The organism is Cupriavidus sp. WGlv3 (genome assembly GCF_023952475.1).
Taxonomy (GTDB): Bacteria; Pseudomonadota; Gammaproteobacteria; order Burkholderiales; family Burkholderiaceae; genus Cupriavidus; species Cupriavidus phytorum.
Window position 1 is genome coordinate 224036 of the sequence record NZ_JALHRX010000001.1, and the last position, 56452, is coordinate 280487.

Below are 56452 nucleotides of genomic sequence, written 5' to 3' on the forward strand. Positions count from 1 at the left end.
GCGAACTTGTGCGCCTTGGCGACATCCTCCTGCGCCCGGCGGCGGATGTTCTCGCTTTCGGCCACGGCGCGCATGTACAGGTCGTAATGCTCGCTGGCCTTGGCTTCCAGGGCGGCCAGCTGGGCCGCCACGTCGTCCACGGCGGTAGCCGCGGTTTCGGGCGCGCCGGTTTCCGGGCTGGCGGTGGCGGTGCTGGCCGCCTCATCGCCCGCAGGCGTCGCAGTCTGGTTGGATGGCGTCTGCTTCTGGTCTTCCATGTCGATCCGTATCAATGCAGTATCGCGGCCCGCCGTGGGGCTGGCCGCGGGTGGTAAATCGGCGTGTGTCCGATGCAGGTGGTGGCAGCTCGCCGCATTTCAAGAGTGGCGCCGGCGCGACGCCGAAACACACGGTTACAAAGCCTCGCCCGTTGCAATCGACGCCTTATTGCTTTGCGCCAATGCCCTCACTAAGATTCTTAGTAAGAAAAATGACAAAAATGGCGAGGGCCCAGGAGATGGTTCATTTTTGTGCCGCTTCCGAAAGGTTGGCCATGCATAAGCTCCCAGTCGTGACGCTGTGCCTCGTGGCCGCACTGGCGGTCATGACCGCCTTTATCTGCCTGTCCGGCGCATTTACCCCGCGCGAGACGGAGTATGGCAGCGGCAAGGCGGTGTTCAAGCACTACATCGTTCCCTTCGTCAGCCAGGACGTCGCGCAGGAATAAGCTGCCCGACCTGGCGATCCATCGCGCGGCGGCACCGGCAACGGTGCCGCCGCGCTGCCATCTCAGCCATTGAAGTCGTCGATGCGGCGGCGGTCGCGCTTGGTCGGGCGCCCCTGGAGCTGGGCCGATGGCTCGGGCTGCAGGCGCCGGCGCTCGGCGTCGGCGGCCCGGCGCGACTGGCTCTCGGCACTTTCCTGGTACAGCGTCTGCGCCACCGGCGCCGGCCCGCGCGCAGCGGCGATGCCCTTCACTTCGAGTTCCCAGCGCTGCTGGTGTGCCTCCAGCGCAACCTTGTCGCCGGGCTTGACCTCGCGCGAGTTCTTGCACAGCTGGCCGTTGACCGTCACCTTGCCGCGCTCTACGGCTTCGGCCGCGAGCGAGCGCGTCTTGAAGAAGCGCGCGCACCACAGCCATTTGTCGATGCGCTGGCGCGCATCCGCCTCGAAATCCACGTTCATGCCGCCGCTCCCCGCGCCTGCGCACGCGTGCGCCGCGCCTCCAGTTCATGCGCATGCGGCATGGCGAGCGGCCAGCCCTGCAGGTGCTGCAGCGCGATCTCCGCCATCGCCGCGACCCACGGCGCGGCATCGTTCATGCACGGAATGAAGTGGAAGTCCTTGCCGCCCGCGACCTTGAACTCAGTCTGGCCTTCCATGGCGATTTCTTCCAGCGTTTCGATGCAGTCCGCCGGAAAGCCCGGGCAGAACACGTCCACGCGCCCGGCGCCGACCTTGCCCAGCTCCGCCAGCGTCGGCGCCGTATAGGGCTGCAGCCACTCGGCCTTGCCGAAGCGCGACTGGAACGTCACCTGGTACTGGCCCGGCTGCAGGCCCAGCGCCTCGCCCAGCAGGCGGCCGGTCTTCAGGCACTCGCAGTGGTAGGGATCGCCCAGTTCCAGCGTGCGCCGCGGCACGCCGTGGAACGACAGGATCAGCTTGTCGCCCTGGGCGAAATCCGGCATGCCATGCCGGCTCCAGTAGGCGGCGACCTGCTGCTGCAGCGCCGAGATGTACGCGGGATGGTCATGGAAATGCTTGACCAGCCGCAGCTCCGGCTGGTCGCGCCACTGGCCCAGCACCCGGAACACCTCGTCGAAGGCGGTGGCGGTTGTAGTGCCCGAGTATTGCGGATACATCGGCAGCACCAGCACCTGCTCGCAGCCCTGGCGGCGCAGCGCTTCCATCACCGAAGCGATCGACGGGTTGCCGTAGCGCATCGCGCACGCCACCGTCACGTCGTGGCCGTTCTGGTGCAGCAGCCGCTGCAGCGCATGCGCCTGGCGCTCGCTGTAGACCAGCAGGGGCGAGCCCGTCATATGGGCCTCGCGCAGCCAGATCGATTCGTACTTGAGCGCCGACGCGCGCGAGCGCAGCGGCAGGATCACGCCGTACAGCAGCGGCAGCCACGCCGCGCGCGGGATCTCGACCACGCGCGGGTCGGACAGGAATTGCTTCAGGTAGCGCCCCACCGCCTTGGGCGTGGGGGCATCGGGTGTGCCCAGGTTGACCAGCAGGATCGCCGTGCGCGGCGCCTGGCCGTGCTGGTAGGCCGGTTCGGGAGAAAACGTCATGTCGCTTCCGGGTTGGCGCGATGCCGGGATGGGACGGGCGCGGTGACGGGCGCGGCGCAGCGGCGCCGGGCTCGCGCGGTGGGAATGGAGCCGCCGGTCAGACCGGAACGCCGGACCACTAGTTCTGGCTCAGCGCGCTCGACAGCAACCGCGCGGTAATGTCGACGATCGGGATCACGCGCTCGTAGGCCATGCGCGTGGGGCCGATCACCCCCAGCGTGCCGACGATCTGCCCGTCGACCTCGTACGGCGCGGTGATGACCGCCATGTCTTCGATCGGCACCAGCCGGCTTTCGCCGCCGATAAAGATCTGCACGCCCTGCGCATGGCTGGACACGTCCAGCAGCTGCAGCAGGCTGGTCTTGTGCTCGAACACGTCGAACAGGCGCCGCAGCTTGTCCATGCTCGAGGCGAGGTCGTCGACTTCGAGCAGCTTGCGCTCGCCGCTGATATAGACGTGGTCGTCGTCCTCGTCCTCGGCGGCGCTGCCGGCCTCGACCGCGGCCTGCATCAGCTGCGACATGTCGCGGCGCAGGTCCTGCAACTCCAGCCGCAGGTGGCTGCGCACGGTGTCGAAGCTCATGCCGGCATAGTGCGAGTTGAAGAAATTGGCGGCCTCGATCAGCTGCGCCGGCGTGTAGGGAAGTTCGGTCTGGATGATGCGGTTCTGCACGTCGCCCTCGGGGCTGACGATGATCAGCAGGATGCGCTTGTCCGACAGCCGCATGAACTCGATCTGGCGGAACGCCTGCGCGCGGCGCGGCGTCATCACCACGCCGGCAAAGTGCGACAGGTTCGACAGCGTGCGCGCCGCCGCGGTAATCATGCGCTGCGGCCCCAGCTGCTGGCCGCCGAGCTGGTCCTGGATCTGTCCGGTCAGCTCGGCCAGGTCGGCGTTGCGCTCGAGCGGCTTGGCGGTCAGCATCGAATCGACGAACAGCCGGTAGCCGCGCGGCGTCGGGATGCGGCCGGCCGAGGTGTGCGGGCTGGCGATAAAACCCATTTCCTCGAGATCGGACATCACATTGCGTATCGTCGCCGGCGACAGGTCCAGCCCCGAGTACTTGGACAGGGTGCGGGAACCGACCGGCTGGCCTTCGGCAATGTAGCGCTCGATCAGGGTCTTGAGCAGCGTTTTGGAACGTTCATCCATGATGCCCCGATTTTACGCAAGTTTTGGACCTTCTGGCGGACCGGCCCGATGTGCCGCCGGATGGGCCGCCGGCGCCTGCTGACAACCGTCACGGCGGTATGGTCTAATCCCGGCATGTCCGCCCCAGCCAAAGCCAGCGCCGTGCGCACTCCATTCAAGACCGTCGCCCTGGTGGGCAGGTACTCCACCGCCGGCATCGAAGGGCCGCTGGAAGAGATCGCCTCCTATATCCTGCGCAACGGCCAGGATGTGGTGTTCGAGCGCGAGACCGCGCTGGCCACCGGGCTGACCGCCTACCCCGCCCTGTCCGCCGAGGAGATCGGCACGCAGGCCGACGTGGCGGTGGTGCTGGGCGGCGACGGCACGCTGCTGGGCATTGCGCGCCAGCTCGCCGGCTATGACGTGCCCCTGATCGGCGTGAACCACGGGCGGCTCGGCTTCATGACCGATATTGCGCTGGAAGACGCGCACACCGTGCTGCCCGACATGCTCGACGGCCGCTACGAGTCCGAGACCCGGCTGCTGCTGGCCTCGCGCGTGGTGCGCGACGACATGGACATCTTCTCGGCGCTGGCGCTGAACGATGTGGTGGTGAACCGCTCCGGCATCTCCGGCATGGTCGAGCTGGCCGTTTCGGTCGACGGCCACTTCATGTACAACCAGCGTTCCGACGGCCTGATCGTGTCGACCGCCACTGGCTCCACCGCCTACGCGCTGTCGGCCGGCGGCCCGATCCTGCATCCCACGCTGTCGGGCGTGGTGCTGGTGCCGATCGCACCGCACGCGCTGTCGAACCGGCCGATCGTGCTGCCGCACGACGCCGAGGTCACGATCGAGGTGGCGAGCGCACGCGACGCCAGCGTCAACTTCGACATGCAGTCGCTGACCTCGCTGCTGCCGGGCGACCGCATCGTGGTGCGGCGCTCGCAGAAGACCATCAACCTGCTGCACCCGGTGGGCTACAACTACTACGCCACGCTGCGCAAGAAGCTGCACTGGCACGAATACCCGTCCGAAGACAACCGCCTCTGAGCGCCATCCAGCCGCCCCTCAGCCCGAGCCCGACCCTTCATCGGACCGACCACCCTTCCCCGCCACGATGCTGCGCAGCCTGTCCATCCGTGATTTCGTCATCGTCGACACCCTCGACCTGGACTTCGCCTCCGGTTTTACCGTCTTCACCGGCGAGACCGGCGCCGGCAAGTCGATCCTGATCGATGCCCTGGCGCTGGTGCTGGGCGAGCGCGCCGATGCCGGCGTGGTGCGCGAAGGCGCGCCGCGCGCCAGCGTCAGCGCCACCTTCTCGACCCATGCCGCGCTCGATGCGTGGCTGGCCGAGCGCGAGCTCAACAGCGAAGAAGACGGCGGCGTGCCGACCGTGCTGCTGCGTCGTACGGTCGATGCCGGCGGCCGCAGCAAGGCCTTTATCAACGGCGCCGCCGCCACCCTGGCGCAGCTGCGCGAAGTCGGTGACCAGCTGGTCGACATCCATGGCCAGCATGCGCACCAGCAACTGCTGCGCCCGGATGCGCAGCGGCTGCTGTTCGACGCCCACGCCGGCCTGACGCAGCAGGCCGTCGCGGTCGCCGAGGCCTGGCGTGCCTGGCGTGCCTGCGTGCGCCAGCGCGAAGCGGTCGAGCACCAGTCGCGCGAGATGCAGCTCGAGCGCGAGCGGCTCGAATGGCAGGTCGGCGAGCTCGACAAGCTCAACCCGCAGCCGGGCGAATGGGACGAGATCCAGTCGGAGTACAACCGGCTCTCGCACGCCGCCGGCCTGATCGACGGCAGCCGCGCCGCCCTCGACGCGCTGTCCGAGGCCGACGGCTCGGTGCTGTCGGCGCTCAACGGCATCGTGCACCGGCTGCAGCAGCTGGCCGATGTCGACCCCGCGCTGCGCGACGTGCTGGCCGCGCTCGAGCCGGCGCAGGTGCAGGCCGAGGAAGCCGCGCATTCGCTGACGCGCTATGTCGACCGGCTCGAGCTCGACCCCGAGCGGCTGCAGGCGGTCGAGGAGCGCATGCAGGCGCTGCACGCCACCGCGCGCAAGTACCGCCTGCCGCCCGAGCAGCTCGCCGATGAGCTGGTCGCGCGCCGCCAGCAGCTCGACGACCTGCAGGCCGCGCAGGACCTGAACAAGGTGATGGCGCGCGAGGCCGCGGCCAAGGCCGCCTACCTGACGCTGGCGCAGCACCTCAGCCATGCCCGCCAGCAAGCCGCGCAGGCGCTGTCCGGCGCGGTCACCGACGCCATGCAGGGCCTGTCGATGGCCGGCGGCAGCTTTGTCGCGGCGCTCAATGCGCTCGACGAAGGCCAGAGCTACGGCCTCGAGCAGGTCGAGTTCCTGGTGGCGGGCCACGCCGGCGTCAGCGCGCGCCCGCTGGCCCGGGTGGCCTCCGGCGGCGAACTGGCGCGCATCAGCCTGGCGATCTCGGTGATCACCAGCGAAGCCTCGCCCACGCCCACGCTGATCTTCGACGAAGTCGACACCGGCATCGGCGGCGCGGTCGCCGAGGTGGTCGGCCGGCGCCTGCAGGAACTCGGCCGCGCGCGCCAGGTGCTGTGCGTGACCCACCTGCCGCAAGTGGCGGCGCAGGCCGGCACGCATCTGCTGGTCAGCAAGGAAACCATGGCCGAGGCCGACGCCTCGGTGACGCGTTCGCGCATCCGCGTGCTCGACCCGGCCGGCCGCGTGGTCGAGACCGCGCGCATGCTGGGCGGCGCCACCGTCACCGCCACGACGCTGCAACATGCCGAGGAGATGCTGGCGCAGGGCATGGCCGACAGCGGCGCCGGCCAGCCCGCGCGCGCGGGCAAGGACGGCAAGCGCGGCCGCCGCGCCGCCGCGGGCTGAACGCCGCCCCCGATTGCGCGGCCTTGCGTGGCATCGTCCATTTATTCATTGAAAGGAGCTTCCCCATGACCCGCCCAGCGCCGCCCACCGGCCACCGCCCGCGCGCCTCGCTGCGCGCGGTGCTCGCCATTGTCACCGCCGCCTCGGCCGCACTGCTGGCACTGTCCGCCTGCCAGGCCCAGCCCAAGGCCTCGGCGCCGCCGCCGGGCAGCATCAGCGATGACCGTGCGCTTGGCGACATCATGGTCCGCTTCAAGCCGCCCGCGGTGGACCTGTCCGAAGACGCCGGCAAGCTGCTGGCCGAGATCAAGGGCCCGATCCGCTACGTGGTCAAGCGGCCGATGTCGGGCGGGGTCTGGCTGGTCACGGCGATCTCGCCGTCGGCCGACGCCACCCTCGACCAGGCCGTCGACACGCTGCGCGCCACGCCGCGCATCGAGACCGCCGAACCCGACCGGCTGCTCAAGCCCAGCCGCAATATTCCCACCAGCCGCGACATGCCGGCGCGCTAGCACGGGGCGGAATCTGTACGGAACGCCGCATTAACGAACGCGAACGATTCCAAAGCCGGCCTTGCACAACCCGGCGGGATCGTATTCGCTACATAGCATGCCCACGCGCCGGCCCGGCCCGAGCGCGCTACGCCCCAGGGAGGAGAAATCCATGCCGCAATCCGCGCTGTCCGTATTCCGCCGCAGCCTCGCGGCCCGCCGCTGGCGGGCCATCGCCCTGGCCGCCGCCGCTGCATGCGGCGCGGTCCCGACCGGCACGGCACTCGCAGCCGGCGCGCAGTCCGCACCGGCCTATACCGGCCACATCATCGTGCGCTGGCGCGACGGCACCACCGCGGTCGACGGCAATGGCGCCGGCAAGTCGCCGGCTGCCGCCGAAGCCCTCAAGCAGCTGAGCGAACGCACCGGCATCGCCGTCACGGCGCGCCGCGCGATGGGCGGCAACCTGCAGCTGCTGCAGGTGCCCGACGCCTTTGCCGCCGACCCCGAGGCCGCGGCGGCACGGCTGCGCCAGGATCCGCGCGTGGCCGACGCCGTGCCCGACCGCTGGCTGCGGCTGCACGACACACTACCCGACGATCCCGAGTTCCAGGTCAACCAGCCGTACCTGAAGGGCACCGGCACCGCCGTCGGCGGCGTCAACCTGCCGCGCGCATGGGACCGCACCGGCGGCAGCAGCGGCATGGTGGTCGCGGTGGTGGACACCGGCATCCTGCCCCATCCCGATCTGCAGGGACGGCTGCTGTCCGGCTTCGACTTCATCAGCACCACCACGGTCTCCAATGACGGCGACGGCCGCGACGGCGATCCGACCGATGCCGGCGACGGCCTGCCGGCCGGCTTCACCTGTCCGGGCAGCAGCACGCCTACGCCGGAGCCGACCAACAACAGCTGGCATGGCACGCGCGTGGCCGGCGTGCTGGGTGCGCTGACCAACAACGCGCGCGATATCGCGGGGGTCGACTGGAATGCGCGCATCCTGCCGGTGCGGGTCTCGGGACGCTGCGGCGCGCTGCTGTCCGACACCGTCGACGGCATGCGCTGGGCCGGCGGCCTGCCGGTGCCGAACGTGCCGGCCAACCCGACCCCGGCGCGCGTGGTCAATATCAGCCTGGGCGGCGGCACCTGCAGCGGCATCGAGCAGCAAGCCGTCAACGACCTGAATGCGCGCGGCGTGGTGGTGGTGGCCGCGGCCGGCAACAACCGCGGCGCGGTCGAGGCGCCGGCCGACTGCAGCGGCGTGATCGCGGTCACCGCGCACGCCAACGGCGGCGAGAACGCCAGCTATGCCAACGTCGGCCCGCAGGTGGCGATCAGCGCGCCGGGCGGCGGCTGCGGCAACTCGCAGGTGGTCGACGGCCGCTGCACGGTCACGCCTTCGGTGATCCGCACGCTCAGCAACGACGGCAAGACGGCGCTGGGCAACTACGTGGTGGCGTCGGCGGCGGGCACCAGTTTCGCCGCGCCGATGGTCTCTGGCGTGGTGTCGATGATGTTCACGCTCAACGGCTCGCTGACGCCGGCGCAGGTCACCGCGGCGCTGAAGAGCTCGGCGCGCCCGCATCCCTCCGGCACCTTCTGCACCACTAATCAGGGCGTATGCGGCGCGGGGCTGCTCGATGCCGACGGCGCCCTGCTGGCGGCGCTGGGCATGCCACCGCCACCGGCCGCGCCGGCACCGGCCGCGGATGGCGGCGGCGGCGGTGGCGCGGTGCCGCTGTGGAGCGCGCTGCTGCTCGCCGTGGCGGGACTGTTCAGCTTCGCGCTGCGCCGCCGCGGCTAGCGGCAGCGGTGGCACTCAGGCGGCGGCGCCGCGGCGCCGCTATCGCCCGCCGCTATCGCGCGCCGGCCGCCGCGCCAGCCACCATTCCTGCAGAACCCAGCACAGCAGGCCGGCCACGGCGCCGGCCGCATGCGCCACGCGCACCACGCCGAAGCCCCACGCCGGATCGAACACCACCGGCGCCAGCCACGACTGTTCCACCCAGACCTTGGCCAGCACGCCCAGGCACAGCAGCACGCCGGTGATGCGCGCCAGTCCCGGCGCGCGCAGCAGCCCCAGCGCGCCCCACAGCGCCAGCCCGTGCAGCGCGCCCGAGAGCCCGCCGTACCAGGCAATGGCCGGCACGCGCAGCAGCACCAGCTGCACCGCGATGCCGCACGCCACCAGCACCAGCAACAGGCTGCGCGCCCGCGCCACGCGCGCGCAGATCGCCAGCACGCCGGTGGCGGCGAGCATGTCAGCCAGCCAGTGATGGCCGTCCAGGTGTACCCACATCGCCGTGGCCAGGCGCCACCACTGGCCGTCCACCCGCACGGCATCGCGCAGGTACAGGCCATGCGCGTGCCACCACGGCAGGAAGGTGAACGCCGCCGACAGCGCCCATACCAGCGCCACCGCCGCCAACAGCCCCGGCCAAGATGCGCCGGCGGGTGCCGGCGGCCCCGCGGCGTCAGTCCTCACCGAACACGGCCCGCCACAGCGTGCCCACCGCGGCGGTCTGCGCGGCCATCGATGCCGGCGCCACGCGCGCATGGACCTGGCCGTCGAGGCGCAGCTGGTGCTGGCGCGCGCGGAACAGCCGGTAGGCATCGCCCACCGCCAGCGCCAGCGTGGCATCGATCAGGCCCAGCTCGCCGGCTTCGCGCAGCAGCGCGATATTGCCGGCATTGCGCGTCAGCTGCGGATGGGCGCGGCTATGCAGCAGCACCAGGTACTGCACCGTGAATTCGATATCGACCATGCCGCCGCGATCGTGCTTCAGATCGAACAGGTCGGTGGGGTTGGGATGGCCTTCGGCAACCTTGCGGCGCATCTGCGCGATCTCGTCGCGCAGCGCCGCGGCGTCGCGCTCCTGGCACAGCACCTCGCCGCGCAGCGCCTCGAAGCGCGCGCCGATGGCGGCGTCGCCGGCGCAGAAGCGCGCGCGCGTCAGCGCCTGGTGCTCCCAGACCCACGCGGTGTTGTCGCCCTCGCGCAGCTGGTAGCGGCGGAACGCGTCGAAGCTGGTCACCAGCAGGCCGGCCGCACCATTGGGGCGCAGCCGCGTGTCGACGTCGAACAGCGCGCCGGCCGCGGTATGGCTGGTGAGCCAGGTGATCAGGCGGCGCGCATAGGCGGCATAGACCTCGGGCGCGCGCTCGTGCTCGTCGTCGTACAGGAAGATGATGTCCAGGTCCGAGGCATAGCCCAGTTCCTTGCCGCCCAGCCGGCCATAGGCGATCACGGCGAAGCGCGGCACCTCGCGGTGGCGCGTGGCGAGCTGGCGCCACACCGTCTCCAGGGTCGCGTCGAGCATGGCATCGGCCAGGTCCGAAAGGCGGTCGGCCACCTGCTCCACCGTCAGCATGCCCTGCAGGTCCTGCAGCAGCACGCGGAAGGTCTCGGCATGGTGCTCGCGGCGCAGGATGTCCATCTGCTGCTCGACCTGCCCCTCCGCGGCCAGCAGCCGTTCATGCAGGCGCTTGCGGAACGCGGTCCAGTCGGGCGCGCCGGCCAGCGCGTCGCTGTCGAGCAGCTCGTCGAGCAGTTGCGGATGGCGCGTCAGGTAGGCTGCGGCCCAGCGCGAGGCATGCAGCGTCTGCGCGACGCGGTCCATCGCCTGCGGGTATTCGGAAAGCAGCGACAGGTAGGAGGCGCGCCGGCTGATCGCCTCGAGGAAGTCGATAAAGCGTCCGATGGTGCTGTCGGGATCGTCCTGGCGCGCGGCCAGGTCGAGCGCGCGGTTGACCAGCTGGTCGAAGCGCGCGCGGCTGGCTTCGGACAGCGCGCGGTAGCGCAGCGACGCGGCGATCGCGCGCAGCCGGTCCAGCAGCGCATTGCAGTCGGTAAAGCCGGCGGCCTGCAGCCGCTGGCACGGCACCGCGCTGTCTTCCACACTGTCGGCCGCGCCCTGCGACGGGTCCTGGCGCGGGTTGTCCTGCGCGCGCGCGGCGCTGTCTTCCATGACGATGTCCGGCCACAGCGCCTCGCACGGGCCGGCGTCGGGGTCGGAGAAGGTGGCTTCGAATTGCTGCGCCACCGGTTCCTGCAGCTCGGCAAGCCGCGCCAGCAAGGCCGGCCAGTCGGCGCAGCCCATCATCTGCGCCACCGCGTGCTGCTCGTCCGGTGAGGTCGGCAGATGGTGGGTCTGCGCGTCGTCGCGGTATTGCAGCCGGTGTTCGAGCTGGCGCAGGAAGCGGTAGGCGTCGCCCAGCTGCCCGGCCTGCGCGGCGGGCAGCAGGCCGCGCTCGACCGCCACCGCCAGCACCTCCAGCGTCGGCCGGATGCGCAGCGCGGGATCCTGGCCGCCGCGGATCAGCTGGAACACCTGCGCCATGAATTCGATCTCGCGGATGCCGCCACGGCCCAGCTTGATATTGAACGAGCGCTGGTTGACACCGTGCCCGGGCAGGCCGCCGCTGCGCTTGGCGGCCTCGCTGCGGATCTGCGCATGCAGCGAGCGGATCGCCGCGATCACGCCGTAGTCCAGGTAGCGCCGGAATACGAACGGCGAGGTCAGCCGCGCCAGCAGACCGGCGGTCCGCTGCGCATGGGGCGAGTCCAGCGCCGACACCACGCGGCCCTTGATCCAGGCGTAGCGCTCCCACTCGCGGCCCTGCACCACCAGGTATTCCTCCAGCATGCCCAGGCTGCAGGCCAGCGGCCCGGCATCGCCGTTGGGACGCAGCCGCATGTCGACACGGAACACATAGCCGTCGGCGGTCACGTCGGCGAGCAGGTTGATCAGGCGGCGGCCCAGGCGGATGAAGTACTCGTGGTTGGACAGTGTGCGCGGGCCGCCCTGGGTGTCGCCGTCCTCGTCGTAGAGGAAGATCAGGTCGATATCGGACGAGACATTGAGCTCGCGCCCGCCCAGCTTGCCCATGCCCACCACCACCAGCTCCTGTACCTCGCCACTGTGGGCGCCGACCGGGCGGCCGAAGGTGGCGGCAAGATCGTCGCCCAGCACCGCCAGGCCGTGCTGGATCGCCAGTTCGGCCAGGTCGGTCATGGCGCCGGTAACCTCGCCCAGCGTGGCCAGGCCGCGCAGGTCGCGCTCGATCACCGCGCACATGACCTCGGCGCGCAGCCGACGCAGCGCACGCTTGGCGGCATCTTCGGCGTCGGCCGAGGGCGCATGCAGCGCCTGCAGCCGTGCCGCCATCCAGGCGCGCGTAAGCGGCTGCGCCACCGCGGCGGCGAGGACTTCCGGAAGGTCCGGGCGGGCCTGCAGCACGCGCCGCGCGTAGTGCGAGTACGAGGCCGAGTACAATACGTCGCCGCCTGCCCGGGCGCCTTCGCCATCCGGCTGCAGCGCCTGCGCCGCGGTGACGGCAAAGGCGCCGGCGGACATGGTGCCGGGGCCCTGCCCCGGCGCGACGGACGCCGCATGGGCGGGTTCCGGTGTGGCGCGCGCGCCATGTTGGTCAGCAGCGTCGCCAGTGGCGGAACTCGTCGGATCAGAGGCAGTCATTCCAGTATTTGAAATGCGAGCAAAGGTGCGAAAGGTGCGGCCAGGGGTACCCCGCCGCGGTGCGCGCAGCTTGCGCATTTCTTGTTTTAGCCGGCCGGGCACCAGATTGGAGAGCGGCTAGTATTGTCGGATAATCTGCGCATGTCCAGCCGCGCCCCACAACCCGCTGACGGTTCTCCCCCCAATGGCGGCGCGGGCGGGCACGAGGCCGCCACCACGCTGCCCGCTACGCCCACCGGTTCCCTTGGTATTGACACTCCTGACGCCCCCCGACGGAGTTCTACGTGGGCGCGCGCCGGCGCGCTGGGTCGCGCCAGTGCGCGCGCGGCCGCGGCGGCCTTGCACCATCCGTTCTGGCGCGGCCTGGGGCGCGCGCTGGTGCGCCTGGCGCTGGTGCTGGCCGTGCTGGCGCTGGCGGCGGGCCTGCTGATCCGCTTCGTGCTGTGGCCGCAGGCCTCGGCCGCGCGCGAGTGGCTGGAACAGCGCGGCTCGCAGGCGCTGTCGGCGCAGGTCGGGATCGGCTCGCTCGAAACCTATTGGGACGGCTGGCACCCGGCCTTCCGCGCGCGTGGGCTTAGCGCGGTGGACGGCCAGCAGCGCGCGCTGCTGTCGGCCGCCACGCTCGACGGCAAGCTGGCGTGGCGTTCGCTGGTCAGCATGAACCTGCAGTTCGTCAGCCTGAGCGCGAGCGGCACCGACATCCTGGTGCGCCGCACCCCGGAGGGCAGGCTGCTGGTCGCCGGCATGGTGGTCGATGCCACCGGCGGCCAGCAGGACGACGACCGCTTCCTGGGCTGGCTGATGTCGCAGGGCCGCGTGGCGCTGTCCGACGGCAAGCTGCGCTGGCTCGACGAAAAAGCACGCCTGCCCCGACTCGACATCGGCGAGATCCGCCTCGAAACCCGCCGCGACGGCGCGCGCCACACCTTCCACCTGGAAGCGCGCTCGCCGGCACTGGGCCCGCGCCCGCTCGAGGTGCGCTCGACCTTCCGCGACGACTACCTGCACAGCGCCGGCAACTGGCGCCACTGGGCCGGCCAGGCCACCTGGGACCTCGGCCAGCTGCAGTTGCCGGTGCTGCAGCGCTACCTGGCGATGTTCGAGCGCGTCGCCAGCGGCACCTTCAGCACCGACGGCAGCATCGAATTCCGCCAGGGGCGCATCGTGCGCAGCCAGACCCGGCTGCGCGCCAGCGGCGTCGACCTGCAGCTGGCCGGCGCCGCCGCGCCGCTGCGGCTGGCCAACGCGCAGGCCCTGCTGCTACACCGGACCGAGCGCGACGGCAGCAACCTGCTGACCGTCGACACGCTGCTATGGCAGCCCCTGCAGCCGCAGCAGGCCCAGCAGCCGGTAGTGTCCGACGCCAGCAACGCGCCCGCGGTGGCCGACGGCAGCTGGCGCGAAGGCATGCGCAAGGTCGCCATCGGCTGGGCCCGGGCCAAGGACGGGACCCTGAACAAGTTCTCGCTGAAGGCGCCCTCGCTGGACCTGAACACGGTGCGCGCGCTGGCCACCTCGATGCCGATCGATACCGCGGTGCTGCGCCAGCTGCGCGCGCTGCAGCCTGCGGGGCACATCGACAACCTCAACGTCAGCTGGACCCGCGCGCGCACCGGCATGCTCGAGCGCGGCGGCGGCAAGCCCCACTACAGCATCCAGGGCACGCTGCGCGAGGTCTCGATCAACGGGCAGCCCGCGGTGCCGGCGCTCGACGCCGCCGGGCATCCGCGCCTGGGCACGCCGGGCTTCTCGCGCCTGTCCGGCACCTTCGCCCTCGACGACCAGCAGGGCACGGCGCGCTTCGAGGGCAATGACGCGGCGCTGGTGCTGCCGGGGCTGTTCGAAGACCCGCGCCTGGGGTTCGACCAGATCGGCGGCGACGTGCGCTGGCAGCGCCGCGACGGCAAGCTCGCGGTGACGCTGGAGAGCGTGCGCTTTGCCAATGCCGACGCCGCCGGCTCGGTGCGCGGCACCTGGCGCGAAGGCGGCGATGGCGTCTCGGGCATCGCCGACCTGGCCGGCGAGATGACCCGCGCAAGCGTCGCGCGCGTGCCGCGCTACCTGCCGCTGAGCATCCCCGCCGCGACCCGCCACTACCTGTCCGGCGCGCTCACCGGTGGCGAGGCTGCCGGGGTCAGCTTCGTGCTGCGCGGCGACCTCGCGCACTTCCCGTTCCAGGCACCGCACGAGAAGGCCGGCGAGTTCCGCGTCGAGGTCCCGATCGAACACGTCAGCTACCAGATCGCGCCGCATGACGCGAGCCACGAGCCGGCCCATGGCACCCCCGGCGCATCGTCGTGGCCGGTGTTCACCGACATCGCCGGGCGCGTGGTATTCGACCGCGGCGGCATGACTTTCCTGGCGCGCCGCGCCACGGTGCAGGACATTGCCGGCGTCACGCTGCACGATGTCAGCGGCCGCATCGACGACCTGAGCCCGCGCGGCAAGCTCGCCATCGAGGGCAGCGCCACCGGGCCGGTGCAAGGCTTCGTACGCTACATCAACGCCTCGCCGGTGCGCGAGTGGACCGGACACGTGGCCGATGCGGCCCGGGCCGGCGGCAACGGCGAGCTGAAGCTCAAGCTCGAGATGCCGCTGGAGCACGCCGACGCGGCCAAGGTCGATGGCCGCTTCCGCTTTCCCGGCAACGATGTCGTGCTCAGCCCGCAACTGCCGCTGCTGGGCAATGCCAGCGGCGTCATTACCTTTAACGAGCATGGCTTCGGGCTGGAGAACATTCGCGCGCGCTTTCTTGGCGGCGAGCTGCGCCTTGCCGGCGGCACGCAGCCGGACGGCGCCACGCGCGTGAACGCCAGCGGCCAGGCTTCGGCCGCCGGGCTGCGCGAGGCTGCCGCGGGCACGGCGCTGGCGCCGCTGGCGGCGCGGCTGGAAGGCGCCACCGGCTACAGCGCGGTGATCGGCGTGCGCGAACGGCAGCTGCAGGTCCAGCTGAACTCCGAGCTCAACGGCATGGCGCTGCAGCTGCCGGCGCCCCTTGCCAAGGCCGCCGCGCCCGCATTGCCGCTGCGCGTCGAACTACGCCCGGCCGCGCCTGCGGCCAATGCCGCGCGCGGCGGCACCGACGAACTGGCGCTGCAGCTGGGCAATGTGCTCAACGCCCGCTACCTGCTGCGCCGCGACGGCGGTGGTAGCGGCACCAGCGGCTTCGAAGTGCTGGCGGGCGGCATCGGCGTGCAGCAGGCGGCGCCGTTGCCGTCCGCGGGCGTCAGCGCCGGGGCCACCTTCGACCAGCTCGATATCGATGCCTGGCGCGCGGCCTTCGCCGGTGGTGCTGACGGCGCGGGTGCCAACGAGCCGCCCTCGCCGTTCCTGCCCAGCCGCATCGCGCTGCGCGCGCGCACGCTGCACGGCATGGGCCGCACGCTGGACGAGGTCGCGCTCGACGCCAGCCGCGAGGCCGACGGCTGGAACGCCAGGGTCGACTCGCGCCAGGTTGCCGGTGCGGTGCAATGGCGCCCGGGCGCGACGGCTGCCGCCGCTTCGCTGCGCTTGCGCCTGGCGCGCCTGAACGTGCCCGATGCCAACGACGAGCACAACGTGGTCGATGCGCTGGCGAGCAGCATCGACACCTTGCCCGCGATCGACCTGGTCGCCGACCAGTTCATGCTGCGCGGCCACGACTTCGGCAAGCTCGAGGTCAAGGCGCATACCGAGACAGGCGCCGGCGGCACCGATCCGGTCTGGACCCTGGACAAGCTGCAGATCGAACAGCCCGGCGCCACCCTGACCGGCAACGGCAGCTGGCGCGTGCCGCGCCGCCTGCGCGCCGACGCCAGCGCCGAGCGCCGCACGCTGCTGTCGTTCGCCATCGACGTGCGCGATGCCGGCGCGACGCTGGACCGGCTGGGGCTGCCGCATACCCTCAGCGACGGCAAGGGCAAGCTCGAGGGGCGCGTGGCGTGGCGCGGCTCGCCGCTGTCGATCGACTACCCGACGCTGACCGGCAAGCTGTCGCTGGACCTGGAGAACGGCCAGATCCTCAGCGTCGAGCCGGGCGCGGCGCGCCTGCTGGGCGTGCTCAGCCTGCAGGGCCTGCTGCGCTTTGCCACGCTGGACTTCCGTACGCTCTCGGGGCGCGGGCTGCTGTTCGACCGCATCACCGGCAGCGGCACCATCGAGAACGGCGTCGGCACGATCGAGGATTTCAAGCTGCGCAGCCCGCAGATCATCGCCAGCATGAGCGGCACCGCCAACCTGCTGCGCGAGACCCAGGACCTGCGGGTCGAGGTGGTGCCGCGCATCAACGCCACCACCACGTCGATCGCCGCGGCCTTTATCAACCCGGCGCTGGGCATCGGCACGCTCGCCGCGCAGCTGCTGTTCGCCGACGAGTTCTCCAAGATGTTCACCCGGCACTACCGCATCTCGGGCAGCTGGGCCAACCCGCAGGTCGGCAAAGTGGAGGACAATGAGGCGCAAGGCCCGACCTTCGACAACCGCGCGGATCCGGCCTTCCCGCGCTAGAAGAAGATGCCGCCCCCCCATGAGCCCAGCCAATCCAGCCAGCCCTGCCCCGTTCCGCGTTGCCGCCGTCCAGACCGTGACCGGCACCTCGCTTGACGCCAACCTGGCGCGCGCCGAGGCGCGCATCGCCGAGGCCGCCGCCGGCGGCGCCGAACTGGTGCTGCTGCCCGAGTACTTCTGCATCATGGGCCGCGCCGAATCCGACAAGGTGGCCGTGCGCGAGCACGACGGCGACGGCCCGGTGCAGCAGTTCCTGGCCGACGCGGCGCGCCGCCATGGCATCTGGCTGGTCGGCGGCACGCTGCCGATGTGGTGCGACGACCCGCAGCGCGTGTACAACACCTCGCTCGCCTTCAACCCGCGCGGCGAGCGCATCGCGCGCTACGACAAGATCCACCTGTTCGGCTTCACCCGCGGCACCGAAAGCTATGACGAGTCGCGCACCATCCTGGCCGGGCGCACGCCGGTCAGCTTCGATGCGCCCTGCGGCCGGGTGGCGATGTCGGTGTGCTACGACCTGCGCTTTCCGGAGCTGTACCGCGGCCTGGCCGCCGACGGCGGCACCAGCCTGATCCTGATGCCGGCCGCCTTCACCTACACCACCGGGCAGGCCCACTGGGAAATCCTGCTGCGCGCCCGCGCCATCGAGAACCAGTGCTATGTGCTGGCGGCGGCGCAGGGCGGCAAGCACGAGAACGGCCGGCGCACCTGGGGCCATTCGATGCTGGTCGACCCGTGGGGCGAAGTGCTGGCGATGCTGCCCGAAGGCGAAGGCGTGGTCGGCGGCGTGATCGACCCGGCGCGGCTGGAGGAAGTCCGGCAGAACCTGCCGGCATTGCGGCACCGGGTGCTGTAGCATGTACGCAAGCGCGGGGGCCGATGGCGCCCTCGCCCACAGGATTGTTTGCCGCGCCGGCCAGCCCGCGCGGCCCAAGGAAAAAAAGGACCTCTCATGAACGCCGGCGATCTCGGAATCCGCAACCTGGCCACCGCGCAGCAACTGCTGCTGGCGCCGTACGGCCTGGACGAAGCCAGGCTCCAGCGCGTGCTGGCCGATATCTTCACGCACAAGGTCGACTACGCCGACCTGTACTTCCAGTACACCCGCAACGAGGCCTGGAGCCTTGAGGAAGGCATCGTCAAGTCGGGCAGCTTCAGCATCGACCAGGGCGTGGGCGTGCGCGCCGTCTCGGGCGACCGCACTGCCTTTGCCTATTCGGACGACATCAGCCTGGCGGCGCTGTCGCAGGCGGCAGCCGCCACGCGCACCATCGGCAAGGCCGGCAGCGGCCGCGTCAAGGTCGCCGGCGAGCTGGCCACGCATGCGGGGCGCAACCTGTACACGCCCAACGACCCGCTCGATTCGATGAGCGCGGCGGAAAAGGTGGCGCTGCTGGAGCGCATCGAACGCATGGCGCGCGCCAAGGATCCGCGCGTGGTGCAGGTGATGGCAGGCCTGGCTGGCGAATACGACGTGGTACTGGTAGCGCGCAGCGACGGCGTGATCGCCGCCGACGTGCGCCCGCTGGTGCGGGTCTCGGTCACGGTGATCGCCGAACAGGGCGGGCGCCGCGAGATCGGCTCGTCGGGCGGCGGCGGCCGCTATGCCTACGGCTATTTCACCGACGACCTGCTGCAGCAGTACGTGGACGAGGCGGTGTCGTCGGCGCTGGTCAACCTGGATGCGCGCCCGGCCCCGGCCGGCGCCATGACCGTGGTGCTGGGCCCGGGCTGGCCCGGCGTGCTGCTGCACGAGGCGGTCGGCCACGGCCTTGAAGGCGACTTCAACCGCAAGGGCTCGTCGGCGTTCGCCGGCCGCATGGGCGAACGCGTCGCGGCCAGGGGCGTGACCGTGGTCGACGACGGCACGCTGGCCAACCGCCGCGGCTCGCTCAACCTCGACGATGAAGGCAACCCGACCCAGTGCACCACGCTGATCGAGGACGGCATCCTGCGCGGCTATATCCAGGACACGCTCAACGCGCGCCTGATGAAGATGCCGGTCACCGGCAACGCGCGCCGCGAAAGCTATGCCGCGCTGCCGATGCCGCGCATGACCAACACCTACATGCTCAATGGCGACAAGGACCCGCAGGAAATCATCGCCAGCGTCAAGAAGGGCCTGTATGCGGTCAATTTCGGCGGCGGCCAGGTCGACATCACCAACGGCAAGTTCGTGTTCTCGGCCAGCGAAGCCTACATGATCGAGGACGGCAAGATCACGTACCCGGTCAAGGGCGCGACCCTGGTCGGCAACGGCCCGGAATCGCTCAAGGACGTGACCATGATCGGCAACGACATGCGCCTCGACTCCGGCGTAGGCGTGTGCGGCAAGGAAGGCCAGAGCGTCCCGGTGGGCGTGGGCCAGCCGACGCTGCGCATCGAGAATATGACGGTCGGCGGGACGGCCTGAGGCCGCTGGTTTGCTCCCCTCTCCTTGCAAGGGGGAGAGGGAGTACCCAATCAGCAAGCAAGACGGCCGCCCTTCACGGCCGCACTTCATACACCAGATTGAACGGCGTCTGCGCCGCCCGCCGGAAGCCGCGGAAGCCCGCCTGCTCCGCCACCGCGCGCATGCGCGCCTCGCCCGCCTGTGCGCCCAGGCACAGGCCGACTTCCTGCGAGCGCGATGCCGGCGTGCAGATGAAGGTCGACGCGGAATAGAACACCCGGCCCACCGGGTTCAGGTTCTGCTCCAGCGCATCGTTGGCAAAGGGCTCGACGATCATCCAGGCGCCGTCGGCGCGCAGGCTCTCGCGCACGTGGCGCGCCGCTCCGACGGGGTCGCCCATGTCGTGCAGGCAGTCGAACACCGCCACCAGGTCATAGTCGTTGCCGCCATAGCCCTTGGCACTGGCCACCTCGAAGCGCACGCGCTCGGCCACGCCGGCGCGGCGCGCGGCCTCGGCCGCATGGCGCACCGAGGGCTCGTGGTAGTCGAAGCCGACGAAGCGCGAGGCCGGAAACGCCTGCGCCATGATGATGGTCGACGCGCCATGGCCGCAGCCCACGTCCGCCACCAGGGCCCCGGCCTTGAGCCGCGCCGCGATGCCGTCGAGCGCCGGGATCCATTCCGACACCAGGTGCGCCGCATATCCGGGCCGGAAGAAGCGTTCGGTGCCGTGGAACAGCGCGGGGTCGTGCTCGTGCCAGCCCAGCCCGCGGCCATTGCGGAAGATGTCGATCATCTTCGGAATCGCGCGGAACTGCGCCACGGCAATCTGGAACGCGCCCGGGATAAAGGCCGGGCTGCCTTCCTGCGCCAGCGCATAAGCCTGTTCCTCGTTCAGGCTGAACTGCCCCGAGCCCGCGTCATAGTCGACATAGCCGCTGGCCGCCTGCGCCGACAGCCATTCGCGCAGGTAGCGCTCGTCGGTATGGGTCTTGGCCGCCAGCATGGTGACGCTCATCGGCTTTTCCGCCAGCGCCTTGTACAGCCCGAGTTCATCGCCGACGACCACGGTCGCGGCATGCATCACCGCGCCGATATCGCCGACGAATTTTTCCATGAAGGCATTCAGCCTCGCTTCATCGACGCTCATGATGCACCTCCCCGTGCCCACTGCTCCCCGCTTCCAATATAGCCATCGGCTATGCCCGGAAAAGCCGAAAAGCGACGGCGACAGCAACTTCGCAAGGCATCGCGGGAATGCAAGGCGGGTTGGTGCGCCAGCGCACGGCATGGCTGCGGCGACACTTGCCAACCCCGGCAAAAGGCGCTATAAAGATGCTTCGTCGCGCGGCCAGCAGCCGATGCGCAACGAAAATTACCGAAGCGGCGCGCAATTTCCTGCCTTTCTGCCACGCAGTGCAGCATAAATCCGGCGCCCGCGAAGCAAATCGTTTCAAGCTGACCCAAGCCAACGCCTTTTCCCGCCATGTCCGCTAAGTTTTACTTTTACTTTTTTAGCGATCTCACACCGCTGGCGGATAGGGAGGGATGGCTGTAAGCAGCGCCCCGAATACAAAAAAGACCGCCAGCGACCCTGGCGGTTTTTTTATACCCCTTTGTTTTCCCACACCCTCACGACCTCACAAGAATCCTGGAGCCATCATGCTGAAGAACACCGACGACCTGCGCATCCGCGAACTCAAGGAGCTGCTGCCGCCCGCGCACCTGATCCGCGAGTTCGGCTGCTCCGAACAGGCTTCGGACGTGATCTACGGCGCGCGCCAGGCCATGCACCGCATCCTGCACGGCATGGATGACCGCCTGATCGTCATCATCGGCCCGTGCTCGATCCACGATACCCGCGCCGCGCTCGAATACGCCAAGCTGCTCAAGGTGCAGCGCGAGCGCTTCGCCGGCGAGCTGGAGGTGGTGATGCGGGTGTATTTCGAAAAGCCGCGCACCACGGTGGGCTGGAAAGGTCTGATCAACGACCCGCACATGGACGGCAGCTTCAAGATCAACGACGGCCTGCGCACCGCGCGCGAGCTGCTGCTGACCATCAGCGAAATGGGCGTGCCCACCGGCACCGAGTACCTCGACATGATCAGCCCGCAGTACCTGGCCGACCTGGTCAGCTGGGGCGCGATCGGCGCGCGCACCACCGAGTCGCAGGTGCATCGCGAGCTGGCCTCGGGACTGTCGTGCCCGGTCGGCTTCAAGAACGGCACCGACGGCAACGTCAAGATCGCGGTCGACGCGATCAAGGCCGCGTCGCAACCGCACCATTTCCTGTCGGTGACCAAGGGCGGGCATTCGGCGATCGTGTCGACCTCGGGCAACGAGGACTGCCATGTGATCCTGCGCGGCGGCAAGGCGCCCAACTACGACGCCGCCAGCGTGCAGGAAGCTTGCGACGCCATCGCCAAGGCCGGCCTGGCCTCACGCCTGATGATCGACGCCTCGCACGCCAACAGCAGCAAGAAGCACGAGAACCAGATCCCGGTGTGCGCAGACATCGGCCGCCAGATTGCCGGCGGCGACCAGCGCATCATCGGCGTGATGGTCGAATCGCACCTGGTCGCCGGGCGCCAGGACCACGTGCAGGGCCAGCCGGTCGACGAACTGACCTATGGCCAGTCGGTGACCGATGCCTGCATCGGCTGGGACGACTCGGTCAAGGTGCTCGAGGGCCTGGCCGAGTCGGTGCGCCAGCGCCGGCTGGTGTCGGGCAGCGGCAACTGAAGCGCAGACGGAAGCAACGACCGAAGCAACCACGGCGGGCACTCAGCCCGCCGTGCTACATCCGGCTGTCGTGCATGGCGCCGCCGCTGAGGTCGGCCAGTTCCGGCGTCACCTCGGCGTAGCGCAGCGGTTTCCCGCCATGGCGGGCGGCAAAGGCCGTGGCGTCGCTCTCCGTACTGAAGCTGGCCAGCGTCGGCCCCATCGATCCGTGGCGCCGGCTGCCGGCCACGTAGATGCCGGTGGTGGCGTCGAACCAGTGGCCGCGTGGCCGCTCCCAGTCGGCGCGCGCCATGTCCTGCACGAAGGCCGCGCGCACCGGCCGCACCTGCTCCGGCTGCAGCAGCGCCTGGAACATCTCCACCGTATCGCAGAACCAGTGCGGGCTCGCCTCGCCCGCATAGAACACCTGTGCCTTGGGCCCGCCGTAATCGGCCAGCAGCATGCCGTCCAGCGCGCACGCGGTGGCGGCGTCGAACTCTTGCGGCTGTGCCGCGGTTTGCGGCTTGCGGCCACAGCCGGCGAGCAGGACGGCGCTGCCGGCAAGGGTCAGCAACAGGTGGCGGCGAGGCCATGAGAACGGGGTACACAGCGGGGTACACATCAGCGGAAACTCCTGGCGGCAAGGCCCAGCGGCACGGCGATCCACGCCAGCAGCGCCGCGCCGGTCGGCCACGGACTGGCCAGCGCGGGCGGCACGATGCTGGCAACGCCCCCGGCGCTGCGCAGCTGGTCCAATGAAAAGGCATTGACGATGCGAAACAGGTCGGCGGGGTTCAGCAACAGCAGCCACGCGATCCAGTCGGTGGCGGCATGCTGCGCATCCGCTCCGCTGCCGGCGACCAGCATGCCGAGCAGCAGCAGGTCAAACACCAGCACGAAGAAGAACCACAGCCCGATCGCCAGTCCCGACGCCTGCGCGCGGTCGCGGCTCAGCACCGACAACCACAGCGCCAGGCTCAGGAACGCCAGCCCGAGCAGCACCGCGCTGGCGACGAAGCCTAGGGTGTGATACAGCCCGGCCCAGCCGAACTGGCGCGCCAGCAGCAGCGCCATCAGCGCAAAGCCGCCGGCCGTGGCCAGCACCAGGGCGGCGGCCAGGCCGAGGTACTTGCCCAGCAGCAGCTCGCCGCGCGTCAGCGGCAGCGACAGCAGCAGGTCCAGCGAGCCGCGCTCGCGCTCGCCCACCACGGCGTCGAAGCCCAGCAGCAGGGCGATCATCGGCACCAGGTAGATCACCAGGCTGGCCAGGCTGGTGATGACGAACTCGAGCGAGCGCGGGCCCAGCACGCCCTGCTCGGCGCCGCCGAAGTAGCCGATCGCCAGCGACAGCGCCGTGAACACCGCGGCCACCGCCAGCACCCAGCGGTTGCGCATGCGGTCGCGGAATTCCCTGCCGGCCAGCGCGGCCACCTGCCGCGCGTCGAACCAGTCGCCCATGCTCATGCCCTCATCCCCTCATGCCGAGAAACAGGTCCTCGAGCGACGGCTCGTGGATCTGCAGGTCCAGCAGCCGGCCGGCGAGCGGCTGCAGCGCGGCCAGCACCGTCATCTTGGCGGCGGGCGCACAACGCACCGTCAGCACGCCGGGCGGCGCACTGTCGATCTGCAGCGCGGGCAGCGCGCGCAGCCGGCGCAGCGCCTCGTCGCGCGCGCCCGCCTCGACCCGCAGCACCAGCGTCAGCGGCAGGCCGGCCCGGGCGCGCAGCGCCTCGAGGCTGCCGGCGGCCTGCAGCCGGCCCGCGGACAGGATGGCAAAGCGGTCGATGCGCTGCTGCAGCTCGGCCAGGATGTGCGAGGTGATGACGATGGTCACCCCGCTCGCGCGCAGCGCGTTCAGCATGGCGTAGCAGTCGCGGATCGCGGCGGGATCCAGGCCGTTGGTCGGTTCGTCGAGGAACAGCACGCGCGGCGCGCCCAGCAGCGCCTGCGCAAAACCCAGCCGCTGCCGCATACCCTTCGAATACTCGCGCACCGGACGCGCGGCGGCAGCGGACAGGCCGACCTGGTCGAGCATCGGCGCGCAGGCGTCCGCCTGCACGCCCTTCAGCCGCGCAAAGAAACGCAGCGTCTCCAGGCCGCTCAGGTTGTCATGCAGCACCAGATGTTCGGGCAGGTAGCCGATGCCGCGGCGTGCCGCCCGAAATGCGCGGCCGCCCACGTTGGCACCGGCCACGCGCAAGGTGCCGTGCGTCGGCGGCAACAGACCCAGCATCATCCGGAACAGCGTGCTCTTGCCAGCGCCGTTATGGCCGATCAGCCCGAGCAGCTCGCCCTGCCCCACGCTCAGGCTGACATCGTCGACGGCGCGCAGCGCGCCGAAGTGCTTGCTGACGTTGGACAGCACGATGGCATCCATGGCCGGTTCAGCGGCTGGCGTCGGCCGGCTCATGCCATTGCCTCCAGTTGGCGCGGGCCGGGCGCATGCGCGGATATTCGTCGACCACTCCCGGCGCACGGATCACCGGAAACTGGCGCCCGGCCAGCCGCAGCGCCTGCAGCGCGGGGCTGCCCAGCAGCAGCGCCACGCCCGGATAGCGCCAGCTGAGCCGGTCGACCACGTCATTGGCCCGGTACGGGATATCGCCCACACCATCGGCATCACGGTCCCAGCCCAGGTAGTTGCTCCAGTAGTTGCCTTGCGCGCGCTCGGACGGGTTGCGTCCGCCCCAGGCCTCGTCGCGCGCGCCCACATAGCGCACCGGCTCGCGGTTGCCGATAAAGTCATTGCCCTGCACCACGTTGCGCGTCGATCCTGCCGACAGGTGCACGCCGATGGCGTTGCCGAGCACCAGGTTGCCGCGCAGCTGCGCATACTCGACGTCGTAGATGAAAAAGCCGCGCTGGTTGTGCGCGACCACGTTGCCCTCGATCACCGAGTCCTGCAGCGTGCGCAGCATGATGCCGTGGTCGGCATTGGCCCAGGTGCGGTTGTTGCGGACCACCTGGTCGCGCACTTCCATCAGCGCCAGTCCGCCGCGGTTGCGGTAGCTGTCGTTGTCTTCCCACAGGTTGTGGTACGAGTTCATGTAATGAGTGCCATAGCGGCTATGGTGCAGCCGGTTGCCGCGAAACACGGCATGGTGCGAGACGTCGACGTAGAGCGCGTCGCGCACGAAGCTGATGTGGTTGTCGAGGATGCGCGCGCCGCGCGTGTTGTAGAGCTGCACGCCGTTGCCGCGCTGCGCCGAGTTGTAGTCGCGCTTGCCGGTGATGGTGTTGGCCTCGACGCGGACCTCGTCGGCCTTTTCGATCCACAGTCCGAACAGGTTGTAGGTCAGCTCGCAGTGCCGCACTACCGCGCGGTGCGCGCCGGGCTGGATGTAGATGCCGGCGTTCTGGTCCTTCAGGCTGTCGCCGGAGTCGCGCACGATCAGCCCCTCGACCGTCACGTCGGGCGCGGCGATGCGCAGCGTATCGCCGCGCAGAGCGCCGCTGAGCGTGGGCCGCGCGATGCCGCGCAGCACCAGCGGCCTGGAGACGGTAAAGTTGCCGATGTAGTGGCCGCGCGCGATCTCGATGGTGTCGCCGGCAGCCGCGGCATCGATCGCCGCCTGCAGCGACTGGCCGGGCTGCACGCGCCAGGTCGCTGCTTGCACGCAGCCTGGCTCGCACGCAAGGCATAGGAAGGCGATACCGAACAGCAGCTTCATGCGGCCAGCATCCCCATCGCCTTCAGCGCCAGGAACAGCGCGGCACCGATCAGCAGGTTCTTGAAGCCGACATAGCTGAGCATGTCCATCACGGTGGCGCGGCGATGGTGGCCGCGCCACCACGGGCCGTCCTTGACATAGCGCTTTGCCGACAGGCGGATCAGCACCTCGTAGAGGCTCCAGCCCAGCCACCAGCCGATCACCGCGCCGGCGCGCAATTGCCCGCTGGCCGCCAGCGCCCACGCCACGGTTGCCGCCAGCGCGACGGCCACACCTGCCAGCTGCAACGCCGCGGCGGAGCGCCAGCCCTGCCCGCTCCAGGGCCACAGGTGGTCCCATAGCTCGGCGAAGCAGCGCGCGGCGCCGATCGTGGCGGCGTAGGGCGGCGTCACGGGCTCGGTCGGCATGCGCGGATCGGGGCCCGACGGCTGTGCCGCGGCGGCCGTCACCGGCACCAGCGGAATGAAATACCCGTCGCGCCCCACCGGCGTCAGCGGCAGCCCGTCGCGCTCGCGCCGCTTGCGCTCGCGCGCCAGCGGCGGGCAGCCGTGCGTATCGGTATAGAGCACCATGCAGTCGAGGCAATGCAGGCACTCGCGCTGGTCGATGCGGCCATCGGCATCGATCGCCTGCGCGCCGCAGCCCGCCGCGCACGCCTTGCAGCGGTTGCACTCAGGCTTGCGCCGCAGGCCGAACCAGCGAAACGTGCTTGGCATTGCCAGCGCCGCGCCGAGCGGGCACAGGTACTTGCAGTAGGGCCGTTCGATCAACAACGACAGCGCCAGCAGCGCGCACGCGAACAGCCCGTAGGGCCACGCGCGGTTCGCGATGCCGACCAGGAAGGTGGTCTTGAACGGCTCGATCTCCGCCAGCCGCTCGGACAGCCCCATCGAAAACACCGACACCGCCAGCAGCCCGAAGAACACGCCGTACTTGACCCACTTGAGCCGGTCGTGCCAGCGCCGCGGCAACTGCCGCTGCCAGCGCTTCAGCCCCACCAAGCGGCCGAGCTTGTAGAGCGCCTCGGACAGCGAGCCGAACGGGCACAGCCAGCCGCAGAACAGCCCGCGCCCGAACAGCAGCACCGTGACGATGATGAAGATCCAGAAGCAGAAGATGAAAGGGTCGCTCAGGAACAAGGCCCAGTCCCAGCGCAGCAGCAGCGCGTGGAACCACGTCAGCACCTGCGTTACCGAAGGCTGCGCCATCGCGCCAAACCCCACGAAGACGATGCTGAGGGCCCAGGCCGTGTACTTGAACGCGTTGACCGGCCATTTGTGCCGGTGGGTGGAGCGCCGCGTCAGGCGGTCGCGCAGCGCGTAGACCAGCGTGACCGCGCCCAGCAGCGCCACGAACAGCGCGATGGTGCCGGCCTGCCGGCGCCAGACCTTGCGCCACGGCGCCTCGGGCACGTCGATATGGGGACGGCCGCCCTGCAGCAGCGCCGCCGGCAGCCAGTACGGCGCGTCGAAGCTGGCAAAGCTGCGCGTGCCGGTGGCGCGGTCGACCCGGTTGCCGAGGAACGACAGCTTCCACGGATACGCCGCCGAGAACGCCGGCGAACGGATCACGAAGATCGCCGACTCGGTCGGCGCCGGCGCGCCCGGCGCGGCCACGCCATAGAGGTTCAGGTAGTCGAGGTCGCGGAAGGTGAAGGCGTCGGCGTCCTGGCGCACCTGCACCCGGTCATAGATGCCGCCACGCACGAAGCCCGAGCCCTTCAACGACTCGGTGCCGGCGGTACGGATCACGAAGATGGCATGTTCGCCCGGCCGCACCTGCGCGCGCAGCCCCTGCCAGCCGGCATCGCCCAGCACGCTGCGTGCGATATCGGGATGATTGAGGTCGCCGAACCACAGCTCGATAAACGGCCCGCCGCTGCCTGGCAGGCCGACCTGCGCGGGCTGCACCAGCAGGCGCTGCACCGCGCCCATCGCCACCAGTTGCGGCCAGCTGTAGTGCGTGCCGCTTTCAACGTAGCGCGCCGGCGCGCGTTGCGTCGGCGCCAGGATGCCGACCTGCCGCGCCACCGCCGCACCCGCCGTGGTCAGCACCTGGTTCTGCGCGATCACCGTCACCGTGGCGCCCGAAATCGCATCGACCCCGACCACGCCTTCGTCGGGTCGCGACTGCCCCACTTCGATCTTGTCTGCGACCGACTTGCCGACGTATTGCCGGTTGAATTCCAGCAGCGCCGATTCCGGGATGCCCAGCAGCAGGATCGGCTCCGAATGCTTCAGCACCTTGACGCCGGCATAGCGGCCCTGCGTGTCCATGCCGATCAGCGTCACCACCGGCTTGCCCGAATACGCCGGGGTATCGGTGATGTCGGTGGACAGCATGACGTAGCCGAGCAGCTCGCGCGCGCCGCCGGGGCCGGTGCGATAGCCCTCGACATAGGGCGGCTGGCCCAGGCGCGCCGAAAAATGCGTGGCGCCGGGCAGCACCTGCGTACACGGCACCAGCGCGCACAGGTCGGCGGCGGTGGCGAGCTGCGGCGGCAGCTCGGCCTCGTAGGCGCCCGCATGCGCCGGCGCGACCAGGCCGGCCGCGAGCAGCCACGCGGCCAGGACCGCGGCCAGTCCTTTGAAGATTGCGTGCATCATGGAAAGGCGGCAGGCGCGGCGCTGCCCGCGGCAAGGCGCCGCGCGCAATGCTCCGCGCCGGGCCGTCTCAGGCCTCGACGATCATGCGGCTGCGCATCTCGAGATGCAGCGCGTGGCAGAAGTGGGTGCAATAGCACCAGAACACGCCGGGCTTGTCGGCGACGAAGGTCACCGACGCCGTCTCCTGCGGATTGACGATGAAGTTGATGTTGTATTTCGGGATGGCGAAGCCGTGCGTCAGGTCCTCGATCTTGTCGAGGTTGGTCAGGATCAGCGTGACCTCGTCGCCCCGCTTCAGCTTGATCTCGCGCAGGCTGAACACCGGCGCCTGCGAGGTGAGCTTCACCGTCACCTTGCGGCCGTTGCGGACCACGCCCGATTGCTGCGCATCCTTGATCGCCAGCGGGAAATCGTCGAGCGCGTAGACCTGCTTCGGCCGCAGCAGCTCGCGCCGGAAGATGATGAAGTCGTGCGGTTCGCTGTGCACCGGATGGTCCGCCAGCAGCACCATCTTGTCGCCGGAGATGTCGATCAGCTGCTCGTTCTCGGCGTGCAGCGGACCCACCGGCAGGAAGCGGTCCTTGGAGAACTTGCAGCCCACCGCCAGCAATTTGCCGTCGGCGGCGACGGTCTCGGATTGCGAGGCATTGAGGTGGCCGGGCTGGTATTGCACGTCGAGCCGGTCGATCACGTACTTGGCGCTCTTGTCGCCACGGTGGAAGCGGATCGCCGCGTCGATGTTCCACTTGACCACCTGGCTGTCCAGGAACAGCGTGGTGTAGGCATTGCCGCGCCCGTCGAAGGCGGTATGCAGCGGCCCCAGGCCGAGCTCGACCTCGGCCACGATGGCGTCATCCAGCTTGGCCAGCTTGCCGTCGAACCAGTCCAGCACCCTGGCCAGCTCGATCACCGTGCCGGTCGGCGACAGCTTGCCGGCGCAGATAAAGTACTTCTGGTCGGGACTGGCGTTAACGCCGTGCGGGTTCTTGGGCACCGAGACATAGGCGGTCAGCGCCGTGGCCGGGTCCTGGTTGGCGGCATGCGTGCCGTCGACCACCGGCACCTTGGAGTCGCCGATGGTCCTGAACTTGCCGGCCTTCACGGCCGCCTCGATGCGGGCAATGTTGAAGAACAGGCAGGCATCGCGCTCGGCCGACATCATGTCCTCGAAGCGCACGCCCATTTCCACGTTGTACTGGTTGGTCGCGGCCAGCTTGCCGTCATACGAAGTCGCCACCAGGTCGCAGTTGCCGTCGATCCGCACCTGCCAGCGCACCGCCATCGTCTCGGCGTCGACGCAGGTGAACAGCGAGCGGTACTTGGTGCCGTCCTCGGTCGGCGTATTGGGCAGCGGCACGCCGAACTCGGCGCCGCAGAACACGCGCGTGGTGTAGTTGATGCTGGCGTCGACGGGATCGCGCTTGTCCGGGAAGATGCCGTGGAAGCCCTGCACGTTGGGCAGCTCGGTGATCTTGTCGCAGATGAAGTAGTCGAGCCGGATGCGCGCCAGCCGGGCATTGATCTTGTCGTTGATCCAGGCATAGCGTCCGTCGTAGTTGCCGTCCTTGTACGAGGCATGCACGTGATGGGTATCGCCGACGGTGTATTGCAGGCTGCCGTCGGGGCGCGTGCCCATCACGCGCTTCGATTCATTGGTGATGCCCCACCCCGTCAGCGCGTCCGGCACGAAGCACGGAATCCGGTGCAGCTCGCGCCCCGACGGCAGGCCCAGCACGCGCATGTCGCCGGCATGGCCGCCGCTCCACAGCCCGTAGTAGGTGTCCAGCTCGCCGGGCTTCAGGTGCACCGTGGTAGCGGTGTTGCCGGCATGGGTGGCGTGGGCACCGGCGCCGCTGGCAGCTGTCGCCGCGACCGGCGCGCCACCGTTGTCGGTGCACGCCGCCACGCCGGCAAGGCCGGCGAGCGCCGCGGTATTGATGAAGCGCCGCCGTCCGGGCGCAGCCGGTGCATCGTGGGTTGGCAGGGGATGCTGCGTATGCCTGGTCATCTTCGTTCCTCGAACCGTCATGGCAAAGGCGGAGTCCGCTCCGCCGGCTTGCTGCTTGTGTTGTCTTGTGGTGGCTTGCTGCTGCCGGCTACAGATGGTCGAAGCAGTTGGCGCGATCGAGGTTGATGATCGTCATGGTTCTCTTGAATATTCATTATCGATGCATGTTTTTCTCCGGCGGCGCACACAGAATGGCGGCACGGCAAGGCTTACCGCCGCTTTCGCGATCGATACCACCCTCGTCATGCGCTTCAAGACCCTACTGCCTGCACAGCCTTCCCTTCCCCACATCGACCACGTTGACCACATCGACCGCAGGCGCCGCGCCCTCGTCCGCAGCGCCGCGAGCGTGCCGCTGCTCGCCACCGGGATGTTCGTGCGGCCGGCGCTGGCCGATCCCTCGGTCACGCGTGCATCACGCCGCTTGCTGGGCACGCGCGTCGACATCGTCGTGCAGGACAACTGCCACGGCGCGGTGCAGGCCGCCATCGCCGCGGCCTTTGCCGAGATGGCGCGGCTGGAGCAGTTGATGAGCCGCTATCGCCCTGACAGCCAGGTCAACGCGCTGCAGCGCGCGGCGGGCCGCCACGCGGTGCGCGTGGCGCCGGAACTGATGACGGTGCTGCAAGCCGCCGCGGCAATTTCGGCACGATCGCGCGGCGCCTTCGATATCACCGTCGGCGCGTTCGCGGGCTGGCGCTTCGGCGCGGACGGCAACCGCTTGCCCGACGCCGCCGAACTGGCGCGCGAGCGCCCGCTGGTGGATTACCGGCAGGTGCGGCTCGACGCCCGCCGCGGCCAGGCCATGCTGGCCCGCCCCGGCATGCGCCTGGACCTGGGCGGGATTGCCAAGCTGCCGATCCTCGATGCGGGCATGCAGGTGCTGCGGCGCCACGGACTGGCCAATGCGATGATCAACGGCGGCGGCGATGTGCTGGCCATGGGCCAGTTGCAGGGGCGCGACTGGCGCATCGGCCTGCGCGACCCGCTCGCGCCGGCCCGGCTGCAAGGCGTGCTGCAGGTGAGCGACGCCGTGGTGGTGGCGTCCGGCGACTACGAGCGCTGCTTTGCCATCGGCGGCCGGCGCTATCACCATGTGCTCGATCCCGCCACCGGCCTGCCGTCGGCCGGGCCGCACGGGGTGACGCTGGTGGCACCCACCGTGGCCGCGGTAAACGGACTGGGCGCCGCGCTGATGGTGGCCGGCCAGGCAGCCTGGGCTCGGTTGGTCGGCGGAGGCGCCGGCATCGATGGGCTGATCGTGGGCGACGGCGGCCGATGGATGTCGGCAGGCATGGCGCAACGTCTGCGGCTGGCCTGAACACCTTGCCGCGGACGAAAAAAAGCCGCTTCGAGCGAAGCGGCTTCCTTGCGTGCAGGCGGCCAGCGCCGCCGGCCGTTACTTCTTCAGCACCAGGTCGCCCGGCAGCGACTCGATGTAGGCGGCCATGTCCTTCAGTTCCTTGCGCGTGAACGGGCGCGGCTTGCCATCCTTGCCGGTGACCGCCGGATTGGCGTTGACCTGCCCGGCCATGATCGCGTTGGAACGGCCCACCAGCGCATTGCCAGACACCTGGTAGGACATCAGCGCGTGATACAGGTAGTCGGCATGCTGGCCGGCCAGCTTGGGGTAGTCGGGCGAAATCGGCTTGTTCATGCCGGCGCCATGGCAGGCCACGCAGTTGCCTTTTTCGACCAGGGTCTTGCCGTTGGCAAGATCGGCGGCCGAGGCCGGCATGGCGGCAGCACCCAGCACGAGTGCGCCGAGCGCGAACGAAAGCGTCTTGAGCGTCTTCATGTGGGGTCTCTTACCTGAGGGAATTGTTCTGCGTATCGGCCTTCTGCTGCGAGTAGTAGGCCGCCACGTTGGCGATGTCCTGCTCGGTCAGCGTCGCGGCGATGCTGCGCATGGTGGGGTGCTTGCGCTCGCCCTTCTGGTAGGCCTTCAGCGCGTTCTCGATGTACTTGGCGCTCTGGCCGCCCAACAACGGCACTTCATAGATCTCGGGGAAGGACGCACGGTAGCCCGGAATGCCGTGGCATCCGATGCACATTGCAACCTTGTCCTTGGCAGCGTCTCCATTGCCCTTGACTTCCTGTGCCTGCACGGCCGTTGCAGCCGCGCCCAGCACCACCATCGTGAGGAGCTTTTTCATTGTCTTTGCGGATTGGAAGTTAAACCGTGTGACCTGCCCTGCCGGGCGGAGACGGTTTCAGAATGCTTCTGCGGAGCAACCAGGGCAGCCCGTCGGCCCGAGGTGCAACCCGCCAGAGATGTCGCATCCGGTCGGTTTGCCGGGGTGTGGAACACCATTCTGGAACCACCTCGCGCAATCGCCGCGACCCGGAAGGGCCGCTGGGACTTCTGAACGCGGACTGCCGGATACTGGAGAACTGGACGTGGGGGCGCGTCAAACCGCCGCATTGTACCGCAGCCGGCACCTGCCAGTCCAGCCAGCGGTCCGGGCCGCCGGAACCCTGTCTGACGGCCCCAACACGAACCGCAAAGGTCTTTTATACTGGCCCATCCCGGGAATCCGCACGACCGTTCGCGGACGCTGCCGCCAGCGGCACGCGGGCGCCCGTCACGGGCCCTTTTTCCATAACGAAAGCGCGCGTCACAGCGCGAAGAGACCGCGCGCCAAGCACGCCAACCCGGCCCTCGTCCGCGAGCGGCCGCCACCTCAGGTTGCCTCATGTCAAACACCGCCAACGCCCAAGCCTCCTCCCAGCCGGTCCGCTTCGAAGGCAGCGACCAGTACGTTGCCACCGACGACCTCAAGCTCGCCGTCAATGCCGCGCGCACGCTGCAGCGCCCGCTGCTGATCAAGGGCGAGCCCGGCACCGGCAAGACCATGCTGGCCGAGGAAGTCGCCGCCGCGCTGGGCATGCCGCTGCTGCAATGGCATATCAAGTCGACCACCAAGGCGCAGCAGGGCCTGTACGAGTACGACGCCGTATCGCGCCTGCGCGACTCGCAACTGGGCGACGACCGCGTCCACGACATCCGCAACTACATCGTCAAGGGTGTGCTGTGGCAGGCGTTCGAGGCCGATGAGCAAGTCGTGCTGCTGATCGACGAGATCGACAAGGCCGACATCGAATTCCCCAACGACCTGCTGCGCGAACTCGACCGCATGGAGTTCTATGTCTACGAGACCCGCGAGCTGGTCAAGGCCAAGCACCGTCCGCTGGTGATCATCACCTCGAACAACGAGAAGGAACTGCCCGACGCCTTCCTGCGCCGCTGCTTCTTCCACTACATCAAGTTCCCCGATGCCGAGACCATGCAGCAGATCGTCGACGTGCACTACCCCGGCATCAAGCGCGAGCTGGTTGCCGCCGCGCTGGAATCGTTCTACGAGATGCGCAACCTGCCGGGCCTGAAAAAGAAGCCGTCGACGTCCGAGCTGATCGACTGGCTCAAGCTGCTGATGGCCGAGGACATTCCGCCCGAGGCGCTGAAGAGCCCGGACAAGAAGGCCGCGATCCCGCCGCTGCATGGCGCGCTGCTGAAGAACGAGCAGGACGTGCACCTGTTCGAGCGCCTGGTGTTCATGAACCGCGCCAACCGCTGAGCGCGCGGCCAAGCCCGATGACCGACACGACCGCTTTTGCCAAACCCGTGACCCTGGCGGGCCGGCATGCCACGCTCGAACCGCTGCGCCCCGGGCACGCCGACGGCCTGCGCGCCGCCTGCGCCGACGGCGAGCTGTGGAAGCTCTGGTACACCAGCGTGCCGGCGCCCGAGCGCATGGAGGCCGAGATCGCGCGGCGCCTGGACCTGCAGCAGCGCGGCACCATGCTGCCGTTCGCGGTGCGCGACGCGGCCGGCGAACTGGCCGGCATGACCACGTACATGAATATCGACGCGGCCAACCGGCGCGTCGAGATCGGCTCGACCTGGTATGCGCGCCGGGTCCAGCGCACGCCGCTGAACACCGAATGCAAGCTGATGCTGCTGGGCCATGCCTTCGACCATCTCGACTGCATCGCGGTGGAATTCCGCACGCACTGGATGAACCAGCAGAGCCGCGCCGCCATCGCGCGCCTGGGCGCCCGGCAGGACGGCGTGCTGCGCAACCACATGCGCATGCCGGACGGCACGCTGCGCGACACCGTGGTGTTCTCGATCATTGCCAGCGAATGGCCGGCGGTGCGACAACACCTGCAATTCCAGCTCGAGCGCCCGCGCTGACGCGCCGCGCCGACTGAAAGCGAGGCACCATGCTGATCGATTTCTTCTTCTCGCTGCGCCACGCCAAGCTGCCGGTATCGGTCAAGGAATACCTGACCATGCTGGAAGCGCTCAAGGCGCAGGTCATCACGCCCTCCATCGACGAGTTCTACTACCTGTCGCGGATGACGCTGGTAAAGGACGAGAAGCACTTCGACAAGTTCGACCAGACCTTCGCCGCCTACTTCAAGGGCGTGGAAAGCCTGGTCGACTGGAAGTCCGACATCCCGCTCGACTGGCTGCAGAAGACGCTGGAACGCGAGCTGTCGCCCGAGGAAAAGGCCAAGATCGAGGCCATGGGCGGCCTCGACAAGCTGATGGAGCGCCTCAAGCAGCTGCTCGAGGAACAGAAGGAAAAGCACGAGGGCGGCAACAAGTGGATCGGCACCGGCGGCACCTCGCCGTTCGGCCATGGCGGCTACAACCCCGAGGGCATCCGCATTGGCGGCCCGTCCAAGGGCAACCGCACCGCGATCAAGGTGTGGGAGGCGCGCGCCTACAAGGACTATGACGACCAGGTCGAACTGGGCACGCGCAATATCAAGGTCGCGCTGCGCCGGCTGCGCCGCTTCGCCCGCGAAGGCGCCGACACCGAGCTGGACCTCGACGACACCATCCATTCCACCGCGGCCAACGCCGGCCTGCTCGACATCAAGCTGCGGCCCGAGCGCCACAACAAGGTCAAGGTGCTGATGCTGATGGACGTGGGCGGCTCGATGGACGACCACATCAAGCGCGTCGAGGAACTGTTCTCGGCCACCAAGACCGAGTTCAAGCACCTGGAGTACTACTACTTCCACAACTGCCTGTACGACTACGTGTGGAAGAACAACCGCCGCCGCCACGCCGAGAAACTGGCGACGTGGGACCTGCTGCACAAGTACACGCCCGACTACAAGATCATCTTCGTCGGCGACGCCACCATGAGCCCGTACGAGATCCTGCAGCCGGGCGGGTCGGTCGAGTACAACAACGCCGAGGCCGGCGCGGTGTGGCTGAACCGGATGACCGAGCAGTTCCCGCACTTCGTCTGGCTCAACCCCGAACCCGAAGGACTGTGGCAGTACCGGCAGTCGATCACGGTGATCAACCAGCTGATGAAAGGACGGATGTTCCCGGTCACGCTGGCGGGGCTGGAACAGGCGATGAAGGTGCTGTCGAAGTAAGATTTGAAACGCGCAACGCGCGCCGCAGCCAACGCCGCCCGAACAAGGCTCCCCTCGCCCGCTTGCGGGAGAGGGGTGGGGGAGAGGGCCGGAGTACCCACGGAGTGAGGCGCGTCGGTTTGCCAGCGCCTGCCCTCTCCCCCGGCCCCTCTCCCGCGCGCGGGAGAGCGGAGCAAACCACCGGCATGCTGGAACCTCTGACTCACCCCGGCCGCGCCAGGTCCGCCCCCTCCATCACCCACGCCCTGAACGTGCGCAACGCCGGCAGGTGCTGCTTCTGCTCCGGATAGCACAGGTAATAGCCCTTCTTGGCCAGCACCTGCGCGGGATGTGCCACCACCAGCGCGCCGCTGGCCAGCTCCGCCTCGATCAGGCAGCGCGGGATCAGAGCGATGCCCAGCCCCGACAGCGCCGCCTGCGTCAACAGCGAGAACTGGTCGAAACGCGCCCCGCTCCAGGCGTCGCGCGTGGGCAGGCCGAGCGTGGCGAACCAGTCGGGCCAGGCCTCGGGCACGGTGGTGTGGTGCAGCAGTGGATAGCGCAGCAACGCCGCCGGCGTCGGCGCGACGCCATCGGGCTCGGACGCCAGCAGGCCAGGCCGGCATACCGGCAGCACCTCGCGGCCGGTCATGTAGTCGGCCAGGCTGCCGGGCCAGACGCCATCGCCGAAGCGGATCGCGGCATCGAGATCCGGTTCGGAGAAATCGTAGCCCTGCGCGTGCGGCACGAACTCCAGCGTCACCTCCGGATGCCGCGCAAAGAACTGCGGCAGCCGCGGAATCAGCCACTTGGCGCCCAGCGTCGGCATGCTGGCGATATGCAGCACGCCGCCCCGCCCCTGCCCCGCCATCAATTCCACCGTGGCGGCCTCGAGTTCGTTCAGGCTGGGCGCGATGCGCTCGAGGTAGCGCTCGCCCGCCGGGGTCAGCACCAGCCGCTGGCGCACCCGCTGGAACAGTTCGACGCCGAGATAAGCCTCGAGGCTGCGCACCTGCTTGCTGACCGCGCCCTGCGTGACATGCAGCTCACGGGCGGCTACGGTAAAGCTGTTATGGCGCGCCGCCGCCTCGAAGGCGTGCAACTCGGTCAGCGACGGACATAGGCGCCGCATAAATCACCTCTACTTCACGACCAAATGGAATGAGCTAGGGATTTTATTTCGTTTGCGAGGGTCCTGCTTGCACGAGCAGAATCGTGAAAACGCCTTTGTCTCTTCCTTGATACCTTTCGCCACATAGATCATGCAACGTCGCCACCTGCTCCGCGTCCTGGCCGCCACCTCGGCCGCCCTCGCCACCGGCCTGTCGTTCAGCGCCGTCGCCCAGTCCGGCTATCCGACCAAGCCGATCACGCTGGTAGTGCCGTTCCCGGCCGGCGGCACCACCGACATCGTCGCGCGCATCGTCGCCGACAAGCTCGGCCAGCAACTGGGCCAGGCCGTGGTGGTCGACAACCGCGGCGGCGCCGGTGGCAGCATCGGCACCACCTTCCTGTCCAAGGCCGCGCCGGACGGCTATACGCTGGGCATCGCCACGGCCTCGACCCACGGCATCAATCCGGCGGTCTACCCGCGCCTGTCCTACGATGCCACCAAGGACTTCACTACCATCACCAACCTGGCCTCGGTGCCGAACGTGATGAGCATCCACCCGTCGGTCAAGGCCACCGACATGAAGTCGTTCATCGCGCTGGCGCAGGCGCAGCCCGGCAAGCTTGCCTATGGCTCGGCCGGCAACGGCAGCGTCTCGCACATGATGGGCGAACTGTTCAAGATCAGCAGCAAGACCGACCTGCTGCACGTGCCGTACAAGGGCGTGGGCCCGGCGCTGAACGACGCGCTGGCCGGCCAGGTGCAGGTGCTGTTCGACAACCTGCCGTCGTCGCTGCCCTTCATCGAGGGCGGCAAGCTGCGCGCGCTCGCGGTGGCGGCACCCAAGCGCGTGGCCGCGCTGCCCAATGTGCCGACCTTTGCCGAGCTGGGGCTGGGCGAAGTCAACGACGCCGCCTGGTTCGGCCTGATCGCGCCGGCCAACCTGCCGGCCGACCTGCAGAACAAGCTCCATGCCGCCGCGGTCAAGGTACTGGCGCTGCCGGAGGTCAAGGCCAAGCTGGAGAAGCTCGGCGCCACGCCGGTGGGCGACACCCCGGCGCACTTTGCCGCGCAGATCAAGACCGAAGTGGCCAAGAACAAGCGCGTCGCCGCCGCCGCCAAGATCTCGCTCGACTGAACGCAACGCACACCATGACCGACACCGACCGAACCATCGCGGACAGTCCGTTCTGCCTGTACCAGCCCGAGGGCGAGCCCGCGGCGCTGTTCCTGGACTCGCCGCACAGCGCGACCACCTACCCGACGGACTTCCGCCCCGATCCCGCGCTGCCGCTGCCGCTGCTGCGCCAGGCCGAGGACACCTTCGTCGACGAGCTCTACGCCGGCGCCCCGGCGCGCGGCATTCCGCTGCTGTGCGCGGGCTTTCCGCGCAGCTACCTCGACGCCAACCGCGCGCTGGAAGAGATCGACGAAGCCCTGCTCGACGCGCCCTGGCCGGGCGCCAGGCAGGAAACCGCCAAGACCCGGCTGGGCAAGGGCCTGGTCTGGCGCGTGCTGGACACCGGCGAAGCCATCTACGACCGCAAGCTGAGCGTGGCCGAGGTGCAGGCGCGCATCGAACGCTGCTACCTGCCCTACTACGCGCAGCTGCAGAAGCTGGCCGAGCACGCCGTCGCCAGCCATGGCAGCGCCTGGCATATCAACTGCCACTCGATGCCCAGCCACGCCGCGCCGTTCGCGACCGAATTCCCCGGACTGGAGCATCCGGATTTCGTCGTAGGCGACCGCGACGGCACCACCTGCGACAAGCGCTTCACCGACCGCGTGGAGGGACTGCTCAAGGAGATGGGCTACGAGGTCTGGCGCAACCACCCGTACAAGGGCGTCGAGATCGTGCGCGTGGTCGGGCAGCCGCAGGCCGGCCGCCACAGCCTGCAGCTGGAGGTCAATCGCAAGCTCTACATGGACGAGGCCGGCCTCACGCATACCGCCGGCTTTGCCAAGCTGCGGCATGACCTGAACAGCCTGCTCGACGAACTGCTGCGCTTTACGCGCGCGATGCCGTCGCGCGTGGCCTGACGCGGCCGCGTCCCGGGCCCCGGCTTCCCCGCCTTGGCCCGGCCAGGAGAATTCCTGCCCGCGCCGGGATCACTTGGCGCGGACGGTGGTGAGCTGGCCATGCTTTAGAAGAATGGGTAACAAGATTTAGGAACTTTGGCAGATGGGTTTCCTCTATCATGGCAATCCTTTGCGAACCCATCCTGGGTGCCGGCCCCTGGCGCCGGCAGGCAATCCCAGGCAAGCACACACGCTCACAACGCTAACACCGTGATCCGACGAATCTCCGCAATGCTCGGCAGCCGGCTGCGCATGGTGGCCGCCGCCGTAGCCGGTGCGATCGCGCTGGCAGGCTGCGCCAACCTCCCGGACGAGGCCGCCGGCGCCGCCGCCAGCCCGGCGCCGGTCCCCGCAACCGCAGCAACCACCGCAGCACCAGCCCGCCCCGCCGCTATCCCCGCCCCGGCAGTCTCCGCTTCAACCCCCACCAAAACTATCAACCTGCCCGACCGCGGCCGCGTCAGCCTGTCCGAGTACCGCGCGCGCATGCGCGAACAGCTGATGAAGACCGAGAACGCCAGCAGCGATGTCGCCGACTGCGCCGCGCACGCCAGCTGGGTGGTGCCGCGCTCGGCCACCTACGATGCGCTGAAGATCCCCACCGGCGCGCTCGCCGCGGGGCAGGCCACCACCGAACCCTGGAGCGGGCGGTTCTCGCCGGGCAAGCAGGCGGTGCCGGTCAGCTCGGTGGTCACCTTCGCCGCCACCGCGCACAAGCGCAAGGGCAGCGAAGACTGGCAGCCGGTGAAGGTGCGCTGCGGTTATGACGACGGCATGATGCTGGCGTACGAGTTGCTCGACAGCAGCGGCGCCACCATCAGCGAGCCGGCCGCCGCGCCGGCGGTGCCCACCGCCACGCGCACGTCGGCCAGCAAGAGCCGCAAGGGGGCCAAGGGCAAGAGCACGGCGTCGAAGTCCGGCAAGGCTTCGGCATCGAAGTCGGTGAAGTCGAGCTCTGCCAAGTCGACGTCGGCCAAGGCGAGCAGCAATAGCAAGAAGAAGCAGTAGGCGCAGGGAGGCAGCGCACGCCGATGAGGGCGCTAGTTGTCTCCCCTCTCCCGCTTGCGGGAGAGGGGCCGGGGGAGAGGGCAGGCGCACGGCAAGCACGATGACGCTTCACTCCGTGGAAACACCGGCCCTCTCCCCCGCCCCTCTCCCATAAATGGGAGAGGGGAGAAGACCATTAGCAAGCCACCGCTCAGCCCAGATAATCCAATATCGCCTGCAGCATCGCCGTGCCCAGCAGCGCACTGCGCGCACCATTCCATCCGACCGCCGGATCCGGCAGGTCGGCGTTGTCCTTGAACGGCATCTCCAGCGTCAGCGCCAGGCAGCCGAAGGTATGGCCGATGTACTTCGACGCCAGCTTGAGCGCGTCGGCGTTGTACTTGCTGGCCGCATAGCCATGCACGTCCTGGAAGTCCGGCGAGGCCCGCTTGAAGGCCTCGATAAAGCGCTGCTGCTCGCGCCGGCGCGCTTCGGTGAAGCCCGGCAGCATCTCGCTGCCGGCGACGAAGTTGTACGGCAGGCCCTCGTCGCCATGGATATCGAAGAACATGTCGCAGCCGCTGGCCTCGATCGCGCGGCGCACGTGGTAGACCTCGGGGCTGGACTCCGGGCTAGGCGCCATCCATTCGCGGTTCAGGTTGGCACCCGCGGCGTTGGTGCGCAAGTTGCCGCGCGCCGAGCCGTCGGGGTTCATGTTCGGCACGATATGGAACACCGCGCGCTCGAGCAGCTTGCGCGCGACCGCGTCGCCCGCCCACACGCCGGTGCCGGTCAGGCGCTGCAGCACGCCCTCGACGAACCATTCGGCCATGCTCTCGCCCGGGTGCTGGCGCGCGATCATCCAGATGGTGGACTTGCCGGGACCGGGCGCGCCGATGGTGACGCGCGTCATGTCGCGCCCGTCGACGGTGCTGCCCAGGTGCGACAGCCGCGCCAGCGGCGAGCGCTGGCAGCTCGCCAGCAACGACAGGTGGCGCTCGTCCGGATACGGCTCGAAATACGCGAACCAGATGCTGTCGTGCTCGGGCGTGACCTCCACGGTCATCACCTGGCCGTCGAAACGCGTCGGCACGCGGAACCAGTTGGCGCGGTCGTACGACGCCACCGCGCGGTAGTCGCGCCAGCCGTCCGGATAGGTGCAGTCGCCGGCGTTCAGGAAATGCATGCGGCAGGCCTGCCCGGCCGCGCCCTGCAAACGGAAGTGGAACCACTGGCGGAAGTCGGCCTGCGAATCGGCACGGATGCGCAGGCGGATATCGTCGGCGCGGTCGAGCGCCTCGACCTCGATGGCACCGGAATCGAAATGCGAAGAGATATGCAGCATGGCTGGCGGTCTCGTGGCGATGGGTTCAGGACGCGTGGTCAGTCTTCGAGGCGGCGGCGGAATACCCAGCGGGTCGCGTCCGAGGCCGCCTGGTCGAAGGCATAGCCGTCTTCGGCGAAGCGCTTGAGCTTGTCCGGCTCGGTCACGCCGTGCGTCACGGCGTAGCGCGCCATGGTGCCGCGCGCGCGCTTGGCGTGGAACGAAATGATCTTGTAGCGGCCGCCCTTCCAGTCCTCGAACACCGGCGTGACGATGCGCGCCTGCAGCACCTTGGGCCGCACCACCTTGAAATACTCTTCCGAGGCGAGGTTGACCAGCACCGGCGCGCCCTCCTGCTTGAGCTCGGCCATGTCGGCGTTGAGCAGCTGCGTGACGTCGTCGCCCCAGAACGCGTACAGGTCCTTGCCGGCGGCATTGTCAAGGCGCGTGCCCATTTCAAGCCGGTACGGCTGCATCCAGTCCAGCGGGCGCAGCACGCCGTACAGGCCGGACAGGATGCGCAGGTGCTTCTGCGCAAAGCCAAGCTCGTCGGCCGACAGCGATTTCGCGTCGAGGCCGTCGTAGACATCGCCGTTGAAGGCCAGCACCGCCTGCTTGCTGTTGGCCGCGGTGAAGCCCGGCGACCAGTCGGCGTAGCGGGTCACGTTGAGCACCGCGAGCTTGTCGGAGATGTCCATGAGGGCGCCCACGTCCTGCGGCGCGAGCCGGCGCAGGCGCTCGATCAGCGCGGCGGAACGGTCGATGAAGCGCGGCAGCGTGTGGGTCTTGATGCGGGCGGGAGTCTCGTAGTCCAAGGACTTGGCGGGAGACAAAACGATGAGCATGGCAAAATCGCGGCAGTAGCCAAGGACAAACAAGCCCAGATTGTAGCGAATGCGCCTCGACACCACCGCAACCATCCCGCCCGCCGGCACTGCCGGAGACGCCGGCCGCCCCGCCGGCATCACATCCGCGCCGCGCGTGGTGCTGGACTCCAATATCTGGGTCGACCTGCTGGTGTTCCAGGACCCGCACGTCGAGCCGATCCGCGCCGCGCTGGAAGCCGGCACCATCGCCCCCGTGATCCGCGCCGACTGCCGCGAGGAACTGCGCCGGGTGCTGGCCTATCCGCAATTTGCCCGTTTTGACATTGATATCGGCGCCGCGCTGGCCACCGTCGACCGCCTCGCCAGCCTTGAAGCGGCGCCGCCGCAGGCCGACTGCGACGCGCTGCGCCTGCCGCGCTGCAAGGACACCGACGACCAGAAGTTTGTCGAGCTGGCGCACTTTGCCGGCGCCGCCTGCCTGGTGTCGAAGGACAAGGCCGTGCTCAAGCTGCGCAGCCGCCTGCGCCGCAGCAGCCGCGTGGAAGTGATGACGCCGCCGGCGTTCGGCGCCTGGCTGGCCGCGCTGGACCCGGCCGGCGATCCGCTTTAAGGCCGATCCGCTTTAGAATGGCGGCTCGCGGCGCCGCCCTGCGCCGCCGCACGCCTGCCTACCGTTCCCACTGCATTGACTCGCGCTCTATGTCCGCAGACACCACGCTCGCCCCCCTGACGCCGCCGCCGTCGCGCCTGCCCAACGTCGGCACCACCATCTTCACCGTGATGTCGGCGCTCGCCGCCGAAAAGAACGCGGTCAACCTGGGCCAGGGCTTCCCCGACTTCGACTGCGACCCGAGCATCGTCGATGCCGTGGCCGGTGCCATGCGCGCCGGCCATAACCAGTATCCGCCGATGGCGGGCGTGCCGCGCCTGCGTCAGGCCATCGCCGCCAAGATCGCCAGCCTGTATGGCCACCAGTACAGCTGGGACAGCGAGATCACGGTCACCGCGGGCGCCACGCAAGGCATCCTGACCGCGATCCTGTGCGCGGTGCATCCGGGCGACGAGGTCATCGTGCTGGAGCCGTGCTACGACAGCTACCTGCCCGCGATCGAACTGGCCGGCGCCACCGCGGTGCCGGTCGCGCTGGAAGCGCCCGCGTTCCGCGTGCCCTTCGACAAGCTCGCCGCCGCGATCACGCCGCGCACGCGCATGATCCTCATCAACACGCCGCACAACCCCACCGGCACGATCTGGCGCGCCGGCGACATGGATCAGCTGGCGCAGATCCTGGCCGGCACCGACATCCTGCTGCTGTCGGACGAGGTCTACGAGCATATGGTCTACGACGGCCAGCAGCATGAATCGGTGTCGCGCCATCCCGAGCTGGCGCGCCGCAGCTTCGTCATCTCCAGCTTCGGCAAGACCTATCACGTGACCGGCTGGAAGGTCGGCTACGTCGCCGCCCCCGCCGCGCTGATGGCCGAGTTCCGCAAGGTGCACCAGTTCAACGTATTCACGGTGAATACGCCGGTGCAGCATGGCCTGGCCGACTACATGGCCGATGCCGCGCCCTACCTGCAGTTGTCGGCGTTCTACCAGGCCAAGCGCGATTTCTTCCGCGCCGGGCTGGCGGGCTCGCGCTTCAAGCTGCTGCCGTCGGACGGCACCTATTTCCAGTGCGTCGATTGTTCCGCGATCTCGGACCTGAGCGAGGCCGACTTCGCCATGTGGCTGACGCGCGAGATCGGCGTGGCCGCGATTCCGGTCTCGGCCTTCTACTCGCAGCCGCGTGAATCGGGCGTGGTGCGGTTCTGCTTTGCGAAAAAGGAAGAGACGCTGGCGCTTGCGCTGGAACGGTTGGGGCAGCTTTGAAGTGAAACGAAAACGCCCGCAGATCGCGGGCGTTTTTTCCTTGTGGGGGCGGTTTGCTCCCCTCTGCGCTTACTTCCTCCGGCTCATCATCAGCTCGGTATTCGCCTTGCGGTCGGCATTGACCTTCTGCACCGACTCCCGCTGCGACAGTGTCTTCAGGTAGTCCTTGACCGGCAGCTCCGCCAGCATGTCGGTGCCGTAGATGATCTTGGTGCAAGACGACACCAGCGGCAGGTGCACCGCGGCGGCGCAATCGGCCAGCGTGAAGCGGTCGCCGGCGATGTAGGGCGAGAACTTCGCCAGGCTGGCGAAGGCGGGGATATAGCGGCTCAGCAGCTTGTGCTGGCGCTCCTTGACGCTGTCGCTGACCTTGCCGCCGAAGAAGGCTTCCGCGTACAGCTCGCGCGCGGTCAGCTCCAGGTAGAGCTCCAGGAACACGATGATCTCGCGCACCTTGGCCGCCTGGTACGGGTCGGCCGGCAGCAGCGGCGTCTGCGGGTAGGCCGCTTCCACGTATTCGGCGATGGCCTCGGACTCGCACAGCGGGCCGGATTCGGTGATGATGTAGGGCACCTTGCCCGCGGGCGTCGCCGCCGGGTCGGTCTCGCCGATCCAGGCCAGCACCTCTTCGAACGGCACGTTCTTTTCCAGCAGCGCCAGCTTCACTTTGTTGTAGTAGTTGCTGGCGGCAAATCCGCAGAGCTTCAGCATGTCGTCTGTCTCCGTTATGGGATGGGTCCCCGCATTGAATCGCGTGGAACGGGGGATTGTGGACCATCCGGCGTCTGCAGGGAACCGGCTGGCCGATCAGCGCACGCCGCCTGCCCCGCCGGTCTGTCGCGGAAGGTGCAAAAAACGTACGATCGTGCTAATTTAACCACAACTTTTGGGACGAATGATGAGCACTTTCACCATCGATACGCTGGGTATCGTCGGCACCGGCGCCATGGGCCGGGGCATCGCGCAGATCGCCGCGCAGGCAGGCCTGACCGTCAACCTGTACGACGCCAACCCGCAGGCGGTGGAAGCCGCGCGCAAGTACCTGCAGGACACGCTGGCCAAGCTCGCCGACAAGGGCAAGCTCAGCGCCGCCGACGCCGAGGCCGCGCTGGCCCGCGTCAGGCCCTGCGGCGCGCTGGAAGACCTGGCCGGCTGCGACATGGTGCTCGAAGCCATCGTCGAGAAGCTCGAGGTCAAGCGCGACCTGATCGCCAGGCTCGAAGCGATCATGCGCGACGACGCCATCATCGCCTCGAACACCTCGTCGCTGTCGATCACGGCGATCGCCGTCGGCGCGAAGCACCCCGGCCGCATCGCCGGCTACCACTTCTTCAACCCGGTGCCGCTGATGAAGGTGGTCGAGGTCATCGACGGCCTGTCGGGCAACCCGGCGGTGGGCGACGCGCTGATGGCGCTGTCGCGCCGCATGGGCCATACGCCGGTGCGCTGCAAGGACATGCCGGGCTTTATCGTCAACCATGCCGGCCGCGGCATGAATATCGAAGGCCTGAAGGCCGCGCAGGAAGGCGTGGCCGGATTCGCCGATATCGACAACATCATGCGCGAGCAGGCCGGCTTCCGCATGGGCCCGTTCGAGCTGATGGACCTGACCGGGCTGGACGTGTCGCACCCGGTGATGGAATCGATCTACAACCAGTTCTACCAGGAGCCGCGCTACCGTCCGTCGCCGATCACCGCGATCCGCACAGTCGGCGGGCTGATCGGGCGCAAGGCGGGCGCCGGCTTCTATGCCTACGCCGATGGCCAGAAGCAGGTGCCGGCCGCCGCCGCGGTGCCGGCCGCGCGCCCGTCGAGCGTATGGGTCAGCCACGCCAGCGAGCGCGGCCATGCCATGGTGACCAGGCTGCTGGGCGCGCTCGGCGTGACCCCGGAAGGCGGCAACCAGCCCTCGGCCGACGCGCTGATCATCGTCACGCCGCTGGGCCTGGACGCCACCACCAGCGCGCTGCAGCAGGGCCTGGACCCGGCCCGCACCGTGGCCATCGACACGCTGCTGCCGTTCGAGGCCACCAAGCGCCGCACGCTGATGACCACGCCGGCCACCAGCGCCGCCGCGCGCGACGCCGCGCATGGCCTGTTTGCCAGCGACGGCGTGCCGGTCACGGTGATCCGCGACTCGGCCGGCTTCGTTGCCCAGCGCGTGCTCTGCTGCATCATCAATATCGCCAGCGATATCGCGCAGCAGCGCATCGCCACGCCGGCCGACATCGACCTTGCCGTGAACCTGGGCCTGGGCTACCCGAAGGGCCCGCTGGCGCTCGGCGACGCGGTCGGCCCGCGGCTGGTGCTGGAGACGCTGCGCAATATGGAAGCGCTGACCGGCGACATGCGCTATCGCCCCAGCCCCTGGCTGTGGCGCCGTGCCGGCCTGGGCCTGTCGCTGCTGGCCGAAGAGCAGTAACCGGTCCGTCGTCCCGGCCGCCCCCACCGCCCGCCCCCACCGAGTCCCCGCCATGCCTGCACAGCTGCTTTCCCGCCGCGTCGATTCGACGCTGGTGCTGACCATCTCGAACCCCGAGGCACGCAACGCGCTGCATCCGGATATCTACGCGGCCTCGCAGCAGGCGCTGGAGCAGGCCGCGGCGGATGACTCACTGCGCGCGGTCATCATCACCGGCGCCGACGGCATCTTCTGCGCCGGCGGCAACCTGAACCGGCTGCTCGGCAACCGCAGCCAGCCGCCCGAGGTACAGGCCGCCAGCATCGCGCTGCTGAACGGCTGGATCGAGTCGCTGCACGCCTTTCCCAAGCCGATCATCGCGGCGGTGGAAGGCGCGGCCGCGGGCGCGGGCTTCTCGGTGGTGCTGGCGTGCGATTTCGTGGTCGCGGCCAGCGATGCGAAGTTCGTGATGGCCTACGTGTCGGTGGGCCTGACCCCCGACGGCGGCGGCTCGTACGAGATCGCACGCGCGCTGCCGCGGCCGCTGGCGAGCGAGCTGATGATGGAAGGCAAGCCGGTCGACGCCGCCCGGCTGGCGCAGTTCGGGCTGGTCAACCGCGTCACCGAGCCGGGCCAGGCGCTGGATGAAGCGCTGCGCCTGGCAGCGGGGCTGGCGCGGCAGTCGCCGCACGCGGTTGGCCGCATCAAGGCGCTGATCAACCATGCCGCCACCGCCTCGCGCGCCGAGCACCTGCTGGCCGAGCGCGACAGCTTCGTCGCCGCGCTGCACCACCCTGACGGCGGCGAAGGCATCAGCGCCTTCCTGGAGAAGCGCAAGCCGCAATACCGCTGATCCGCGCGGGCGGATCACCATCACGGCCAGCCCGCGGCAGACGGGCATGCCGGCACAATGCAAGGAGACCACGCATGGAATTGCCGCCGTCCTCGCGTCGCCGCATCTACCTGATGCGGCACGGTGCCGTGTCTTACTTCGACGACGCCGGGCGCCGCACCGCCCTGCCCGAGCTGGTGCCCCTGAACGAGACCGGCCGCATGCAGGCCAGCGCCGCCGGCCGCGCCTTTGCCGCGGAGCAGATCCGCTTCGACCGCGTCATCGTCAGCGGGCTGCCGCGTACCGTGGAGACCGCGCAACGCGTGCTGGCCGAGCTGCCGGAGATGGACGGCATCGCCCCCGAAGTCTGGCCGGAGCTGCAGGAAATCCGCGGCGGCGACCTGTCCGCCATTGCCGATGAAAACCTGCGCGATGCCTTCGTCGGCGCCTTCGAAGGGGAAGTGCCGGAACACAAGCGCTTCCTCAACGGCGAAACCATCGGCGCCTTCCTCGACCGCGTGCTGCCCGCACTGGCGCGCCTGCGCGACGACCCCGACTGGGATACCGTGCTGATGGTGCTGCATGGCGGCACCAACCGCGCCATCCTGTCGCAGGCCATCAGCTGCGGGCGGCGCGTGTTCTTCGGTTCGCTGCTGCAGACCGCCGGCTGCATCAATGTGCTCGACATGGGCGACGGCCCGCTCGACTGGGTGGTGCGCATGACCAACTATTCGCCGCCGACGCCCGTGCACAGCGGCTCGCGCCACACCACCATGGAAGTGCTGCTGCACCAGTATTTGCGCGGACGCCAGCCGCCCGGCTGAGGGTTCCCGCCCCCGATTCCCTCATCGAACCCGAACAGAAAACCAACGGAGACAGCATGACCAGCAACGTATCGCACTTCGAAGGCACGCGCCCGGTGGCCGACCAGCAGCGTTTCGACACCGCCGCGCTGGAAGCCTGGATGCGCCAGCACGTGGAGGGCTTTGCCGGCCCGCTGACCGTGGAGCAGTTCAAGGGCGGCCAGTCCAACCCGACCTTCAAGCTGGTCACGCCGGGTCAGACCTACGTGATGCGCGCCAAGCCCGGGCCCAAGAGCAAGCTGCTGCCGTCGGCGCACGCGATCGAGCGCGAATACCGCGTGATGGCCGCGCTGGCGGGCACCGATGTGCCGGTGGCGCGCATGTATGCGCTGTGCGAGGACGAATCCGTGATCGGGCGCGCCTTCTACATCATGGAATTCGTCGCCGGCCGCGTGCTGTGGGACCAGTCGTTGCCGGGCATGGGCACGGCCGAGCGCAGCGCCATCTACGACGAGATGAACCGCGTCATCGCCGCGCTGCACTCGGTCGACTACAACGCCATCGGCCTGGGCGACTACGGCAAGCCCGGCAACTACTTCCAGCGCCAGATCGAGCGCTGGACCAAGCAGTACAAGCTGTCCGAGACCGAGTCGATCCCGGCCATGGACGCGCTGATGGACTGGCTGCCGCAGCATATCCCGCAGGAAGACGCCGACCTGACTTCGATCGTGCATGGCGACTACCGCCTCGACAACCTGATGTTCCACCCGACCGAGCCGCGCGTGCTGGCGGTGCTGGACTGGGAGCTGTCGACGCTGGGCCACCCGATGGCCGACTTCAGCTACCACTGCATGAGCTGGCATATCGCCCCGGGCCAGTTCCGCGGCATCGCCGGGCTCAACTTCGCCGCGCTCGGCATCCCGGATGAAGCCAGCTACCGCCGCCTGTACGAGCAGCGCACCGGCCGCCCCATCACCGGCGACTGGAACTTCTACCTGGCCTTCAGCATGTTCCGCATCGCCGGCATCCTGCAGGGCATCATGAAGCGCGTGGTCGACGGCACCGCCTCTTCGGCGCAGGCCACCGACGCGGGCAAGCGCGCGCGGCCGATGGCAGAGATGGGGTGGGAGTATGCGAAGAAGGCGAAGGGCTGAGGCCAAAGGCTAGAGCCTAACGGCTTGCCGACGGTTTGCTCCCCTCGCCCGCTTGCGGGAGAGGGGCCGGGGGAGAGGGCAGGCCGTGGCATACCGCAGCGCCTGACTTCGTCGATACGCCGACCCTCTCCCCAACCCTCTCCCGCAAGCGGGAGAGGGAGCACGCAATCGGCATTTTCGAGACCGTGCAGCGCATAGCACGCCGCCAGTATCAATCCCCCAGCGCCACCCCCTCACGCCGCGGATCCGCCCCACCGGCCCACACCGTCTTCCCGTCCGGCCCCTGGCGGCGCACGATCGCCTGCGTGCCGCTGGTCATTTCGATCGCCGTCACCTGGTGGCCGCGCGCCTGCAGTGCCTGCACCAGCCCCGGCGAGACCAAGCCCTGCTCGACTTCGGTCGGGCCGTTGCGGCTGCCGAAGTTGCCCATGCCGATCGCCGCCTGCGGGTCCAGGTTCCAGTCGAGCATGCCGACCAGCGCCTTGGATACGTATTCGATGATCTGCGAGCCGCCCGGGGAACCGACGGTCGCCACCAGCTGGCCGCTCTCGCGGTCGAACACCAGCGTCGGCGCCATCGATGAGCGCGGGCGCTTGCCCGGCTGCACGCGGTTGGCCACCGGCTTGCCGTTTTCGCTGGGCACGAAGGAGAAGTCGGTGAGCTGGTTGTTGAGCATGAAACCTCGCACCATCAGATGCGAGCCGAAGTACGACTCGATCGTGGTGGTCATCGAGATGGCGCCGCCGCGGTCGTCGACCGCGACGATCTGCGAGGTGGAAATGCGCGGCGGCGAGCGGTCCGGCGCAAAGGCCAGCGTGGCGCCCGGCGGCGTGCCCGGCTGGGCCTTGCCCATGCTCTGCTCGCCGATCAGTTCGGCGCGCGCGGCAAGGTAGGACGGGTTGACCATGCCGCTGACGTCGACCGGCACGAAGTCCGCATCGGCAACGTACAGGCCCCGGTCGGCATAAGCCAGGCGGTCGGCCTCGGCAATCGCATGGACGGCGTCGGGATGGGCTTCCAGCTGCGCCGGCGTGTTCACCGCCTGTGGCTTGAGCGCCGCGAGCGCGTATTTGGGATTTCTGGTTTCCAGCGCCTGCAGCGTGCCGAGGATCTGCGCGATGGCGATGCCGCCCGACGACGGCGGCGGCATGCCGCAGACCTTGTAGCGCTTGTAGTCGGTGCACACCGGCACGCGCTGCTTGGCGCGGTAGCTGCCGAGGTCGGCCAGCGACAGCGAGCCGGCATTGCTGCCGTTGTTGACCTTGGCGACGATGTCGCGCGCGATCGGCCCGCCGTAGAGCACGCCCGCGCCGCGCCGGGCAATGTCGCGCAGCGTCTGCGCCAGCTTCGGGTTCTTCAGCACCGTGCCGGCCGGCTTGGGCTTGCCCTGGGCATCGAGAAAGTAGGCGGCCATCTCCGGCGATCCGGCCAGGAACTTGTCGGCCGCGACCTGCGTGTAGAGTCGCTGCGAGATCGGGAAGCCCTTCTCCGCCAGCTCGATGGCGGGCTGGAACAGCCGGGCCCAGGGCAGCCGGCCGTGCTTGCGGTGGACCATCTCCAGCGCGCGCATCACGCCCGGGGTGCCGACCGAGCGCCCGCCGATCTGGGCCTCGCTGAACGGCATCGGCTTGCCGTCCGGACGCATGAACAGGTTTTCGGTGGCACCGGCGGGAGCGGTCTCGCGGCCGTCGAAGGCCTGCACGTTCTTGCCGTCCCAGTACATGATGAAGGCGCCGCCGCCGATGCCGGTGGCCTGCGGCTCGACCAGCGTCAGCACGGCCTGCATGGCGATGGCGGCATCGATGGCCGAGCCGCCCTGGCGCAGCATGGCGCGTCCGGCCTCGGTGGCGAGCGGATTGGCCGCGGCCGCCATATGGCGCTGCGCGTAGACCGTGGCCATGCCGGGGCGGTAACCCGACGCCACCTCCGGCGCCGGCGGCATCGCCGCGGGCGGAGTCGCTGCTGCCGGCGTAGCGGGCGCGGCCGGCGTGGCCGTGCTTCCGCCCGGGGTACCACAGGCACCGAGCAGCGCCGACAGGGCCAGCGCCAGCGCACCGCGCCACGCCGTCGAAGTGAGGTCAGGGATAGCCATGCGAGATCTCCGGCAGAAGGATCCAACGATTGTAGTGGCGATCGGGGCATCCCGCGAGGACGGAAGTCTGGGGTGCGCCACTCCGTATCGGGCAGCCGGCGGCGAAAAAATATTTCACCTGCCTCAACCCCGCCGGTCTGTGTGGCCCGTTACATCGATAGGCCGTCACGCCGGCGCCCTGCCCGCGGCCTTCCAGGAGAACAACATGCAACCACGCGCACCGGTCTTCTTTTCCAGCCTTGCCGCCACCCTGGCGCTCGCGCTGGCCGCATGCGGCGGCCCGTCGCGGCCGCTGCCCGAGCAGGCTTCCCGGCCAGTTTCGCCAGCGATTGCTCCGGCGCCGCCTCCCGACCATGACCACGCCGCCAGGGCAGCCCAGTCCAAACCCGTCGCGGAAATGCACAGCATCGAACCGCACGCCACGCTGGCAATGCCGCACCCTTACCCCTTGCCAGCACCCGCGCCGGAGGAGCGTGAACGCTACGGCGCCATCGACGAGAACGGGGTCCGGCTGGTGGCACAGGCACCGGTGTCCACCTTCAGCATCGATGTCGATACCGGCAGCTACAGCAACGTGCGGCGCCTGCTCAATGCCGGTCGCGTGCCGCCGGCCGATGCGGTGCGCGTGGAAGAACTGCTGAACTACTTCCCCTACGACTATGCCCAGCCCGCCAACGGCCGCCCGTTCGCCGTGCACACCGCGCTGGCGCCGGCGCCCTGGCACCCGTCCAATGTGCTGTTGCGCATCGGCATCAAGGGCAAGGACGTGGCCAGCGGCGCGCTGCCCGCCGCCAACCTGGTGTTCCTGGTCGACGTGTCGGGCTCGATGAACGCGCCGGACAAGCTGCCGCTGCTGAAGTCCTCGCTCAAGCTGCTGGTGAACCAGTTGCGCGCGCAGGACCGCATCACGCTGGTCACCTACGCCGGCAGCACGCGCGTGGCATTGCCGCCCACGCCGGGCAGCGACAAGGCCGCGATTAGCGCCGCCATCGACCAGCTGGTGGCGGGCGGCAGCACCGCCGGCGCCAGCGGCATTGCACTCGCCTACCAGGCCGCCCAGCAGAGCTATATCGCCGGCGGCATCAACCGCGTGCTGCTGGCCACCGACGGCGACTTCAACGTGGGCGTGACCGACTTCCGCCAGCTCAGGAGCATGGTGGAGGACAAGCGCAAGTCCGGGGTGTCGCTGTCGACGCTGGGCTTCGGCACCGGCAACTACAACGAGCAGTTGATGGAGCAGCTGGCCGATGCCGGCGACGGCGCGTACTCCTACATCGACAACCTGATGGAAGGCAACAAGGTGCTGGTCAGCGAGATCAGCTCGACGCTGGCGACAATTGCGCGCGACGTGAAGATACAGGTCGAGTTCAACCCGGCCACGGTGACGGAGTACCGGCTGATCGGCTATGAGAACCGCATGCTGGCGCGCGAGGATTTCAACAACGACAAGGTCGACGCCGGCGATATCGGCGCGGGCCATACCGTGACCGCGCTGTACGAGCTGACGCTGGCGGGGCTGCCCGGGCTGGTCGACCCGCTGCGCTACCAGCGCGCGGCGCCGGCGCCGGGGCGCGATGGCGAGCTGGCGCATGTGCGGCTGCGCTACAAGCTGCCGGCGGCCAGCACCAGCCAGTTACTGGATGTCACCGTGGCGCGGCAGGCGCTGCGTCCGCTGGCCCAGGGCGACGACGACTTCCGCTTTGCCGCGGCGGTGGCCGGCTTCGGCCAGGTGCTGCGCGGCGGCAGGTTCACCGGCGACTGGCGCCACGCCGACGCGCGCGCACTGGCGCAAGGCGCGCGCGGCGCCGACCGCTTCGGCTACCGCGGCGAGTTCGTCAAGCTGGTGGACCTGGCGCAGAGCCTGGCCACCGCAACGCCGGCAGCCTCTCATGGCGCCGCACCGGCCGGGCATGCGGCACGCTGAGCCGCATCGCGGCGCACAGCCGGCGCAGGGTTGTGCGGACTGTCGCGCCGCCCTGCGCTCTCCTATACTCGGGCGCATGCAGGCCTCCGCCCCCGCCCCATCCGCTGCTCCCGCCGACGCGCTGCGCACGCTGCCGGACCACGACCTGATGCTGCTGGTCGCGGGCGGCATCATCGAGCAGCCCGTCACCGAGCTGTTCCGCCGGCATAACGCGGGCCTCTACAACTACCTGGCCTGGCTGTGCCAGGGCAATACCGGCGAAGCCGAGGACCTCGCCCAGAAGACCTGGGTCAAGCTGATGACCCGCTGCGGCGACTACCAGCCGAGCGCGGCGTTCCGCACCTTCCTGTTCCAGATCGCGCGCAATGCCTGGCTCGACCAGGTGCGCAGCGCCGATGCGCGCCAGCGCGACGCGCTCGACGACCACCTGCCCGAGCTGCCCGCCGACGACCTGTCGCCGGAAGCCGAACTGCAGCTGCGACAGCATGCGCAGCACGTCCACCGCGCGCTGCTGCAGTTGCCGGTCGCGCAGCGCGAAGTGGTGGTGCTGCGCTTCTTCAGCAATATGAGCGTCGAAGATATTGCCGCAATGCTTGGCGAGAAGTTCGAGACCGTGAAGAGCCGGCTGCGCTATGCCTTTGCGCGCCTGCGCGCGGACCTGGCGGGCAGCGTGCCGGAGTCGGGGCCATGAGCGCGGGCAACGCCGCATCGCACGCGGCCGAACGTTTCATCGCGGGCGAGGACCGGCTCTCGGCCCTGCTGAAAGCACTTCCGCCCTACCCGCCGCCGGCGGCACTGGAAGCCGCCGTGCTTGCTGCCGCGCGCGCCGCGCAGGAGCAAGCCGGGCGCCAGCAGGCCGAGGCCGCGGCACTGCCCTTTGCCGCGCCGCCGGCGCTGGCCGCGGCCGTGCTGGAAGAAGCCGCGCGCCTGCAGGCGGCCCAGTCGGCGCGGCGCGATGCGGTGCTGGCACGGGTGGCCGCCGGCGCCGCCGCTGAGGACGCGCTCGGCGCGCGCCTCGGTCCGGATGCGGCGGCGTGGCTGCGGGCACAGGCTGCGGATTCAATACGAAACGCCGCACAACCCTCGGCGACGGAGCCGTCCACGCATGCCGCGCGCGCGCGCCGGTGGTGGCGTTCGCTCGGACTGGTCGCCAGCGTCGCGGCGGTGGCCGGACTGACCACCAGCATCGTGCTGCGGCAGATCGACGATGGCGCGCTAATGCCGGCGGGGACGGCCGAGATGGCGGCGACCGAGATGGCCGCGCCCGCGCCAACGCCGGCAGCGACGGCTGCACCATCGCCGCCCTTGCCGGAAACCGCCGCAGCACCGCCCCCCAAACCCGCAGCCCCGGCCGCCAAGGCAGTTGCACCTGCTGCCCGCCCGGCACCCCGCGCAGCGCCTGGCACGGAGGCCACCCGAAGCGTTCCGCGCGAACCCGCGCTGGATAGCGAGGCCCCGGCACAAGCGAACCCGCCTGCGCCGCCCGCGCCGGCGATCGCTGCCGCGCCGCAGGCACCCGCTGACGCAGCCATCGCGGAAGCCGCACCATCGGCGCCCGCGCCTGTCGCACCGTCAGCCTATGCGCGCAAGGCTGCCCCAGCGATGGCTTCGCGCGCACCGGCGGCGGCGTCCACCCTGACCGTCTCGACCCAGGACGATCCCGCGGCCATCGCGGCGCGCCTGGGCACGGCAGCGCCGCTCAGGCTGTGGGCAGCCGAGCCCGACCATGTGGAGATCCGGGAATGGACGCAACGGCTGTGGCAGGCGATGCCGGCGGGACAGCGCCCGCCCGTGCCGGTTGCGGTGCAGGCCGATGCCACGCTGGCGCCTGGCCAGGTGCGGATCGAGCTGCGTGGAGAGTTGCCGCGGGGCGCGCCGCAATGAGCGCGCCGCGGCGTGAGGGTCAGCGCGTGGCGAACGACCAGCTCAGGTCCACCGGCTGCGCGCCGAGCCGGCCCGTGACCCGCACGGTATAGCGCTGCTGGCTGGCCAGCGGCGCTACCGGCGTGCACACCGCCAGGCCGCGCGCGGCGCTGCTCAGGCCCGAGGAACGGCTGTCGACCTTGATGCAGTCGACGTTGCCGCCTTGCGCATCGGTGATGACGAAGTTGTCGGCATCGAACTGCAGCGAGGTATTGATCGCCTGCAGCGACACCGGGTAGCCCATGGTGCGGTTTTCATAGCCTGGGGCCGGATTGGGGCTTTCGGTGTTGACCCAGTTGACCGGCACGTCGTTCTGGCCGTCGAACGGATAGGCCACCATCTGGTTGTCGCTGCCGCCCTTGACCCGGTCGGCGAGGTCGACGGTCTGGTAGTAGCTGGCCGAGGTGCCGCTGCCGTTGGCGCCCACGCGCTCGGCAAAGCCGCTGCCGGCCGAGCCATAGCTGCCCAGCAGCGCGGCGCGGTGGAACGGCGCATCGACCAGGTCCGACACCAGTGCGTCCTTGGGCGACATCGACAGCTGCGCGTTGGCCACCGAGGTCCAGCGGTTGGCGCCGGCCACCACTTCCGCGGTGGCATCGGTCGGATAGGCGGCCTGGATGCGCTCGTGGGCGGTGGCGCCGGTGTAGCCCGGATTGCCGCTGCTTTCGTCGTGCGTCAGCGTGGCATTGGCCAGCATGTAGTCGGTATGCGCCTGCGCGGCGGCATTGAGCGGGTCGCGCGCCGCCAGCGGCGGCAGGCCCACCTGCTCGCGGCGATAGTTGGCGTAGCACAGGCCGGCGGTGCGCGGCTCTTCCAGCACGCGGTAGTTGCCGACCGCGCTGCCGCGCGCCGGCAGCAGCACGATGCCGCTGCCCGGAGCGGCGGCGGGCGCGGGACCGCTGACGGTGTAGCAAGCCCCGGCCGTGGTAGTGGTGGTGGAGCCGGCCGGCGAGGTCGGCGACGGCGACGTGGTTGCACCCTGGCCGCCAGCGGGCGCGCTGGCCTGCGCGCCGGCCGGGGTCGATGCGCCGGGCGCGGCACTGGCCGTCGTGCCACCGTCGCCGCCATCGCCGCCGCCGCAGGCGGCCAGCGCCAGCGCCGCGGCGGTACAGAGCGTGGTCAGGGCCAGCGTGGTGTGCCGCGCGCGGCGCGGCGGCATGGAAGGGCAATCGGCAGGCAAGCGTTTCCCAATCATCGGTCTGAGTCGTCGTGGTGGAGTTCGGCGGATTGTTCTGCCCGGGGTCTGCCCGGGGGATCCGCGAGTGCGGACGGCCGGCGCGACAACCATCGCGGGCACCTTGCAGGACGGGCTCGCTGTGGCTTTGCCGGGGGCAGAAAGACGGGACGATGGTATGGGCCGTGACCGCGAGGGTCTAGCCCGCGAACAATTGCTTACGTGTGACCCGCGCGCGCCGCACCTGACGCAATCCCAACGGAATTCAAGCTGCGGCAGTGTCCGTCGAGGCGTCAGCCCGCCGCGGTCACGTCGGCCATGCCGCTGCCGAGCGAGGTCATCACCGCCATCAACTGCTCGCGCAGCCAGCGGTTTGCGCCGTCGTTCTCGCCGCCCGCGTGCCAGTACAGGTGCAGCTCCAGCGACGGCACCTTGA

At 69.4% G+C, this 56452-nt stretch carries 48 protein-coding genes (2 of these 48 cut by a window edge); 26 read left to right on the forward strand and 22 right to left on the reverse strand.

Features of this window, described 5'->3' with window-relative positions; translation table 11 throughout:
• Window positions 1–257 carry the 5' portion of a nucleotide exchange factor GrpE gene (gene grpE / locus MKD38_RS01080; RefSeq protein WP_252674287.1) on the reverse strand. It extends 319 nt beyond the left edge of the window, so only the first 257 of its 576 coding nucleotides appear in the window; it begins with the start codon at window positions 255–257; its stop codon lies beyond the left edge, outside the window.
• A 275-nt stretch (window positions 258–532) separates the two neighbouring features.
• Between grpE and MKD38_RS01085 the strand changes: the two genes are divergently transcribed.
• Window positions 533–706, forward strand: a complete 174-nt coding sequence (locus MKD38_RS01085; RefSeq protein WP_252674288.1) for a hypothetical protein — start codon at window positions 533–535, stop codon at window positions 704–706.
• A gap of 62 nt (window positions 707–768) precedes the next feature.
• Here the strand turns inward: MKD38_RS01085 and MKD38_RS01090 are convergent, their stop codons facing one another.
• The 3 genes from MKD38_RS01090 to hrcA form a co-directional block, all read right to left on the reverse strand.
• On the reverse strand, window positions 769–1164 hold the full coding sequence (locus tag MKD38_RS01090; protein ID WP_252674289.1) for an RNA-binding S4 domain-containing protein: 396 nt from the start codon (window positions 1162–1164) through the stop codon (window positions 769–771).
• Window positions 1161–2276 (reverse strand): ferrochelatase, encoded by a 1116-nt coding sequence (gene hemH / locus MKD38_RS01095; RefSeq protein WP_252674290.1) that lies wholly within the window; start codon window positions 2274–2276, stop codon window positions 1161–1163. Before hemH ends, MKD38_RS01090 begins: the two co-directional genes overlap by 4 nt.
• Window positions 2277–2394: 118 nt before the next feature.
• Complete coding sequence (gene hrcA / locus MKD38_RS01100) at window positions 2395–3429, reverse strand: heat-inducible transcriptional repressor HrcA (RefSeq protein WP_115706478.1); 1035 nt, start codon at window positions 3427–3429, stop codon at window positions 2395–2397.
• Between the two features lie 114 nt (window positions 3430–3543).
• Here hrcA and MKD38_RS01105 point away from each other — a divergent pair, with 114 nt between their 5' ends.
• From MKD38_RS01105 to MKD38_RS01120, 4 genes are all read left to right on the forward strand, one after another.
• Window positions 3544–4461 (forward strand): NAD kinase, encoded by a 918-nt coding sequence (locus MKD38_RS01105; protein WP_018006940.1) that lies wholly within the window; start codon window positions 3544–3546, stop codon window positions 4459–4461.
• A 67-nt stretch (window positions 4462–4528) separates the two neighbouring features.
• Window positions 4529–6280: a DNA repair protein RecN gene (gene recN / locus MKD38_RS01110; protein WP_252674291.1), complete on the forward strand. Its 1752-nt coding sequence runs from the start codon at window positions 4529–4531 to the stop codon at window positions 6278–6280.
• Between the two features lie 65 nt (window positions 6281–6345).
• Complete coding sequence (locus tag MKD38_RS01115) at window positions 6346–6792, forward strand: hypothetical protein (protein ID WP_252674292.1); 447 nt, start codon at window positions 6346–6348, stop codon at window positions 6790–6792.
• 151 nt (window positions 6793–6943) lie between these two features.
• The gene (locus tag MKD38_RS01120) at window positions 6944–8575 is read left to right on the forward strand and encodes a rhombosortase-dependent MprA family serine protease (RefSeq protein WP_252674293.1); all 1632 of its coding nucleotides are present in this window, start codon (window positions 6944–6946) and stop codon (window positions 8573–8575) included.
• A gap of 39 nt (window positions 8576–8614) precedes the next feature.
• Here MKD38_RS01120 and rrtA read toward each other — a convergent pair whose 3' ends face one another.
• Together rrtA and glnE are read right to left on the reverse strand one after the other, a co-directional pair.
• Window positions 8615–9256, reverse strand: a complete 642-nt coding sequence (gene rrtA / locus MKD38_RS01125; RefSeq protein WP_252674294.1) for a rhombosortase — start codon at window positions 9254–9256, stop codon at window positions 8615–8617.
• The gene (glnE, locus tag MKD38_RS01130; RefSeq protein ID WP_252674295.1) at window positions 9246–12128 is read right to left on the reverse strand and encodes a bifunctional [glutamate--ammonia ligase]-adenylyl-L-tyrosine phosphorylase/[glutamate--ammonia-ligase] adenylyltransferase; all 2883 of its coding nucleotides are present in this window, start codon (window positions 12126–12128) and stop codon (window positions 9246–9248) included. The genes rrtA and glnE overlap by 11 nt, the downstream gene beginning before the upstream one ends.
• 261 nt (window positions 12129–12389) lie before the next feature.
• On the opposite strand from glnE, the gene MKD38_RS01135 reads away from it, so the two are divergent.
• The 3 genes from MKD38_RS01135 to tldD all read left to right on the forward strand — a co-directional run bounded on the left by MKD38_RS01135 (window position 12390) and on the right by tldD (window position 19146).
• Entirely contained in the window at window positions 12390–16733 is a 4344-nt protein-coding gene (locus MKD38_RS01135; RefSeq protein ID WP_252674296.1) for a YhdP family protein, read from the forward strand.
• A 19-nt stretch (window positions 16734–16752) separates the two neighbouring features.
• Window positions 16753–17589, forward strand: a complete 837-nt coding sequence (locus tag MKD38_RS01140) for a carbon-nitrogen hydrolase family protein (RefSeq protein WP_115679879.1) — start codon at window positions 16753–16755, stop codon at window positions 17587–17589.
• 96 nt (window positions 17590–17685) lie between these two features.
• Window positions 17686–19146, forward strand: a complete 1461-nt coding sequence (tldD, locus tag MKD38_RS01145; protein ID WP_252674297.1) for a metalloprotease TldD — start codon at window positions 17686–17688, stop codon at window positions 19144–19146.
• A gap of 73 nt (window positions 19147–19219) precedes the next feature.
• Here tldD and MKD38_RS01150 read toward each other — a convergent pair whose 3' ends face one another.
• Window positions 19220–20275, reverse strand: a complete 1056-nt coding sequence (locus MKD38_RS01150; protein WP_252674298.1) for a class I SAM-dependent methyltransferase — start codon at window positions 20273–20275, stop codon at window positions 19220–19222.
• A gap of 185 nt (window positions 20276–20460) precedes the next feature.
• Here MKD38_RS01150 and MKD38_RS01155 point away from each other — a divergent pair, with 185 nt between their 5' ends.
• Window positions 20461–20622: a hypothetical protein gene (locus MKD38_RS01155; RefSeq protein WP_252674299.1), complete on the forward strand. Its 162-nt coding sequence runs from the start codon at window positions 20461–20463 to the stop codon at window positions 20620–20622.
• 165 nt (window positions 20623–20787) lie between these two features.
• Window positions 20788–21867, forward strand: coding sequence for a 3-deoxy-7-phosphoheptulonate synthase AroG (gene aroG, locus MKD38_RS01160; protein WP_252674300.1), 1080 nt, complete (start codon window positions 20788–20790; stop codon window positions 21865–21867).
• A gap of 55 nt (window positions 21868–21922) precedes the next feature.
• On the opposite strand, the gene MKD38_RS01165 is transcribed toward aroG, so the two are convergent.
• The 6 genes from MKD38_RS01165 to nosZ form a co-directional block, all read right to left on the reverse strand.
• A complete protein-coding gene (locus tag MKD38_RS01165; protein WP_252674301.1) occupies window positions 21923–22468 on the reverse strand; it encodes a nitrous oxide reductase accessory protein NosL in 546 nt (181 codons plus the stop codon).
• Complete coding sequence (locus tag MKD38_RS01170; protein WP_252674662.1) at window positions 22468–23304, reverse strand: ABC transporter permease; 837 nt, start codon at window positions 23302–23304, stop codon at window positions 22468–22470. Before MKD38_RS01170 ends, MKD38_RS01165 begins: the two co-directional genes overlap by 1 nt.
• Window positions 23305–23314: 10 nt before the next feature.
• Window positions 23315–24256: an ABC transporter ATP-binding protein gene (locus tag MKD38_RS01175; RefSeq protein ID WP_252674302.1), complete on the reverse strand. Its 942-nt coding sequence runs from the start codon at window positions 24254–24256 to the stop codon at window positions 23315–23317.
• Window positions 24231–25517, reverse strand: a complete 1287-nt coding sequence (locus MKD38_RS01180; protein ID WP_252674303.1) for a nitrous oxide reductase family maturation protein NosD — start codon at window positions 25515–25517, stop codon at window positions 24231–24233. The genes MKD38_RS01175 and MKD38_RS01180 overlap by 26 nt, the downstream gene beginning before the upstream one ends.
• Complete coding sequence (locus MKD38_RS01185; protein WP_252674663.1) at window positions 25514–28120, reverse strand: 4Fe-4S binding protein; 2607 nt, start codon at window positions 28118–28120, stop codon at window positions 25514–25516. Before MKD38_RS01185 ends, MKD38_RS01180 begins: the two co-directional genes overlap by 4 nt.
• A gap of 70 nt (window positions 28121–28190) precedes the next feature.
• Window positions 28191–30131, reverse strand: coding sequence for a TAT-dependent nitrous-oxide reductase (gene nosZ, locus MKD38_RS01190; protein ID WP_252674304.1), 1941 nt, complete (start codon window positions 30129–30131; stop codon window positions 28191–28193).
• A 370-nt stretch (window positions 30132–30501) separates the two neighbouring features.
• On the opposite strand from nosZ, the gene MKD38_RS01195 reads away from it, so the two are divergent.
• The gene (locus MKD38_RS01195) at window positions 30502–31452 is read left to right on the forward strand and encodes an FAD:protein FMN transferase (RefSeq protein WP_371925614.1); all 951 of its coding nucleotides are present in this window, start codon (window positions 30502–30504) and stop codon (window positions 31450–31452) included.
• A 78-nt stretch (window positions 31453–31530) separates the two neighbouring features.
• Here MKD38_RS01195 and MKD38_RS01200 read toward each other — a convergent pair whose 3' ends face one another.
• Window positions 31531–31929, reverse strand: a complete 399-nt coding sequence (locus MKD38_RS01200) for a c-type cytochrome (RefSeq protein ID WP_018005503.1) — start codon at window positions 31927–31929, stop codon at window positions 31531–31533.
• 10 nt (window positions 31930–31939) lie between these two features.
• On the reverse strand, window positions 31940–32287 hold the full coding sequence (locus MKD38_RS01205; RefSeq protein ID WP_115679871.1) for a c-type cytochrome: 348 nt from the start codon (window positions 32285–32287) through the stop codon (window positions 31940–31942).
• A gap of 540 nt (window positions 32288–32827) precedes the next feature.
• Between MKD38_RS01205 and MKD38_RS01210 the strand changes: the two genes are divergently transcribed.
• Genes MKD38_RS01210 through MKD38_RS01220 form a run of 3 tightly spaced genes read left to right on the forward strand, consistent with a single transcriptional unit; the run spans window position 32828 to window position 35534 of the window.
• Complete coding sequence (locus MKD38_RS01210; protein ID WP_062797882.1) at window positions 32828–33709, forward strand: AAA family ATPase; 882 nt, start codon at window positions 32828–32830, stop codon at window positions 33707–33709.
• 17 nt (window positions 33710–33726) lie between these two features.
• Window positions 33727–34329, forward strand: a complete 603-nt coding sequence (locus MKD38_RS01215; protein ID WP_252674306.1) for a GNAT family N-acetyltransferase — start codon at window positions 33727–33729, stop codon at window positions 34327–34329.
• Between the two features lie 29 nt (window positions 34330–34358).
• Window positions 34359–35534, forward strand: coding sequence for a vWA domain-containing protein (locus tag MKD38_RS01220; RefSeq protein WP_111519607.1), 1176 nt, complete (start codon window positions 34359–34361; stop codon window positions 35532–35534).
• 202 nt (window positions 35535–35736) lie between these two features.
• On the opposite strand, the gene MKD38_RS01225 is transcribed toward MKD38_RS01220, so the two are convergent.
• A complete protein-coding gene (locus tag MKD38_RS01225; protein WP_252667359.1) occupies window positions 35737–36645 on the reverse strand; it encodes a LysR substrate-binding domain-containing protein in 909 nt (302 codons plus the stop codon).
• Between the two features lie 130 nt (window positions 36646–36775).
• Here MKD38_RS01225 and MKD38_RS01230 point away from each other — a divergent pair, with 130 nt between their 5' ends.
• The 3 genes from MKD38_RS01230 (at window position 36776) to MKD38_RS01240 (ending at window position 39711) form a co-directional block, all read left to right on the forward strand.
• Window positions 36776–37762 (forward strand): tripartite tricarboxylate transporter substrate binding protein BugE, encoded by a 987-nt coding sequence (locus MKD38_RS01230; protein WP_252674307.1) that lies wholly within the window; start codon window positions 36776–36778, stop codon window positions 37760–37762.
• Window positions 37763–37776: 14 nt separating this feature from the next.
• Window positions 37777–38664 carry an N-formylglutamate amidohydrolase gene (locus tag MKD38_RS01235; protein ID WP_252674308.1) on the forward strand — a complete coding sequence of 296 codons (888 nt, stop codon included), beginning with the start codon at window positions 37777–37779 and terminating at the stop codon, window positions 38662–38664.
• A 249-nt stretch (window positions 38665–38913) separates the two neighbouring features.
• Entirely contained in the window at window positions 38914–39711 is a 798-nt protein-coding gene (locus MKD38_RS01240) for a BspC domain-containing protein (RefSeq protein ID WP_371925606.1), read from the forward strand.
• 190 nt (window positions 39712–39901) lie between these two features.
• On the opposite strand, the gene MKD38_RS01245 is transcribed toward MKD38_RS01240, so the two are convergent.
• Window positions 39902–41035, reverse strand: a complete 1134-nt coding sequence (locus tag MKD38_RS01245; protein ID WP_252674309.1) for a M14 family metallopeptidase — start codon at window positions 41033–41035, stop codon at window positions 39902–39904.
• A 38-nt stretch (window positions 41036–41073) separates the two neighbouring features.
• Window positions 41074–41859 (reverse strand): peroxide stress protein YaaA, encoded by a 786-nt coding sequence (gene yaaA, locus MKD38_RS01250; protein ID WP_252674310.1) that lies wholly within the window; start codon window positions 41857–41859, stop codon window positions 41074–41076.
• 49 nt (window positions 41860–41908) lie between these two features.
• Here yaaA and MKD38_RS01255 point away from each other — a divergent pair, with 49 nt between their 5' ends.
• Complete coding sequence (locus tag MKD38_RS01255; protein ID WP_252674311.1) at window positions 41909–42451, forward strand: PIN domain-containing protein; 543 nt, start codon at window positions 41909–41911, stop codon at window positions 42449–42451.
• Window positions 42452–42540: 89 nt separating this feature from the next.
• The gene (locus tag MKD38_RS01260) at window positions 42541–43713 is read left to right on the forward strand and encodes a pyridoxal phosphate-dependent aminotransferase (protein ID WP_252674312.1); all 1173 of its coding nucleotides are present in this window, start codon (window positions 42541–42543) and stop codon (window positions 43711–43713) included.
• 69 nt (window positions 43714–43782) lie between these two features.
• Here the strand turns inward: MKD38_RS01260 and MKD38_RS01265 are convergent, their stop codons facing one another.
• On the reverse strand, window positions 43783–44424 hold the full coding sequence (locus tag MKD38_RS01265) for a glutathione S-transferase (protein WP_252674313.1): 642 nt from the start codon (window positions 44422–44424) through the stop codon (window positions 43783–43785).
• Window positions 44425–44611: 187 nt separating this feature from the next.
• Here MKD38_RS01265 and MKD38_RS01270 point away from each other — a divergent pair, with 187 nt between their 5' ends.
• From MKD38_RS01270 to MKD38_RS01285, 4 genes are all read left to right on the forward strand, one after another.
• Complete coding sequence (locus MKD38_RS01270; protein WP_252674314.1) at window positions 44612–46135, forward strand: 3-hydroxyacyl-CoA dehydrogenase; 1524 nt, start codon at window positions 44612–44614, stop codon at window positions 46133–46135.
• Window positions 46136–46187: 52 nt separating this feature from the next.
• Entirely contained in the window at window positions 46188–46967 is a 780-nt protein-coding gene (locus tag MKD38_RS01275; protein WP_252674315.1) for an oxepin-CoA hydrolase, alternative type, read from the forward strand.
• A gap of 74 nt (window positions 46968–47041) precedes the next feature.
• Complete coding sequence (locus MKD38_RS01280; RefSeq protein WP_252674316.1) at window positions 47042–47770, forward strand: histidine phosphatase family protein; 729 nt, start codon at window positions 47042–47044, stop codon at window positions 47768–47770.
• A gap of 56 nt (window positions 47771–47826) precedes the next feature.
• Window positions 47827–48903, forward strand: a complete 1077-nt coding sequence (locus tag MKD38_RS01285) for a phosphotransferase (protein ID WP_252674317.1) — start codon at window positions 47827–47829, stop codon at window positions 48901–48903.
• A gap of 211 nt (window positions 48904–49114) precedes the next feature.
• Here MKD38_RS01285 and ggt read toward each other — a convergent pair whose 3' ends face one another.
• Window positions 49115–50995, reverse strand: coding sequence for a gamma-glutamyltransferase (gene ggt, locus MKD38_RS01290; protein ID WP_252674318.1), 1881 nt, complete (start codon window positions 50993–50995; stop codon window positions 49115–49117).
• A gap of 205 nt (window positions 50996–51200) precedes the next feature.
• Here ggt and MKD38_RS01295 point away from each other — a divergent pair, with 205 nt between their 5' ends.
• From MKD38_RS01295 to MKD38_RS01305, 3 genes are all read left to right on the forward strand, one after another.
• Entirely contained in the window at window positions 51201–52919 is a 1719-nt protein-coding gene (locus tag MKD38_RS01295) for a vWA domain-containing protein (protein WP_252674319.1), read from the forward strand.
• 76 nt (window positions 52920–52995) lie between these two features.
• Window positions 52996–53610: a sigma-70 family RNA polymerase sigma factor gene (locus MKD38_RS01300; protein ID WP_252674320.1), complete on the forward strand. Its 615-nt coding sequence runs from the start codon at window positions 52996–52998 to the stop codon at window positions 53608–53610.
• On the forward strand, window positions 53607–54803 hold the full coding sequence (locus MKD38_RS01305) for a hypothetical protein (protein WP_252674321.1): 1197 nt from the start codon (window positions 53607–53609) through the stop codon (window positions 54801–54803). Before MKD38_RS01300 ends, MKD38_RS01305 begins: the two co-directional genes overlap by 4 nt.
• 19 nt (window positions 54804–54822) lie before the next feature.
• On the opposite strand, the gene MKD38_RS01310 is transcribed toward MKD38_RS01305, so the two are convergent.
• On the reverse strand, window positions 54823–56001 hold the full coding sequence (locus MKD38_RS01310) for a CAP domain-containing protein (protein WP_252674322.1): 1179 nt from the start codon (window positions 55999–56001) through the stop codon (window positions 54823–54825).
• Window positions 56002–56309: 308 nt separating this feature from the next.
• Window positions 56310–56452, reverse strand: the end of a protein-coding gene (locus tag MKD38_RS01315) for a LysR family transcriptional regulator (protein WP_252674323.1). Its footprint extends 796 nt past the window's final position; 143 of the gene's 939 nt are visible here — the last part of the coding sequence; its start codon lies beyond the right edge, outside the window; the stop codon is at window positions 56310–56312.

Bases quoted from the DNA above. Each gene is read 5' to 3' on its own strand.
- MKD38_RS01255 (WP_252674311.1), top strand. From the start codon at position 41,909: ATGCGCCTCGACACCACCGCAACCATCCCGCCCGCCGGCACTGCCGGA.
- MKD38_RS01180 (WP_252674303.1), bottom strand. From the start codon at position 25,517: ATGAAGCTGCTGTTCGGTATCGCCTTCCTATGCCTTGCGTGCGAGCCA.
- MKD38_RS01200 (WP_018005503.1), bottom strand. From the start codon at position 31,929: ATGAAGACGCTCAAGACGCTTTCGTTCGCGCTCGGCGCACTCGTGCTG.
- MKD38_RS01225 (WP_252667359.1), bottom strand. From the start codon at position 36,645: ATGCGGCGCCTATGTCCGTCGCTGACCGAGTTGCACGCCTTCGAGGCG.
- MKD38_RS01185 (WP_252674663.1), bottom strand. From the start codon at position 28,120: ATGCACGCAATCTTCAAAGGACTGGCCGCGGTCCTGGCCGCGTGGCTG.
- MKD38_RS01245 (WP_252674309.1), bottom strand. From the start codon at position 41,035: ATGCTGCATATCTCTTCGCATTTCGATTCCGGTGCCATCGAGGTCGAG.
- MKD38_RS01270 (WP_252674314.1), top strand. From the start codon at position 44,612: ATGAGCACTTTCACCATCGATACGCTGGGTATCGTCGGCACCGGCGCC.
- MKD38_RS01235 (WP_252674308.1), top strand. From the start codon at position 37,777: ATGACCGACACCGACCGAACCATCGCGGACAGTCCGTTCTGCCTGTAC.
- MKD38_RS01305 (WP_252674321.1), top strand. From the start codon at position 53,607: ATGAGCGCGGGCAACGCCGCATCGCACGCGGCCGAACGTTTCATCGCG.
- MKD38_RS01265 (WP_252674313.1), bottom strand. From the start codon at position 44,424: ATGCTGAAGCTCTGCGGATTTGCCGCCAGCAACTACTACAACAAAGTG.
- MKD38_RS01175 (WP_252674302.1), bottom strand. From the start codon at position 24,256: ATGAGCCGGCCGACGCCAGCCGCTGAACCGGCCATGGATGCCATCGTG.
- MKD38_RS01205 (WP_115679871.1), bottom strand. From the start codon at position 32,287: ATGAAAAAGCTCCTCACGATGGTGGTGCTGGGCGCGGCTGCAACGGCC.
- MKD38_RS01275 (WP_252674315.1), top strand. From the start codon at position 46,188: ATGCCTGCACAGCTGCTTTCCCGCCGCGTCGATTCGACGCTGGTGCTG.
- MKD38_RS01155 (WP_252674299.1), top strand. From the start codon at position 20,461: ATGCTTCGTCGCGCGGCCAGCAGCCGATGCGCAACGAAAATTACCGAA.
- MKD38_RS01210 (WP_062797882.1), top strand. From the start codon at position 32,828: ATGTCAAACACCGCCAACGCCCAAGCCTCCTCCCAGCCGGTCCGCTTC.
- MKD38_RS01295 (WP_252674319.1), top strand. From the start codon at position 51,201: ATGCAACCACGCGCACCGGTCTTCTTTTCCAGCCTTGCCGCCACCCTG.
- MKD38_RS01230 (WP_252674307.1), top strand. From the start codon at position 36,776: ATGCAACGTCGCCACCTGCTCCGCGTCCTGGCCGCCACCTCGGCCGCC.
- MKD38_RS01285 (WP_252674317.1), top strand. From the start codon at position 47,827: ATGACCAGCAACGTATCGCACTTCGAAGGCACGCGCCCGGTGGCCGAC.
- MKD38_RS01105 (WP_018006940.1), top strand. From the start codon at position 3,544: ATGTCCGCCCCAGCCAAAGCCAGCGCCGTGCGCACTCCATTCAAGACC.
- MKD38_RS01090 (WP_252674289.1), bottom strand. From the start codon at position 1,164: ATGAACGTGGATTTCGAGGCGGATGCGCGCCAGCGCATCGACAAATGG.
- MKD38_RS01085 (WP_252674288.1), top strand. From the start codon at position 533: ATGCATAAGCTCCCAGTCGTGACGCTGTGCCTCGTGGCCGCACTGGCG.
- MKD38_RS01310 (WP_252674322.1), bottom strand. From the start codon at position 56,001: ATGCCGCCGCGCCGCGCGCGGCACACCACGCTGGCCCTGACCACGCTC.
- MKD38_RS01220 (WP_111519607.1), top strand. From the start codon at position 34,359: ATGCTGATCGATTTCTTCTTCTCGCTGCGCCACGCCAAGCTGCCGGTA.
- MKD38_RS01300 (WP_252674320.1), top strand. From the start codon at position 52,996: ATGCAGGCCTCCGCCCCCGCCCCATCCGCTGCTCCCGCCGACGCGCTG.
- tldD (WP_252674297.1), top strand. From the start codon at position 17,686: ATGAACGCCGGCGATCTCGGAATCCGCAACCTGGCCACCGCGCAGCAA.
- yaaA (WP_252674310.1), bottom strand. From the start codon at position 41,859: ATGCTCATCGTTTTGTCTCCCGCCAAGTCCTTGGACTACGAGACTCCC.
- MKD38_RS01115 (WP_252674292.1), top strand. From the start codon at position 6,346: ATGACCCGCCCAGCGCCGCCCACCGGCCACCGCCCGCGCGCCTCGCTG.
- MKD38_RS01120 (WP_252674293.1), top strand. From the start codon at position 6,944: ATGCCGCAATCCGCGCTGTCCGTATTCCGCCGCAGCCTCGCGGCCCGC.
- MKD38_RS01280 (WP_252674316.1), top strand. From the start codon at position 47,042: ATGGAATTGCCGCCGTCCTCGCGTCGCCGCATCTACCTGATGCGGCAC.
- MKD38_RS01135 (WP_252674296.1), top strand. From the start codon at position 12,390: ATGTCCAGCCGCGCCCCACAACCCGCTGACGGTTCTCCCCCCAATGGC.
- glnE (WP_252674295.1), bottom strand. From the start codon at position 12,128: ATGTCCGCCGGCGCCTTTGCCGTCACCGCGGCGCAGGCGCTGCAGCCG.
- MKD38_RS01215 (WP_252674306.1), top strand. From the start codon at position 33,727: ATGACCGACACGACCGCTTTTGCCAAACCCGTGACCCTGGCGGGCCGG.
- hemH (WP_252674290.1), bottom strand. From the start codon at position 2,276: ATGACGTTTTCTCCCGAACCGGCCTACCAGCACGGCCAGGCGCCGCGC.
- aroG (WP_252674300.1), top strand. From the start codon at position 20,788: ATGCTGAAGAACACCGACGACCTGCGCATCCGCGAACTCAAGGAGCTG.
- hrcA (WP_115706478.1), bottom strand. From the start codon at position 3,429: ATGGATGAACGTTCCAAAACGCTGCTCAAGACCCTGATCGAGCGCTAC.
- MKD38_RS01140 (WP_115679879.1), top strand. From the start codon at position 16,753: ATGAGCCCAGCCAATCCAGCCAGCCCTGCCCCGTTCCGCGTTGCCGCC.
- ggt (WP_252674318.1), bottom strand. From the start codon at position 50,995: ATGGCTATCCCTGACCTCACTTCGACGGCGTGGCGCGGTGCGCTGGCG.
- MKD38_RS01150 (WP_252674298.1), bottom strand. From the start codon at position 20,275: ATGAGCGTCGATGAAGCGAGGCTGAATGCCTTCATGGAAAAATTCGTC.
- nosZ (WP_252674304.1), bottom strand. From the start codon at position 30,131: ATGACCAGGCATACGCAGCATCCCCTGCCAACCCACGATGCACCGGCT.
- MKD38_RS01170 (WP_252674662.1), bottom strand. From the start codon at position 23,304: ATGGGCGACTGGTTCGACGCGCGGCAGGTGGCCGCGCTGGCCGGCAGG.
- MKD38_RS01195 (WP_371925614.1), top strand. From the start codon at position 30,502: ATGTTCGTGCGGCCGGCGCTGGCCGATCCCTCGGTCACGCGTGCATCA.
- recN (WP_252674291.1), top strand. From the start codon at position 4,529: ATGCTGCGCAGCCTGTCCATCCGTGATTTCGTCATCGTCGACACCCTC.
- MKD38_RS01165 (WP_252674301.1), bottom strand. From the start codon at position 22,468: ATGTGTACCCCGCTGTGTACCCCGTTCTCATGGCCTCGCCGCCACCTG.
- MKD38_RS01260 (WP_252674312.1), top strand. From the start codon at position 42,541: ATGTCCGCAGACACCACGCTCGCCCCCCTGACGCCGCCGCCGTCGCGC.